A 57,671-nucleotide genomic window follows, 5' to 3' on the forward strand; every position below is an offset into this window, starting at 1 on the left:
GTCACCCCCTTCTTGAAATAATGGTTAGGTTGGCTGTTAGGATAAGTCTTTATGTTGTCATATATGGTTTAAGCCAGACAACCTGTGCACCGGGTACGTGGTCACGGCAGCAAGGGGAGTGGCTATAGCCCGAAGTAAGCCTGCATCTGTGGGTGCGATTAGAAAAGCTATAATCTGTCAGGTTTCTTTTTGTAATCGCTTTCAATAAAATGGGTTAGAACACTGAAATTTGGCGAAGAAAGAGGTTTAGTCACATTTAAATGTAATTATTTTTCATATTTTCTTTTAAATGTTTATTAACTTGACGATATCATATCACAATTTTAAGATAATACAATCTTTTTCTATTTTTTAGTAGAGGATGAAGAAAATGATTATACTTTGTGTTTAACATTGGGCTTGATGGTAAAAATACTATCTCGTATTCTATAAAACTACACTTTCAAGCATAGCTTTACCCGGCCAACAATTAGATACGAGAAAAAGACGTCTTAAGCTGTGACCGTTTCCCTGGAATCTACCGGGTGAACGGTCATTTCGTTTTTTTCTGGAATCGATCCTGGTTATATAACAAAATCTACTCTTACTTGCTGACCAACTTTGACATTGCATAATTTCTTTTCTTTGTTTTACATATCCCAGTTTTTGTATAGCTAAAGCCCTGAGCGTAGAAGGTTGTTAAGTGATAATGGTGGGGTGCCCCCTGTGTTTTGTCCACACCGTTGATTGAGTGTTTGAATATTACTATCGAGTGAGCTTATGCCAAATACTGCTAGAGTCAGAGGTTCATAAAGGTGGGATGGGAAAAATGGCTATCTTTTCAACTGGGCCGATTGAAAACAATCCGGTTTCCGGGGTTAGACCGACCCAACAGGTAACGATTAGATTGGCAAGTCGGGCTGAGGTGGATTCTGTAACAGTATCCATTCAGGGGTATGTGCTAAGCACAACAAGAACGCTGTATGTGAGTGAAGTAATCAGTATTGCCCCTAATGAAGCAGTGACCAGAAATTATTTTGCAGATTTAGATGCTTTTGAGTTTGTTTTTGGAACAGATGTGGAAGGCGTGGAGGAGGTAGAAATTTCAGTGTGGGGCAAACAAGCCTCTGGACAATTGGTTGATGCACACCGAGTGGTAGAGCATGAAAAAACAGTTAATAACATCTAGCAGATCAGAAATCCCTAAAAGAGGAGATGTAGCGATGAGCTTTTTATCAACAGGGCCAATAGAAAATAATGCTGTTAGCGGTGTAAGACCGACTCAGACAGTTACTGTCAGAATTGATAACCGTAGTGATGTGAGTACCTCAACCATACAAATACAAGGGTATTACATGAGTGGTGGAATGAGGGTCTTGTATGTCAGTGAGTCTTTTGACATCGCACCCAATCAAGTAATAACCAACAACTATTTTGCGAATCTTGATGCCTTCGAGTTTACTTTTACAACAACAGCGACGGTTAATGATCCTGTGCAAGTATCCGTATGGGGTAAGAGCAGCACAGGTGCTTTGGTAACAGCCCATCGTTTGGTTTCTTCCGAATTGCTGGGTGAAACCCCAAGCATCAACGGAGCTACAGGCGCAACCGGGGCTACGGGGGCGACAGGCACACCAGGGACAGCTGGAGTGACAGGTGCAACAGGCGCACAAGGCACAGCGGGAACAACAGGAGCAACAGGTACAACGGGTGTAACTGGAGCGACAGGCACAGCAGGTACAACGGGAGTAACCGGAGCAACAGGCACGGCAGGTACAACCGGTGTAACCGGAGCGACAGGCACAGCAGGTACAACGGGAGTAACCGGAGCAACAGGCACGGCAGGTACAACCGGTGTAACCGGAGCAACAGGCACGGCAGGTACAACCGGTGTAACCGGAGCGACAGGCACAGCAGGTACAACGGGTGTAACTGGAGCGACAGGCACAGCAGGTACAACGGGAGTAACCGGAGCAACAGGCACGGCAGGTACAACAGGTGTAACCGGAGCGACAGGCACAGCAGGTACAACGGGAGTAACCGGAGCAACAGGCACGGCAGGTACAACCGGTGTAACCGGAGCGACAGGCACAGCAGGTACAACGGGTGTAACAGGTGCGACAGGCGCATCAGGTACAACGGGTGTAACCGGAGCGACAGGCACAGCAGGTACAACGGGTGTAACCGGAGCAACAGGCACAGCAGGTACAACCGGTGTAACGGGAGCAACAGGCACATCAGGTACAACCGGAGTAACGGGAGCAACAGGCACAGCAGGTACAACGGGTGTAACCGGAGCGACAGGCGCATCAGGTACAACGGGTGTAACAGGAGCAACAGGAGCAACAGGCACAGCAGGTACAACTGGAGTAACAGGGGCGACAGGTACAACAGGTACAACGGGTGTAACGGGAGCAACAGGCGCATCAGGTACAACAGGAGTAACCGGAGCAACAGGTACAACCGGGGCTACGGGTGCGAGTGGTTCTGGAACAATTATTCCTTATGCATCAGGACTTCCCGTTGTGTTGACTACAGTTTTGGGTGGACTTTTGAATACTTCCAGTTTAGTTGGTTTTGGCAACAGTTCTACCGGAGTAAGTGTTAACGGAGGAATTATTGATCTCACAGGCGCTGCAGGCACATTGCTTAACTTTGCTTTCTCAGCATCGCGTGCGGGAACGATTACTTCACTGGCCGCTTATTTCAGCACAACAGCCGGACTTAGTTTGGTTGGATCTACAGTAACCTTAACTGCACAATTATTCCGATCCACTACACCTAATAACTCCTTTACAGCTGTACCGGGTGCATTGGTAACCTTAGCTCCTCCACTGACCGGCATTTTGGCACTGGGCACAATATCCAGCGGGGTGACTACAGGACTGAGTATTCCGGTATCTGCCGGTGACCGCCTGCTTATGGTATTCTCAGCATCAGTAACAGCCGGAATTGATGTGGCTACAACGGTAGCGGGATATGCAAGTGGCGGCCTTACCATCACTTAACGGAAAATGGGCTATATAACAAGTTTAAAGACAGGGACTCTTGCCAACAGGGTGAGAGGTCCCTGTTTATGTGTGTGCTTTTGTTTTCAAACTCTCTTCAAATGAAAGATAAGGACTATACAAAAACATAAAAAGACGAGGATTGCTCCTCGCCTCGTACATACTGCGGCCTACTCAATTTCACTCTGTTTTGGTTAGGCTGTCTACGACAAATTTAAGTTGGGCTTCCAACGAAATTGGGTCACTAAATACGAAGCCACGGCTTTCCTCGCGATAAACGTGATTATTCTGGACAGCAGGGAGGTTATCCCAGATAGGACCTTCAAAAACGGAATCCCCACTCTCATCACCTGTCCATCCACTAATAAAGATATAATCTCCTGCGTATTGTGGTAACAATTCAAGTGATAACTTGGCCCAACCTTTACCGCTATCGATGGCTTCCTTCTGAATGATCGGCGGTGCCTTCAGGCCGAACTCGCCATAAATAATATCTCCACCTCTACCAAAGCTCCCGTAGGCATAAAATTCTTTGGCACTTCCCGTATCAAAAATCGAAACAGTGCGATCACCTACCGCTTGCTCCACGAGTGGTTTATATTCAGCGATTTTAGCGTCCCACTCTGCGATCCAGGCCTTCGCTTGCTCTTCTCTACCAGTCATCTTGCCAAAATCCATCAATTGCTGCCGCAGAGGTACTCCATATTCAACAGCGACGGTCGGCGCAATTTTGGTCAGCTTTTCGATCGTTTCAGGGTCATTCCAAACGACAATTAAATCCGGCTGCAACTCCATGATTTTCTCGTAGGGTACATCGTTACCGATGTTGACAACGTCATGGAGCTTTCCTTCTGTATAACTGTTAAAGGACTCATCACCAGTTCCAACAGGCTTAAGGCCAAGAGCTAGCAAATGACCGGTAAAGGCTCCTGCAACCATTACGACACTTTGAGGTTTTTTGGGGATTTGTACTTCACCGTTAACCGCAGAATAGGTTACCATCTCCGAGCTGCCGGTTGTGGTGTTACTGATATTACTCTCTGCACCTACAGTGGGATTTTGCGTACTGCCAGTGCTTCCATTCGTGTTTGCTGGCCTGGAACATGCGCTAACCAATAGAGTTAGGCACAACAGTAGGGTAATTCCTACAGGTAGTTTGCTTCTATACATCCGTAAATCTCCTTTTTCGCTATGTTGATAATGATTATCATCTCTGATATCAATATAACGACGGAGTTTACGCGGAGCAATGGATGATGGAAGCCTAAGGATAGGACGATAAGAACCTCTTATCACTTGTCCGGACTCATCCTTGAATTGCTTTGGTGTGACTCCTGTATGCTTTTTGAACATTCTTATAAAATAGGATACATCAGCATATCCGACGCTTACAGCGACTTTTTGCAGAGATAACTCGGTCTTTTGCAGCAGCGTCACTGCTTTGTTCATCCTAATACCGATTAAGTAATCGATTAGACTTGCGCCAGTTTCACGTCGGAAGTACTTGGACAGATAAGGGACGCTGTAATGGAATGTACGAGCGAGGGTTTCCCGGGTCAGCGGCTGGGCGTAGTGCTCCTGCATATAGCGAATAAGCTGAGAAGCAAGGTTAGGCCTAACAATGCTGACCTGCTGTTGATCCATTTGTCTGAGCAATTCATATACAAATTGATAGAATAGTGTTTTGGTATGGAGTCGCTCCAAGCGTCCCGGTCTATTCCACTCGCCCAGCATTCGCTCAGTGATTTCGTAGAGGATGGCAGGATGATATGGAATAAAACCGTACTGGAGATGGAATGGCAATGGTTGATCCGGTTGTTGAAGTGTATGCTGCTTGCCAGGTAGCGGTAAGGAGGCTTTGTAGAAAATCAGGTAATAATGAAAGGATTCGTTCGTTGGGATGATGTCCAGACGGGTGTTTTTGCCCCCATGAAGCATATAAAATGGTTTGGTAGCATGCTCATTTCCGTCTAAGATCACGGTTGCATTGCCATTCGTTACGTACAAAAAGGCGCTGGCAGGGAACAGGTAAGGACGTACGCACTCGTCGGCCTGTATGACAATATGTCGTACATCCATGATTTTGAGCGATGCACAATTCCAGATGAGTATGTGTTCTTGTACATTCAAGGTTGCTTTCAATAGAGAGTTGTCTTCCTTCCATGAGCTGTTGAAGCCAGCCTTTTATGTGGTGAGGTTATTATATAATAATATTAGTGGCTACTTGCAAAAAAAACTGAAATACAGCCGCTGCAATGCGATATACATATTCCGAAGTCTAAATGAATTGTGTTGCAGGTAAAAAACGATCTATAATAATAGATGTATAAAAATACATATTTTAGGGAGAGCCAAGATGGGAAAAAGATTGTTAATAGCACTATTAAGTATGATCATGTTATTTGGAGTGGTACCTGCATATGGTGCAGGAACTTCTGGAAATTCTTTAATATGGGAGGGTTATAACGACAACGGAAGAATGGTGGGTATTAATTATACTACGTTTACAGGCAAAAAAAGCACAACGAAATCTATTTATAATAAGCAAGCTTCACAGCAAAAAATTATTGGGAATTGGATTTATTTTTTAGTAGAGGACGAAGAAGATCATTATTCTATCGCTAAGATTAAAACAGATGGTTCGGCATTCGCTTACGTATCCCAAGATGATAATTTTGCAAGTTTTGATGTTGCTGGAGATACGATTTACTTTGTGAAAAGTGAATACAACGGTAATTTGTACGATGATTTGTCTTATGGCTCAATGAAGACAGATGGTACGAAGAAACAGATTATTTTGCCTGTATCTCCTTTTTATAATTTTGAGATTAATAAAGAGTATGTATACTATACGGAGCGGCATACAGATTTGTTTTATCGTATGAAAAAAGATGGTACCGCAACTAAATTATTATCCTCAAAAGGTGTGTCAGTATACAAATTTTATGGTAATGTGTTGTTTTTTTCTGAGATGATAGATGGAGGCTATAGTTCCAGAGGTGTCTTTGCAGAGTTGGATGGAGCCAGAAAAAAGACATTTGCATCAGATGGTTATATTCATCCTTTAGCATACTTGAATAATAAGTTCTATTACCGAAAAAATACGATAGACAAAGTAGGCAATACTAGAAGTATTATTTATGTTTATAATCGCTATACAGGTAAGAAGAATAAATTTGCTTCTATAGATTATTATGACCGCTTCTTAGGACAAGTTGGAAACAGTCTTGCATTCCTAACCTTTCCAAAAGGAGATGTGTATAAAATTGGACTTGATGGAAAGTGAATAATAAATCTGGTCATATTCGCCCGCCTTCCTGGCGGGCTTTTTGTCACTTTTCAATATGTTTTCCCGGTAGCACTGGATTCTCCTTATATTGATCTAGTCGCTCCAACTTTCGGAATACAACTTCATATTTGTGTGACCCGCATCTTCCAGTGTGATCACATCCGTTAGGGCAAGCCGAGACGTCTGAGCCATAGCGGACCACGAAGGTTTACTTAGTGCGATGTTTACAGTCTTCCAAAGGCTATGATCAATGCCAGAACTATAAAAAAGATATTCACGCCGAGCTCCCGGTACTCTTTACGCCGAATATGAAACAGCATCCCGAACAGGGTGACCGTAGCCAAAGCGATTGCGGCGATCGGCGTAAGCACCGGAGTGATGTTCAGTGCCCAAGGCAAAACAAGGCCCAGCGCTCCTAGTAGCTCCGCGATACCGATCCAAATAACTAGACTTTTTGGCACATCATTGACCCAGGCCCAGGTCTTTTTTGACGACTCGATACGAATGGTTTTCATCCATCCTGAATATATGAAACCTAGCGCCAATATAAGTTGTACGATCCATAACGTTACATTCATCTTTTCTTATCCCCTCACTTGCTCGATTTTAATATCTGCCTCTATACTAAAGTGAGAAGGCCCAATCTGGAAGTAGGCACTTAAACCTAACCAGGTAACCAAAAGTATACCCGGGTATGGTCAGAAAGTGAGGAATAAGAATGACGGTATATTGCAAATTCGGAACGGCCTTGGATATCCTTACGGGTAAATGGAAATCTTTGATTCTTCTACGCCTGCTGAGCAACGGTACAATGCGGTTCAGCGAATTACAAAAAGCCATTCCAGATATTTCGAAAAAGATGCTGACCCAGCAGTTAAAAGAACTGGAGTATCACGATATTGTGCATCGCGAAGTATACGCCCAAATTCCGCCTAAGGTCGAATACTCGATTACGGAGTACGGACAGCTCATGAAACCTGTGCTCCAGACAATGAGCGACTGGGGAGCCGGCCATATGCAGCATATGGAGAAGCTGTATAGCCAAGAAGACGAAAAAGGAGCACACCCATCCGAACCACGGAAAATCGATTCCTTGGGGGGGATAGGGTGACAAGGGAGAGTTAGTTTTGAATAAACAAAAAATTGTGATCATTGGTGCAGGGATTGTTGGGGCGTGTATGGCCTATCATCTAGCCAAACGAAATCAAGATGTAACTGTTATTGAACGGCACTCAGCCGCGGCGCGTGAAGTCACGGAAAAGTCATTTGCCTGGATACATACGACGCATAGAGTGGCTCCTGAATACTGGCATTTGTACGATGCAGCAGTGGAAGAATATCACATTCTTCAGCAAGAGTTGTCCGAACTGGAAATTCATTGGCATGGCGCGCTAACTTGGGACATTCCGCCTCTAAGGGAGCAACACTTTCAAAAATTAAACCAGGAGCAGCTTGAGGCATTGGAGCCCAATCTGAAGGAATATCCGGATGAAGCCATGTTTGTCAGCGAAGAAGGTGCGGTGGACCCTATAGCGGTAACGGAGCTGTTGTTGAGCAAAGCGCAAGAGTACGGAGCAAAGATTCAGTTCGACACCAACGTTACACAGCTGAAGCAAGAGGGTTCCCGTCTGGTTGGTGTTCATACATCCAAGGGTTTTGTGGAGTCGGATGTTGTGGTATTGGCCGCAGGAACAGGTACACCCGAACTTTGTAACCCGTTAGGTTGTCACGTGCCGGTAACTTCGTCACCTTCGATTCTGATTCGGATGAAAACTGCTAATAAACTGATACACACATTAATCTCCAATGCGCAATTTGAAGCGCGTCAACTGACAGATTATACGCTGCTGGCTGCGGAAGACTATATCGACGAGTCGGAGGCAAATGGACCACAGGCGGTCGGTAAGCGAGCTTACGACACATTGCGTCGCAGTCTCAAGCACGGTAATCAACTGGAACTGGAGAGCATAAAAGTTGGATGGAGACCCATGCCTGAAGACGGTTATCCGATTGTGGGCTTCCATGATCACATGAATGGACTTTATCTGACGCTAATGCATTCTGCAATTACGCTGGCGCCGCTGATTGCGAATCTGGCTGCAAGTGAAATTATTGATGGCAAATCAAGAAATGAATTAGACCCTTGTCGCCTCTCACGGTTTTAGAATCACCACACAACGAAAAGTACATCGCTCAGGTGGCGATGTACTTTTCGTTGTGTATATTTGTTGGAGTCTTCTACACTTCCCCAGTAGCCATCGGATTCTCCTCATAACTGTATTCGCAGCCGCTGGCGATTGGCAATTCCATGCTAGCTATTCATCTACCTGTGAATCTCGCTAGCGGATTTGGCACCTTGACTTTCAAGCCACGGGATCAGTTCGGATGAAAAATTACGTTTTGCTGTGTCCAGTGGAGTCATTCCATCCCAGCTGGCTATCCAGTTCAGTTCGGCGCCTTGGTCAAGCAGGTATTCGGCTGTTTCTCTTTGACCTCCATGGCAAGCACACCAGAAGGCAACGGTTACTGAATTGGGAGGAGAAGGGGAGGTGCTTGTTCCCCAAGGATAACGTTCCGGGAGTTGGGCCCCTTTAAAATGTTCTTGTATAGCGTGAATATCTCCAAGGGCGGCCGCATGCCAAAGGGCAAAGATCGCGCCGCGCTCAACCAAGCGCCGTGCTGCATCCCATTGTGCAAAAGCAATAGCATCATCCAGCGGCGTGCCACCGGCGATCACCGCGCCAGGCGTTTCAATGTCTGCGCCAGCATCAAGAAGGGCATCAAGCACTTGAACATCATTGGAGCTTGCAGCCCAATGCAAAGGTGTCTCGATGTTTGGACCGACAAAAGGAGCGTTTACTTCCGCACCGAACTTGGTCAATACTCTCACGGTATCCGCTCCATTAGGGAAGTGCCCCGGCCAATCCGTCACCACGTGCAGCAGCGTTCGAGAGATATTAGAGTCTGCATCTACGTTGTCAGGCTTTCTATCCAATATTCTTATGTTTGCCAATCCCGGATTCTCTGCCAGCAGTTGCTCTAACGTGGGAATATCTCCAGTGTGAATGGCTTGAATAACGCTCACTGCAAGTTTTTCATCTTCGTGAATAAATTCCATGCTCCAAATCTCCTTCCAGGCTTATATCCATATTCATGAAAGCATTTGAACTGCACATCTGGCATGATACTCCGATAGCCCCCTAGCGAATTGCTGATCAGGGAATTGTCTGTGAAGCAGTTTCAGTCCTCCTGATATCAAGGACAAATGATGGCAAAATCGATAAAATGTCATCCGCTCCGGGTCGAGATCGTTATTTTTTAAGTAATGATAAAAGTCTCCAAATCGAAACTCCAGAAAGCTATGCTCATGTTCAAGATCGAAGAATCCTGCGCCCTCAATATCAATAAGGCATGGTTGCATAGCATGATCTATCCATATATGATCCGGACCTAACTCTCCATGAATGAAACTATAGAGATCTCTGGGTTGAATTGCTGCTTCCAATTCGTAAAGTTTCTCAAGCAACCTTTCATCATTTTTCCTTATATCTGTCATGTGCTTGGATGCATAGGATAAGGCTGTTTCGGCATCCAACCGCTGAACTTGGTAGCAAGGCCCAGCCTTTTTGCTGTTATCGTTGGCGTTTCCATAAACGTTTCTTTGGATGTTATGCATATTAGACAACATATCCCTGATCCGTTGAAACAACTCATCCCGATCTTTGTGATTTTTATGCTGGAAATAGGCTTCGGCTTTCTGTCCATCCACATACTCAACAAGAGCAAAATCATAAGAGTGCTGGTCTCTATCGTTATTTAGATCATACAAGAGTGGTGTTCGAATTCCATGTTGAGTGAGAAAGCGAGTATTCAAAGAGAAAAGTTCGCTGCCATAGGAACTGTGGAAAGTGGGTTCATTCAAGATCTCTTCCTGAAAATAGTTGCTGGAAATATCCCAAACGTACAGCATACAAGTGAAACCATTCGTGCAGTCAATTTTGTAAATGACTTTTTGTGCGCCTCCATGTATTCTTGCGCTCTGCGTTATGAGGTAACTGGCACCAAATACATGTTGCACATAATCCTGTAATTCTTCACGAGTAAGATGGTTGTTGGACATCATCGACTTAAGCTCCGTTTCAACTGTATTTTGCCGGCCAGCAACCTAAATATATAGAACATTTTCCCCAAAATATAGACTGTTTCTTTTTGATCTGTTAAAGTGTTGATTAAGGTCTGTATATTCATATGTATATCAAAGCAAGGGGTCGGGTACTCACGTTAGTGGGTGATCCGGCCCCTATTTTGCATGCAAGTTGACTCTCTGTTGACTATATATGACCAATGATTTTAAGGAGCTGGGAAGCCATCTTACATTTCAATGAACATCTTTTATTATGGAACAAGGCATCTATTAAAATAATGGATATTCGCCATATAACTATGCAAAGGAAGGAGGTACTTCACTCCTACCGATTCCCTGCGAGCTGTTTCTTATACATGGTGCGTGGCAATGCTGTTATACGGTTGGATGGAAAAGATCATCAGGTCTCACGATTCCATGTTTTGCATGGTGGGAAGGGCTGTTGCCTGAACATTTTGCCTGTTGAAGAGTTCCTTGAATATTATATGATTTATTACAAAGCCATCATCCCGCTGCCTGAACGTCAGGATATTCTGGCCTTGATGGAGCACCGTAATCCCTTCAAGCTTCAATACGGCTTTGCACCTGATCAGCCTGTTTCCTTGTTAAGCAAAGTACAGTACATGATGACAGCTTGGGAAGAGCATGAGGCATTGGAACAGTTCCATGTAAAGTCATTATTTTATCAATTTGTATACGAGTTGTTATGGCAAATCCACAATGGGCGCGTGCCAACAATAAAGCCAGACCTGGTTGCCCAAATGAAATATTATATGCAGGAACACTATGCTGAACCCATTACAATGGACTTGTTAGCAGAGCTTATGGACAGCAGTCCACGTCATTTATCAAGGCTATTCAAACGCCAGACTGGTTATAGTCCGATTGATTTTGTCATTCAAATCCGGATGAACAAAGCGAAGGAACTGCTGCTTGCTACAGATGCTACTTTACAGGAAATTGCCAAGGCTGTTGGTTATCCGGATGGTTATTATCTTGCTAAAATATTTAAAAAATATATGGGGATTGCACCTATTCGTTATCGTAAGCAGCATGAAAGTCCTAATGTACCATCGACTGTGGCACGATTAGGCATTGTACAGGATCTAACTTCCTTATATATTGATAATGATTATCATAATCAGCATATATTTGAGGAGGAATTATTGATGTACAGAAGTAGAAAGACACCCTTGGCTATCACATTATTACTTTGTTTAAGCCTATTGCTTAGTGCTTGTTCAACTGGTGGGGCAGGAAGTCCTTCAGCCAAAGAAGGTTCTCAGAAGCCAACGAATCAGGTAGCGGCCAACAACGCTCACAATACAGATACACAATCTCAAATGAAGACCGTAACCACCTTAAAAGGGGATATTGAAGTACCGGTTAACCCACAACGAGTAGTTGTCCTGTATTTAATGGGTGATTTGCTTGCTTTAGGCGTAAATCCTGTGGGGATCTCTTCTGTAGAAGAAGGAGCGGCTTTTGCGAGTGAACTGGAAGGTGCCACCTCATTAGGAGCATTTAATCCGGACCCGGAAGCAGTAACTGCGCTTAATCCCGATCTCATTATTGTTACCAATGAAGAAATATATGAAGGACTTAAAATGATTGCCCCTACAGTATACATTCCTTATGACCTGCCAGTAGAAGAACGTATGAATTTGCTTGGAGAAATTCTGGGTAAAGAGGGACAAGCTCAGGAAATGTTAGATAACCTTCACAAAAAGGTTGAACAAAGCAAGGAAAAACTTGAACAAGCAGGTATCTTGGATAAAACCGTCACAATTATGGAAAGTAACAAAGGTTCCATGGCTGTAATGACAGGCTTGGGTTATGGCCGGGGGTCGCAGATTATTTATCAATATTTAGGAATGAAAGCACCTGAAGTCTTGCAACGTGAAATTGAAAACGCAAGAAACGATGCGACAAGCAAGGACGTTTCTTATGAAGTATTACCTGAATATGTGGGTGATTATATATTCCGTTCTTCTTTTGAGGGAATGGTTGATCTGTCAGACAATTCAATTTGGAATAACATCCCCGCAGTCAAAGAAGGACGTCTGATTGATATGAGCTTTGGTTTATTTTTCTACAATGATATTTATTCGTTAGACAAACAGCTTGATTTTATTGTGGATAACTTGCTTAAAACCGCGGAGTAATTGGAGGGCCGCTTAACCTGTATAATTGATTGAAAGGCACTTTATTTGGAAAGGAGACATCATTCTTTTGAACTATTATTTTCTGGAATCTCAATATCCACGTAGAGGGTTTATTAGTGGCGGAACAACCTTCACTCCCCAATTAGATATGAATTATTTGGCGATAGAGAATACGTTGCCCGAGGGGACAACAGCAGAGGTTGAGCTACTGTCTACGGTACGCAACCTGAACGTAGATTATTTTGAGACGATCACAGGAACGAGACACGTATCAGATCGTTTTAAAAAACTGTTGGAGGAAACGAAAACAAACACACAGTTTATTCCGACAACGGTCTGTTACCACGACGGTCGTGCGGTTGAAAAAACCTATTGGACTGCACATCAGCTCGATCGTTTGGATGTTTTTGATTATGAACGTTCGGAATATGGGCGCAAAGCGGTCATTGCTGCATCTGTACAACAGCCTCCACGTAAGATCGTCAAAGTTGTATCTCAAATCTGCCTTCATGAAGAGCGAATTGGCAAGCATGAATTTTTTATGCTGGATTATATAAATATCTTCAAACCCATTGTTTCAAAAGATTTTTACGAAGTATGCCGAAAACATAAGCTAAATCTGAACGTTACAGAAGTCGGAAATGTAAGCAACTAAAATGCTACATGAATATAATGAAAGCACAAAGAAGCCCGCGTCAGACGCGGGTTCTTAGTCTTATTTTTCCCCGGTAGCCACCGGATTCTCCTCATAACTAATCCAATCGCTCCAGCTCCCGGAATACAGCTTCACATTCGTATATCCCGCTTCTTCCAGTGCAATCACGTGCGGACAGGTGATTAAGTCTGTCAAATATATACATAATTTTCCTGTGACTTAATTTCGTTTGTTCAAATCTCTGAAGAAGGATCCTTAAGTTTACTAAATGTATTTAAGTTTTACATGACTTAGTTGTGGTAAGTATGTTTACATTTTATTTAAATTTATAAGTTTACTCTTGAAATGTAGTTCATTAATGTTATGTTTGTTAACAAAAAAATATTGTTGTAAATGTATTTATATGTTAGTGTTTATTTGTGTTAGAAAATATTACATAGTATAGAGGGGGGCGTAATGTTTATTAACCGAACGATTAGAAAATTTGGGGTTTCAGTAGGGATTATAAGTATGTTTACATTTGCTCTACCTGCAGTGGGCTTTAGTATGCCACTGCAACCAACAACCATCGATAAGGTAGAAGGTGATTATTATGTAACGTCTGCGATTGAGAACATTCGCTGGGGATCACTGCCTAATCGAGACAGCTCTCCGATTCTTACTGTACCATCAGGAAGTGCTATAACATTTGATACGGTATCGCATGAGGGAATGATAGAGGATCAAGGGAGAAATCCAGTGGAGTACTTCGGCAAATTCGGTATCTCACCCGATGGAGTGTTGGATGATGCGAAGGTAATTGCGGCTTCTCAGATTAAGCATGATTATGTAAAAGACGGACCTCATATTATCACTGGGCCAGTAGCGGTTGAGGGAGCAGAGCCAGGAGATGTTCTTAAAGTAGAAGTCCTTTCGTTGCAGACTCGAGTTCCGTATGGTGTCATTTCTAACCGCCATGGTAAAGGTGCCCTTCCTAACGAATTTCCAGAAAATACAGGCCTACAAGAGGGAGCTAGCGCAACAAAACCGGAATTATATAATAATGTATCTATATTTACGCCTATTGAAGAAATCAACGGCAATTGGTATGGAGTATTACCAACAAAAGCAGGCAAAAATGTGCGTTTTCCAATTAACCCGTTTCTAGGTGTTATGGGGGTTGCACCAAATACCAGTGAAGTTGTGAGTTCTATCCCACCTATTGAAACAGGAGGGAATATGGATATTAATGAGTTGGGTGTTGGTGCAACTATTTATTATCCAATTCAAGTTAAAGGCGGGCTATTCTATACTGGAGATCCACACTTTGCTCAAGGAGATGGGGAAGTAGCGTTAACTGCATTGGAAGCTTCCTTAAGGGGGACAGTTCGGTTAACGGTGTTAAAGAAAGGTGATCCATCACTACCACACAGTGGAGAATTCACGCAACCCTTTGCTGAAACAGAGGATTATTGGATTCCAATTGGACTGGACCCTGATTTGGATGAAGCAATGAAAGAATCAGTACGTGAATCGATTCAATTCTTATCTGATAAGCTTGATATGGATAGAAGTGTAGCTTATGCCTACTTATCGGCGGCAACGGATTATGAAGTATCTCAGGTCGTAGACCGAACTAAAGGGGTTCATGGACTCATTCGAAAAACCGATTTCCTTGAACATGTTGACGTTGCAATGAACGTAGGTGGTACGTTAATCAAACCGGTTGTTCATAACAATGAGTTCTACGTACCGATTCGAACAATTTCCGAGCTATTGGGCGGTACAGTAGTGTGGGATAATAAGACGCGTACAACGCAAATCAAATTAGGTACGAAAAATATAAGTGCTCAAATTGGTTCAGATGTGTATTCAATTAACGATAAACTAGTGTTCAATAGTAACGTACCAAAGCTTTTAAATGGCGAAACCGTAGTTCCGGTTTCTGTTATTAATGAAATACTAGGTGCTTATGTCAACTGGACGACGATCGACAAGACGTTAACAGCTAATGTATCTTTAAGTAAAAAGCAATAATAGATTTCATTATTCAACCGTGGTGGACAGATATCCATCACGGTTTTTTCCGTTATCATGAATCAAAAAAAGCTGCCACTTGATGTCTACTTCTGTGTGCTTTTAAATACTTAAAGGGTTACGTTGTTGAATCGATGTTGACTCAGAACATAGAAAAATACATCGCCGGGGCAGATAAGCCACCTGGCGATGTATTCATATCGATATATTGCTATACGTCTTTGTGTGCTTCCCCCGTAGCCACCGGGTTCTCCTCATAACTAATCCAGTCGCTCCAGCTCCCTGAATACAACTTCACATTTGTATATCCCGCTTCTTCCAGTGCAATCACGTTCGGGCAAGCCGAGACGCCAGAACCGCAATACACGATAATCGCACCATCCTTGTCCAGCTTACTGAAACGCTCTTCTAACACCCCAGTATCTGTCCAACGTCCATCCCAATCCAACACATCTTTCCAAAAATAATTCACCGCACCCGGAATATGTCCAGCCTTGGCATCAATCGGTTCCTCCAGACCCGCATAGCGGCGAGCATCACGGGAGTCAATTAGCACGGCAATGCCACTTGCCGAAGCCTGCTGAACATCCTGGGCACTTGCCAGCATGGCTGGCTGCACATTCACCTCAAAGGAAGATGGGATCTGAACCGGCACATCCGTGGTAACCGGGAACTTGGCGTTTTTCCAAGCGGAGAAACCTTCGTCCATGATATACACTTGTTCATGACCGATATAGCGAAGCAGCCACCATAACCGAGATGCATTCATTCCGCCTTGATCGTCATAAGCAACAATACGACTATTGGAGCCGATGCCAGCTTTGGAGAGACGACTTGCGAGCACAGCCGGATCAGGAAGCGGGTGACGTCCTCCATGCGCAGACACAGGAGAAGACAGGTCTTTTTCCAAATCGAGATAGACAGCTCCTGGAATATGTCCAGCTTCATAGGCTTGTCTTCCAGCCTCCGGCTGACCGAGCAAGAATCTGCAATCTGCAATAACTACATCCGGTTCATACATTCTGGCGAGTAGCCAGCGCATGGATACAATATTTTTCATCAAAATACACCGCCTTATGAGAGTGGTAGAGTCTTTTATTACTATGATTTACGAAAAAATACGTTATACCGTTGTAGGTTCAATAGGCCCTTTTCCCGCAACAGAGGCTTCTGCTGAAGCAATCTGAGGTTTGGTTTTGCCATATCGAATGAAAATCCATACCCCGAATATAATGACAACCCCGGCAGACATCTGTAATGCACTGAGGGATTCACCGAGCAGCATCCAGGCCAGTAATGAAGAGAATACGGGTTCCCCAAGTACGCCCATGGATACCGTTGTGGCATTCATATATTGAAGCAGCCAGTTGAAGAGATAATGTCCAAAGATTGTTGGCACAATGGCGAGCAGCAGGAAGATTCCCCACTCTGACGCAGCGTAACCTCCGAACGGATGGCCCATGATCAGATTATATACCGCCAGCGTGCAAGCAGCTACGAAGAAAACCCAGAAGTTATACGAAAATGCACTAAGTCCCGCTCGCAAAAATTGACCCAGCAGCATATGAACGGCGACTGCGATTGTGCCAAGTAAAGACAGGACATCACCTTGCAGGGCAGTACCTGCCAACTGGAAATCTCCTGCGCCAATAACGATTGATCCAAGCAGGGCGATGCCCATGCCGATGATCATCATGCGGTTAATTTTGGCTTTGAACAGCCATACCGAACCGGCAAGAATCAGTATAGGCTCCAGCGCGAGAATAACTGTGGAACTGGCAACACTGGTGAGCCGCAGCGAACCCATCCAGAGCAGGAAATGGAGGGCCAGCATCACACCGGATGCAAGCAGCAAGCCCCACTGCCGTAAGCTCAGACGCATCATCTCATGTCTGTATTTCCAGACAAACGGGAGCATTAGCAGATTGGTCAAAAATAGACGGTACATGGCAATGACCGCAACATCTGCGGTAGACCAGCGTACAAAGATCGAAGAAAAAGAAATGGCGATAATGCCGACAAAGAATAACAGATAGATGGATCTGCCGGCACGGTTCAAGCTTGTCATGGGTGTAGCTCCTTCTTGAAGTCTGATAGCGTAAATCACTTCATTATACAGGAGAAGACAACCGCAGGAAAGATAAAGAGAACGAAGAGATAAGTAGATTGTAACCGGGCTTGTAACTATTCTGTCATTCTCCCGATCCATTTTTCTATTAATCTTCTATATAGAGACATGAAACGAGATAATATACCAATAATCGGGAAAAAATGAAAGTAAGGAAGTGGCATGACAGTGAGAGTTCAACAAGAGAGAGCGGGAGAACGTGGCAGTATTCCGCCTAGCACAAGTCGCACGAAAACACATAAACGAAGAAAAATCCGGTATGGAAGGGTAATCATAGCTCTAATGCTCTTGGTACTGTTCGTTACCGGTATTACATATGTATTCTTTGGCATGACGCATTGGATCAAAAGCGTTGTGGCGCCGCCTCCAATTACTGTAATCGAACAGCCGGCCAAGCTTGGCATGATACAAGTTACTCCTGATGCGAAGGAGGAGCCGGCACGGTTCCAGGGCCAGGTTCGCAAATTGGCATACATAACGTTTGATGATGGGCCAACTGAATATACAGAACAACTGCTGGATATATTGAAGCAGCATGAGGCGAAAGCTACCTTTTTTATGATCGGACGTCAGTTGAATCAGCATCCAGAAGCAGTCAAACGGCTGTTGAAGGAAGGCAGTTATCCTGGACTTCACAGCATGACGCATAACTATAAAAAGCTGTATAAGAGCGGCAACTCGGCAAACTTTGTGAAAGAGTTCAAGAAAGAGCAGAAGATGGTGCAGGACCTGATTGGTTTTACGCCTCATCTTATTCGTGCACCTTATGGCAGCAGTCCACAGATCGGTGAAAAGTTCAGAGGTGACATTGCGGCGGCCGGATTCAAAATGTGGGACTGGACGACAGATTCACTTGATTGGAATCTTCCCGGTCAGCCGGACAAGATTGTGGCCCGGGTGAGCAAAAGTGTACATCGGGATAAGGAAGTGATTCTGATGCATGAGCGGGAGCAGACGGTTCAGGCTTTACCACGCATTCTGAAGTTACTCGAAGATCGGGGTTACGAGTTCGAAGTATACGATCCGGATGCACACTGGGTAGCCAATTTTAGCGGAGATACCCGCTTGTAATATAACAACAAGATGATGCAAGAGAGGAAGGACTTTGGTGCTAACGAGTAAAAAAGTGGCGCTTGCGGCAGTTAGTGTATTGCTAATTCTGCTGGCGAGTGGTTGTGGAGATCCGCAGGAGCCTGCGGCAAATCAGATAAACCAATTGGTGCTCAGCGGTCAGGAGATCGATCAGAGTTTGAAGACGCTGACCAGTCATGAGCAGGAAGATATGAAGTTATACAAGTCTATTTTAGACAAAGGCAAGAACAAAAACAGTGACCTCGAAGCACTGTTGGATCAGGCAGCAGATCATATTCATGAACGAAGAACGTTGTTGAAACAGGCGGAAGAGGCCATGAAACAGACCAACGAGAAGACGGTGGCCCTGCGCAGTTCACTGAAAGAACTATCATTTGAAAAAGAAGAAACGTTGGCACAGGCAGAAAAGGTGCTGGATCAATATGAAGCTAGAGCACGTGCGTTGGAAAATTTTGTTGTCTCGTATCAGTTGAGTCTGAGTGCCGATGAGCAGTTGTATGATCTGATGAGAGAAAGTGCAGAACCTAATCTGGTTAAGATTAAGCGAGCCATTCGGGTACGGAATAGCGAATATGCGAAGCTTGCTGAATTCCGAAAGCAATTTAACCTCCAGACCAAAGCATTTAACGGAGCCAATGCCAAACTGGTACAGATGGATCAGGCCAGCTGAGTAGAGGATCTGAGCAACGATTCAGATATTTTGCATGATTGAGCTGCCTGTCTCCCGTGTAAGTACTAGTATACAGCCAAGCCAATGGATGAGAAGCAACATGGACAAGCATCATTGCGTATAAGCTAACGGAGGTGTTCATATGCGAAAAGGAAATACAATGAAAGTCAGTGCATCACTCCTGGTTTTACTTATGGGATTCTCGCTTGTGGCATGTGGGAACAGTAATCCTGCTGCACAGCCAACAGTGAATAATACGGAAGAACAGTCACCAGCACCGGAGCAACAACCCAATGAAAGTGCTGCAATAGAAGCAGAAGGTATTCTGACTGGATGGGCTGATCCGCATACCGTTGAGATTCGAGTGAATGAGAAGCCGATGTCATTCCAAGTGAGCGAAGATCTGCAGAAGTCTCTGGATGATATCGATGACGAAGATTCCGTTCGTTTCAAATATGTAGAGAAAACGATTGATGCAACAACGAAACAGTTGGTACTTACAGAGATTGCAAAGCTTGAATCGAGTGATGACAATAACGGTTCCAATGCAGGCGGTACAGTAACGTCCGATCGTCCGAAGACATCAGAGCTGGAAGTGACGGTAGAAGGAATGACCGAGAAACGCCCAGTAACACTGGCACAAGCGAAAGGTTATTCACTTTATGTGTTTGAACCGATGGCTTTTGACGCCGAAGACCATGAATTAACAATGAATATTGATCCGGATTATGAGGTAGAGATTGAGAAGCTGCCGGCGAATTACAATCTGGATGCGCTGAAGATGGATGCCAAGGAAGAGTTGTCCGAGACCGGAGAAGTGAAGCAATTAACGGCTGAACAACTCAGCAACGGCCCGATGAAGGATGCAAAATTATACATGATGTCCCAGAATGATAAGAAAACAGAGTATTTTATCGTGAAAGAACTGGACGGCAATGGTTTCATTTTCCACATCCAAGCACCTATTGGTGAACCTTCGGAAGGTTTCCTGCCCATGGCATATGCATCCCTCAATTCCATTATGAATGAGTAGAAAAGGGATGAGCCACTCGGTTAAACCAAACGATGTATTAAATTAAAAAGATTCCCTAAACAGCGTGTTTCCTTGAGAGAGGAGATACGCTGTTTTATTAACGTTACTACAATATAGATAGATGTACCGTGCCGTGCCACGCCGTGCATAGACAAATAGCCGGAAGGAGCGATGCTGCTGCATAGGTTCCTCCCGGCTTCTTGGCCGTGCTTCTATTCAGTTTGCAGGATCGAACCCATGCCCTGATCCGTTACTCAGGTTAGTATAGTCGATTCCTTGCACCCTCTGAGTTCTTGATAACGGGCGATTACATTTTGATGAACGGGATGTTCGTCGGGAATTCCCATGCGTTCACGGATGAAGGCGGAGACGCCATCTTCGCGAAGCATGTGTTGTAGCTTCATGGCTTCCTCGTCGCGTTTGTCATTAAACAGCATTGCGGCCGCCATAGCAGAAGTTAAATGAGGAATTTTAATTCCGAATTCACTGGCCTGCATCGCTGGGCGAACAAGCCGATCATGAGGCGAAAGCTTGCGAAGGGGGGAACGTCCGACCCGGGTGACCTGATCCGTCAGGTTGGGATTGGCGAAGCGTTCCAGTATGGTATCGATATATTTGTTATGCTTCTGAGCGTTGAATCCGTGCTTCTGGATGAGCATCTGACCGGTCTCTTCCATAACATGGCGTACCTTGGCCCGAAGGGTGGAGTTACTCATCACCTGGCGGATCGTCTTGAATCCTTCGAGATAGCCGAAGTATGCGGCGACACAATGGCCTGTATTGACCGTAAACATTTTACGCTCGATATAAGGTTCAAGCGAATCCACATAGTGGACGCCGTCTATTTTCTTAAATCCATCCAGAAGTGCTGGACGATGAACGACCCATTCGTAAAAAGGTTCAACAGTGACCTGCAGCGGGTCTTTGTGGTTTTGAGCCGGAACAATCCGGTCCACAGCTGCATTGGGGAAAGAAACATAACGTTCGGCTTTTTTGCGAGTTTGTTCATCCAGAAATGGATAGATGCGTTTCTTCAGTCGGGTGCTACCACCGATGGCGTTCTCGCAAGCGATAATATGCAGTGGAGCCTGATTATTATTTTTCATGCGAAGTTGAATGCCTTTGGCGATCGGCTCGGCGATATCTCCGAGTGCAGATACACCCACGGCGGTTGTGATCAGATCGGCTGAAGCGATCTCTTCAGCAACCAGATTCTGCTCACTCACATTGATAGCCGTCACGTTGTTGACAATCGTAGTGTCCTGATCTCTATTGGCAAGTGTAATCGGATATTCCTGTCTCTCTTGAAGCATGGAGATTTTCTTCGGGTTACGTGCGACAAAGCAGACTTTGTAATCGGAAGCGGACAACATATGACCGATAAAACCGCGGCCTATATTGCCCGCACCAAAATGTACAGCTTTCATGTGTGAACTCCCCCTTTAAGGATTTAATCGCGAAATTCGTGCAGACCTTAGACGGTAGTGACGAGTGGCTTCGAAATCAAATCGTTAAATGTAAGGTCAGTCAAGCAAGACAGCCGTTGGTGAGGCATATCGAATTCCAGTGTTCCTGTGATGGTATTCGATATGACTACGCAGTGCATACCAGCCGCAGCAGCTGCACGCGCGCCGTTAGGTGAATCCTCAATCGCTACGGCTTCGTCTGCAGTTACTCCAAGGGCTTCAAGCGCTTGAGTATAGAGTTCCGGGTCAGGCTTCACATTTGCAACATCATCTGCTGTACGAATGACTTCAAAATAATCTTTTAGTTTCAGTTGTTCCAGATGCTGTTCAACCCACTCCCGTTTGGAGCTGGATGCTACAGCTAGTTTCAGTCCGGCTTCACGTGCTTGTTCAAGATATTCCTGAATACCAGGACGCACCTTTTCTTTGTTCATCAATGCAGCGTGCTGCAACTGAACGGATTCCCTGAACGCTTCCCGATCGATCGGAAGATTCAAATCTGTGATGAGGTACTCATACGGATTAAATGTTTTCAGACTGGTACCGATGCATTGTGAATACATCTCCAAGGTTAAATCTACGCCGTGTTCCTTGTAAGCATCACGAAAAGCAATGTACCATGCTGTCTCTGTATCAATAATCGTTCCGTCGAAATCAAACACCAGTGCCTTAATCATAAATTTGTTCCTCCTGTTTCAGAATTAGTTTGGGGATAAAATAAAAATGAAAATTTTCTGCAAATTCATTCCCTGCACTCATTAACCTGCGGGATATTAGTTAACGCAATAAACCGAAATGAATATTAATTTGGGAAAAAATATGCGTTTGAAGCTAATAAAACCGTAACATAGGACAAACGGAGGGGTCAAGCGCGTCATGATTGTTTACATTGAAAATTTTAACATGTATGATTTGTTTTCAGAAAATGATGAACGTTGCAAACCGTTAACCCTTTTGCATGTAAGCGGTGTACTGAATAAACTGTTTTTACAGCTCAAAAAAATAAAACTTTTTTTATGAAAATTTGCTATTCTGACCGTTCAACAGCTTTCGACACTTTTATAATAGAAGAAATGGAGCTGAATTTATTGGATTTTATTAGCTTTACGCCAGATCAGGCCCTGTGGGAGAATGGAAGAAAGATTCTGAAAGTATATGGAGTAAGGGAGGAAGACAAGCATGTTGCAAAAGGACCGTTTCAATGGCTGCTTCATCGGGCTTGCAGCGGGTGATGCGTTGGGAACTACCGTGGAATTCAGCAGCCCGGGCACATTTGAACCCGTAACGGATATCGTGGGTGGCGGTGTATTTGGGCTTGAGGCAGGGCAGTGGACAGATGATACATCCATGGCTCTGTGTCTGGCAGAAAGTTTGGTACGTAAAGCAGACTTTGATCCTGCGGATCAGATGCGCAGATACACCAATTGGTACAAGGTCGGGTATATGAGCAGCACAGGCGATTGCTTTGATATCGGCGGGGCCACAAGAAGTGCCTTGGAGAGGTTTGAGATAACTGGAGAAGCCTACAGCGGATCAACCGACCCGATGACGGCGGGCAATGGCTCTATCATGAGGCTTGCACCTGTCGTGATGGCTTACGCTAATCAACCAAACGAGGCGGTCCACTATGCTGGGCTGAGCTCCCGGACAACACATGCTGCAACGGAAAGCGTGGAAGCATGTGAAGTGCTAGCCGCAATAATTGTTGCCGGTCTGCGCGGAGCGAACAAGAGCGTCATGCTGATGCCGGAGACATGCAGACAATGGAGGGAAGAACCTACTTTTTCGCCTGCAATTGAAGAGGTTGTTTTGGGTTCTTATCAGAGAAAAGAACCTCCCGAAATTAAGGGTAGCGGCTATGTGGTTCGTTCACTTGAGGCAGCACTATGGGCGTTCCATAAGTCGTCAAGCTTTGAAGAAGGCGCGTTGTTAGCTGTTAATCTGGGTGATGATGCGGATACCACGGGTGCGGTGTACGGACAAATCGCAGGTGCTTATTACGGGCTAAGCGGCATTCCGGCACATTGGCGGGACAAGCTGGCTATGCGTGGAACGTTCGAACAACTAACAGATGACTTGTGGTTGAAGGCGACAGAAAATCGTTGATTAGAGACAGGAGAAGAGAACATCTATGAGCACGACTGGACATACAATACAACCACAGGTTTCACCGTCAGGTAAACGAGGGGCGTTTCCATTATCCCTGTTATGCCTGACAATAGGGGCTTTTGCGATTGGTATGACTGAATTTATTATTATGGGCTTACTGCCTAATGTGGCAATAGACCTGAATGTAAGCATTCCGCAGGCTGGACAACTCATTACGGGATATGCGCTTGGTGTAGCGGTAGGTGCGCCGATTTTGACCGTATTTACACACAAGATTCCGCAGAAAAAACTGCTGGTACTGCTGATGTGCATTTTCATTATCGGGAACGCATTGTCCGTTATTGCTCCCACCTATGGGTTGTTAATCTCAGCACGGATATTAACGGCATTTTCTCATGGTACGTTCCTTGGTGTAGGTTCAATCATGGCAACGCGGCTTGTTGCGCCCGAGAGAAGGGCAGGAGCGGTATCGGTTGTTCTCGCGGGGCTAACGATTGCCAACATCATTGGCGTTCCGTTTGGTACATTTATCGGGCAACAGCATGGATGGCGGTCATCTTTCGGGGCGATTACAATTCTGGGCATTATCTCATTAATGGGGATTATTCGTTTTATTCCGGTTATTCCGCAAGGACCGCCTGCAAACCTCGGTCAGCAATTTCGAAATCTGGTACGTCCACAAGTGTTGCTGGTTCTGCTTATTGGGGCGTTGGGGTGCGGAAGTTTGTTTACAGTCTTCACCTATATTACGCCGATGCTTGTGGATATTAGCGGCTTTGCAGAGCAAAGTGTGACCTGGATTCTGGTGTTGTTTGGCTTCGGTGTAACCTTGGGCAATTTGGTTGGCGGCCGTCTGGCAGACTGGAAGCTGATGCCTTCGTTAATCGTCAACTTTGGGATCTTAGCTGTTCTGTTAGCTGCACTTACGATTACACTAGAGAATCCTTATCTCGCGGTAATCACCATATTCTTCTGGGGTGTAGCCGCGTTTGGTATTATGCCGGGACTTCAGATTCGGATTATGAATATGACCCGCGAAGCACCGTTGCTTGCGACAACCTCAAGTCATTCGGCATTTAACCTGGGAAATGCCGCTGGTGCCTATATGGGTGGGTATGCAATTACACATACGGGACTTATCTCAGTGCCTTTGTATGCCGCAGTTATTGCCGGATTAGGTTTGCTAGGACTGCTCTTCAGTCTGTTCATGGAGCGTAAACATCATGGGCCAGAGATTGCCCAGGTTGCAGAGGCAGCGTCGGCAAGCTGAATATGGAATCGTTTCGCCTCAATTCTTCCGTTGAACACGGAGAGTTGAGGCTTTTTATATCATGATGAGATCCAGAGTAGGGGAGCGAATAGACGGTCTGGTGGTGTGAAGAAGTATACTTTTCAAACTATAAGATATAGTTATTTAAGTTTTTTGATGATGTACAGGCCTTGTGAGGTGATATAATAAAGATGTAATTGGAATTGATTGTAAATTATGGATCACGGATGTTTACTTCCGTATTGAGAAAGGTGAAGGATAGCGGTCCGTATTCATGCGTGGAAAGGAGGAACTTCGTTTTAAAATGTAAGGGCTTTCAATTAAGGCTTGTGTGTATCTGAAAGACCTGTTATGAGGTTCGTACACGGTTTAAAATCATATTCCAAAGGAGATTGATATTAATGAAAAAACGTCTGTCCAAGATTCTGAGTCTCTCCATCACAGCAGCACTCCTTGTACCAACGATGGCGTCTGCAACGGATATGCAGGAAACTCCAGCTCCAGCCCCCATTCAGTCTGTGATAGATCAGGGAGCGACCGGCACCATGGATAATACCGGGCAAAATGCGCTGGCTAACACTCCGGTTGTGCCGGCACCACCGGGTTATGATGGCTATCGAAACAATATTCCGCACGGAAATACCAATCTGATATCCTATTACTCCACAACGGTAGGCAATACACGGAAAGCGACGGTGTATACACCGCCAGGATATTCTCCGAATAAAAAGTATAACGTCTTGTATCTCCTGCACGGCATCGGCGGGGATGAGTATGAGTGGGTTAACGCAATGAAACCAAAGAACATTCTGGACAACCTGTATTCGGAAGGAAAGCTGTCCCAGATGATCGTTGTCATGCCGAATGGCCGTGCCATGAAGGACGATCGTCCAGTCGGTGACATTTTTGCTCCGGACAAAGTGGCTGCGTTTGAACGGTTTGAGCAAGACCTGCTCAAGGATCTGATTCCTCATATCGAGGCCAATTATCCGGTGTACAAGGACCGCAATAGTCGTGCGTTGGCCGGTCTGTCCATGGGTGGTGGGCAGTCGCTTAACTTCGGATTGAAAAATCTGAATACCTTCGCTTGGGTAGGGGCATTCTCGGCTGCACCGAATACGCAATCTGTATCGCAGCTGGTTTCCAACCCGGGACAAGTCGCTAGCCAACTCAAATTGTTGTGGATCTCCTGTGGATCGAGTGATGGTCTGTTATGGGTCAGCCAGAATTTCAAAAACGGCTTGAGCAGCATGAACATTCCGCATACCTTTTATCTGGATGTAGGTGGACACGAACCATCTGTCTGGAACAGCGGCCTGTATCAGTTCTCACAACGAATCTTCAAATAATTTAATTTGAATTAGTTTCTTGAAGCAATCGACAGGAGAAACAGGAATTCATATCGATATGCAGCCTCAGTTCTGTTCTGCACAGGACTGGGGCTTTATGTTGGTTAGTGTGCGAATATGACATGATGAGTGAGAGAGAATATGTTAGCATGAAGGAAGCAGATCCACATGGAGCGGGTAGTTAATTACATAGGTAGATACATGAAGGAGAGAAATAGGATGTTCTATTACAAAGGTGCATTCCGGGAAACTGACAATGTGATTTATTTCAAAAGCGAGGTTCCCTTAACGGAGAACGATGTCGTTATATTTGGTGAGAAAACATATTTTATCGAAAGTGTGGAAAAAGAATTTCTCCTGCTTCAGCGGGTGGGCTCCATTGTTTCTGTGAGTCTGTGAAATCTTCGCAAGGTCATCCCCTTTTTCAAGTGTACGTGCACTTCTGGGCCTCTGCCTACATACAATAGATCGACCCTGTTCCCACACGTGCTCAGGCCAGATCGTTGTAAAACTGCAGGAGGTGTCATCTGTGCCCGGATTGTTTACCGCAATTGCTCTATTCATTAAAGAGTTAACGTTACTCGTCTCGTATGTCAAAAATAATGCGTTCCCCCAGCCACTGGCTGAGGGTGATGAAGCCAAACATTTGCGCCTTATGGCTGAAGGCAATGCTCACTCTCGCAATCTGCTCATTGAACACAATCTGCGCCTCGTCGCGCATATCGTCAAGAAGTTCGACAATACGGGTGAAGATCAGGAGGATCTGATTTCCATCGGAACCATTGGTTTGATCAAAGCCATCGAAAGTTTTCAACAAGGCAAAGGTACGAAGCTTGCCACATTTGCGGCGAGGTGTATTGAAAACGAGATACTTATGCATCTGCGTTCCCTGAAGAAAACACGCAAAGACGTATCCCTGCATGATCCCATCGGTACGGATAAAGAAGGCAACGAAATTACGCTAATCGATATCCTCGGAACAGAAGCTGATGATGTTGTAGATAAAGTGCAGCTCAAGATTGAAAAAAGCAAAATTTATCGCAATCTCGACATCCTGGATGATCGGGAGAAGGAAGTTGTGATCGGTCGATTTGGCCTGGAAGCAGGCGGGGAGGAACGAACTCAACGCGAAATTGCGAAGGAACTGGGCATCTCACGCTCATATGTATCAAGGATTGAGAAACGAGCGTTAATGAAGCTGTATCATGAGTTTTATAAGCAAAAGTAGTTGCTAAACAGACCAGAGGGCGCCTTTATTGGGAGCCCTTTTTACTGTGAAGATACTTAAAACTGGATCGATCTAATTAGTATTAATTATTTGGGATTATAACCTAAATAAAGGGATTTTCATCCCTGTTGAAGAATATCTTGTACACAGACTAATTTAATATTTAAGGAGTAAATCATAATGAAGTAGCTTTTTCGGAAAACTCCACTGTGGTTTTTGTTAATCTGGATCGTAGGATTTATAATGATCGTTTTCAACTCGTTTCAATCGTATTCAAGTATTATTAACTTTATTGCGTTATTGATGATTAGTGTTGCTAATGCTATTCGAGTTTGGAAAACCGAACGTTCATTAGCGATTGCCTTTTTAGTCGTTGTCGCTCTATGCTTGGCTTATATTTTTAAATACTTCTATAGATATGTATTATCAGCATGACGTGAGATAACGAGGGATCGTACATAAGACGACGATATTACAGACCAGTTGCAACTCAAGATTAGAGAAGCAAAGAGTATGAAAACCAGATCATCAAGAGGGCTCTATCAGCAGCGCTGTATCAGTTCTCAAAGTACAACCAGCAAGTGCACAAAAAAAGTATGTACAAAACCAGAGGTCACCTCTTACAAAGGTGGCCTCTTTGCTGTGCAAAAAAATATATAAAAGAGGGATATGTATTCTGGGCAGATTATTATATGATGAGTAATAATATTTTGCATCGTAGAGAGCATTTGCAGAAAGAGAGTGGTGGTTGATCATGCAGCAAGAAACGTTAACAAGGGGATTAAAGAACAGGCATGTGCAGTTGATGGCGATCGGAGGTGCGATCGGTACAGGTCTGTTTCTCGGAGCAGGCAAAACGATCCAGCTAACTGGGCCATCCATCTTGCTGGCCTACATTATTACGGGTGTTGTGTTGTTCCTGATCATGCGTGCATTGGGGGAGCTGCTGTTAAGCAACTTGCAGTATCATTCCTTTGTCGATTTTGTGCGTGATTACCTGGGAAATATGGCTGCATTTATTACAGGCTGGACCTATTGGTTCTGCTGGATATCCATTGCCATGGCTGATATTACGGCCGTTGGATTGTATACACAGTTTTGGTTTCCAAATGTACCTCAGTGGATGCCAGGGTTAATTGCGTTAGTCATTTTATTAATCATGAACTTGGCAACGGTCAAGTTGTTTGGGGAGATGGAATTCTGGTTTGCCCTGATTAAAGTCGTGGCTATTCTGGCACTCATTATTGTTGGTTTATATATGATATTCAAAGGTTTTACCACGGATCAGGGTCCAGCGAGTTTCACCAATCTGTGGAGTCATGGGGGATGGTTCCCGAATGGATTGCATGGGTTCATCATATCGTTCCAGATGGTAGTGTTCGCCTTTGTAGGCATGGAACTGGTGGGACTCACAGCGGGGGAAACCGAGAACCCGGAGAAGGTTATTCCGAGAGCGATTAACCAGATTCCGATCCGGGTACTGCTTTTCTATGTCGGCGCACTGCTGATTATTATGAGTATCTACCCGTGGAACGCTATCGTGCCCACTGAAAGTCCGTTTGTACAAGTGTTTGCCGCTGTGGGTATTGCAGCTGCCGCCGGCATTGTGAATTTCGTGGTACTGACGTCCGCAGCGTCAGCGTGTAACAGTGCCATTTTCAGTACAAGCCGTATGGTGTTCTCCATGGCAAAAGATCACAACGCACCTGAATCATTTGCAAGACTGAACAAGAGGAAAGTCCCTTCCAATGCGCTGTTTTTCTCCACGATTGTTATTCTGATCGCGATTGTGCTGAACTATATCATGCCAGAAGGCGTATTTACGCTGATCACGAGCGTGTCGACCGTGTGTTTCATCTTTGTCTGGGGCATCATGGTGATCTGTCATCTCAGATATCGTCGTACTCAGCCGGAACTGGCGAGTCGCAGCCGCTTCAAACTGCCACTTTATCCGTTCTCGAACTACTTGATCCTAGCGTTTTTGGCATTTGTGCTGGTGGTACTGGCATTGGCCGAGGATACGCGTGTGGCACTGTTTGTCACGCCGGTGTGGTTTATCCTGGTTGCTGGGATCTACCTTCTCAAAAAGAAAAATTTGAGTAATAACAGACAGTAGTCTTACCATCGTTGCCAAATAAAGCCGCCCAATGATATTGGGCGGTTATTCGTATTTATATTCTTACAGCCTCTTTGCCTTCACGAATGCCTGCGTAGATGGCATCACAGATATCGGTTGTATACTGGCCCGACATCCCTTCAAGTGCCGTGTTGGTGAATGCTGCAACACTAAGTTCTTCTTTTGGATCAACAAACCAGGAATGGCCGTAAGTTCCACCCATTCGCCACGTACCCGCTGATTCCGGTGTACCGGCTGCGACAGGGTCTTTAAGTACGGTAAAACCAAGGCCAAACCCTCTTCCTGGCCAGTATGGCATCACGAGATCACCGATTTGATTGGTAGACATCTCAGCCGCAACGGCTTCTGTAAGGAGAGGCTGTCCTCCTTGTCGCAATGCTTCAAGTAAAGTAAGAAAATCTCCGGTACTTCCAACCATACCCGCTCCACCCGATAAGTAAGCAGAAGTACGATTTGCACGATTGGGTGACAGTCTGAAGCCAGCAGTACCCTCAATAAAAGGAATCTGCTCCAACTCCTGATGAAGGAGACGCGGTTCTTCAGAACCATTAGCGTATGCGGCTGTTAATCGTTCCGAATCCACCGCAACAAAGTCAGTGTCGGTCATGTGGAGTGGATGAGTAACCAGCGTTTGAACAGCTTCTCGTAGTGACATCCCAGTTACCTTTTCGATAACGGCACCAAGTACATCTGTCGCAATGGAATATCTCCACCTGTTGCCTGGCTCATACAGAAGAGGAGCAGAAGCCAGCCTCTGCAGATTCTCCTCCAGACTCATTTCAGACCAATCCATTCCGTCCGATACCCCTGCAAGCTCATAGGTTCCCTGATCTTCTTGGAAGAAACGGTATGTCAAGCCTGCGGTGTGTGTCATCAACTGATGTACTGATATTAAAGCGTCCTGACCATTAGCAAGTTTGGGCCGGAATGCAGGAAGCCAGCGTGTCACCGGATCATGCACACTCAGCTTTCCTTGTGAGATTAATGCCAGAGCTGCTGTCGAGACAATAGGTTTGGTTACGGAAGCAAGTCGAAACAGAGCGTTTTCCGACATGCTGCGCTTTTGCTCCCTGTCCGCGAAACCAGCAGCCCGGCTGTATATCAGTTCCCCTCTTAAAGCAACTTGTACAACTGTTCCTACGATTCTTTTTTCGCTTAGAGCGCGGTCAATGGCTTCATCCACATAATTATGCAATGTCGTCATGTCTTTTTTTCTCATGTTTATCTTCCTCTCACCAACTGATGTATTTGATTTCTCGTGATAACTGTGTTTATTATATAAATGATTGATCTTGTATTACATGGTTTGTTAAAGGCATTATAATGAATTGGCGAATATACTTAAGGTAATTTCTGAATATATCTTATGTATTTAAAGGAGTGGATCACATGGACGAAATAGATCAGCATATTCTGTATCACTTGGAGAATCAGGCGAGATTATCCATGACCGAACTCGGCAAACTGGTGGGGTTATCTCAGCCCGCCGTTACTGAACGAGTCAAACGAATGGAAGAAAAGGGAATTATCGAGGAATATCGAACCGTAATCTCCCCAACCAAATTGGGCAAGCAAAGCACAGCCTATGTTCTTTTTCGTACGCGGGATTGTTATCCTTTCCTGGATTTCTGTCGTGCGTCACCTGAAGTTGTGGAATGTTATCGGATAAGTGGGGAGTACAATTACTTGCTGAAAATCCTCACAGACACCATTCAGGGACTCGAGGAGTTTGAGAACAAGTGTGATCCGTACGGTACTTACATGACTTTAATCACCATGTCTTCTCCAATTGCACATAAGAATCTCGTGGGAGGACCAAATCTGTTGGCACAGGCAGAATAAGATTCTGGTCTTTAAAATGAAAAACAGAAGAGGAGTCCACATCAAGTGAACTCCTCTTTCCTCCTGCGTGTAACTCATGCAAAACGTCTTCCTGTTAATTTGCTCTGGTAAATCCATATTTATAAGCCCGCATAGCTACAAGCAACGCAGGAATGAGCAAGATAAACAGCGCCCCGGAAAGGTATCCTGCTCCAAATACTTCAAGAAGGATGCCCCCGATGATGCCTCCTCCGCCAATCGCCAGATTCCATGCTGTAACCAGCATCGATTGGGCGACATCTGTGCTTTTGCCTCCGGCTTGAGCGATGGCAGTTTGTAACAGTGTCGCGGCCCCGCCAAACGTAAGTCCCCAGATCATGACGCCAAGGATAATAATCACAGGTTGATGAGTAGCAATTCCCATCACGACAGAGGCCAGAGCGAATGATGCCAAGCTAATGATAACCAATTTCCTCAAAAATCGGTCAATGAGCATGCCGGTTAACCAAATTCCAACAATGGAAGTAAAACCGAAAATGAGCAAAATCAAGTCGACTCTGTTAGCAAATACGGTCTGGGCAAGGTAGGGAGAAATATAGGTATATAGAATGTTATGGGCAAGCATCCAGGCCAGAACAACAAACAGAATAGGCCTAACTCCCGGAATTAAAAACACCTTATGCAGCGGGAGACGTTCACCAGTTGGCTCTCCGGCAAAATCCGGCATTCTCCAGAGAACCCATACGATTAAAGTTACGGTCAGAAGAGATACCATCCCGAAGATGAGGCGCCAGCCGACATAAGAACTGAGAAAACTACCGATTGGAACACCCAGGGCTAATGCTACCGGTGTGCCGACCATAGCCACGGCCATGGCTTTACCTTTTAACGAATCCGGGACCATTCGACGAGCATAACCAGCTGTCATGCCCCATAACACACCCGCAGAGACTCCAGCCATGAAACGAGCAGCAAGTGTCAGGATATAATCCGAAGATAAGGCGGTAACGGTGTTAAAGACAAGAAAACCACTAATGCATACTAACAGTAGAGGTCGGCGTCTCCATCCGCGTGTAGCAGCAGTCAATGGAATGGCAGCAACAAGTGATCCAATGGCATAAAGAGTCACCAATTGTCCGGTGAGGGCTTCTGTGATCCCCAAGTCTTTTGCAATTTGCGGCAGCAGTCCCGCAGGCAAGCTTTCAGTGAGGATGCAAATAAATCCCGCCATGGCTAATGCAAGAAGCCCAGCCCACGGAAGGCGTTCTGAAGATATGGAAGGCAGCTCCCTTTGCTTTGGGAGGGGTGTGTGAGCGGTCATGAATAAAACCTCATTTCTTATATTTTAATCCTATCCAGAACTATGCATATAAGCTTATCTGAAAAAATTAAATTTTTGCATACAGGATTAAAGGTAAGAAGGAGGTTTTAACATGATTTTTAATTTAATTTGTGAGTTTATCCGTTAATTTAGTATGTTCTAAAATGAACTGAAAAAAAGAGCAGTGAGAATGTCTTCTCCTGCTCATTGGCTCAAGTCATTACTTGATTGGATTAGCTTTCATTTCCTGTCCCATTTTCTCAATACCATCCAGAATTTGATATCCATAACCCCAGAACTGGCTGAAATCTGTGACATAGATCTGTTTGTTTTTAATTGCGTTCATACTTTGCAGGGCAGGGTTGGCATACAGGTTCTCAATTAGCTTATCGATATCCGGTGACCCGGCATACGCGGACAAGAGCAGGTAGTCCGGATTCGCTGTGATCAGTTGCTCAACACTTACCTCACCTTGCACACCATCAAACGTATTTTTCAGTTTTAGCAGGCCAAGTGCATCGAGCTGATACGTATCGTTCTGCATGCTGCTTACCGTAATGGTGTCTTCCGTAGCGGGTACGATATAGGCAAAAGTATGATCAGGCTGATCGGCTACACTTGCCTTAATGGCTTCAACACGAGTCTTCAGACTTTCCGTGAATGTTGCGGCATTTTCTTGAACATCGAAGATCTGCCCAAGTTGTGCAATATCGCTATACAGGCTATCAAGTGAGCCTTTGTGATTCGTCGTTTGCAGGAACGTGCGGATATTCATGTCATTCAATCCATCGACGGTACCCACGCCCCAGTCTGCATCAGCGAACAGGTCGCCCCGTCCGAGTACCAGATCCGGGCTTGCACCTACAACCAGCTCTTTACCTACATAATCCTTGGACAATACTGGAATTTGGGCGAAATCATCAGCCACATCCGGTGTAACGGAACCGTATAGAGCAGCAACACCGACCATTTTATCGGTCAGACCTAATTTGATAAGCATCTCAGCCGCAGATTGGGTATTCGCAACAACACGTTCAGGTGCTTTATCGAATACTTGCACTTTGGGTTTCCACTCGCCGCCTTCACCCGAGATCGTGAAGTTCTCAATGGTGAGCGGGTACGTCGTTTTATTTGTATTCTCAGCAGGAGCTGAAGTTTCTGTCGTGTTAGCTGTTGAAGTTGTTTCTTCGGCAGGGGAAGAAGTTGAAGTGTTCGAACAGGCTGCAAGCAGCATTAACAGGAGACTTAGAGCAGCGATGCCAATGGTTCTGGATGAGAATTTCATTAAATGATGAACCCCTTTTCTATGTGTTTTAAATTGACAAAGATAATCATTCTCAATTATAATCCGAGAAAACACATTGTAAATAGCTAAATTTAATTTGTTCTACATTTTACGCGAATTGATGGGGGAAGAGATGGCACAGACGGTTCAGGTTCAGACACAGCGTATGGGGAAAAGAGAGTCTCTGATTCATAGTAAATCCGGGTTTGCTTTACTGATTGCAGCTTTAATCATGATTACGCTTATATCCGTAGGTATTGCAGTTTCCATTGGACAGGTACAAATTCCACTGGCGGAGTCATATCGTATTCTTTTATACAAATTAACGGGATTTCAGTGGGGGACAACACCCATTGAGGCAGGCTCCTTTACCGATATCATTTGGCAGATTCGTTTCCCGCGTGTGCTGATGGCGATGTTTATCGGTGCAGGCTTGGCCTTGTGCGGTGCTGTTATGCAGGCTGCTGTGCAGAATCCACTGGCTGATCCTTACATACTGGGTATATCCTCAGGCGCTTCACTTGGAGCAACCTTTGCAATTCTAATTGGATTCGGTGCGATTGGGTGGCTAGGTCAGACGGGGGTGGCTTTCTGGGCTTTTGCCGGTGCGATGGGTGCGTCCTTACTGGTCCTGACTTTGGCAGGGATTCGGGGGAAAATGACGTCGGTTAAGCTGGTGCTTGCCGGAATGGTGATTAACGCGTTATGCAGCGCTTTTTCGAACTTTATTATTTATTTTGCCAACAATGCTGAAGGCATCAAAACGGTGACGTTCTGGACCATGGGCAGCCTGGCGGCTTCCGGATGGAACAAGCTTCCACTCGTAGGTATCGTCGTGCTGGTGGCGATTCTATTTTTCCTTTTACAGTCCAGAGTTCTTAATACGATGTTATTGGGGGATGAAGCAGCGGTTACACTGGGCATTAATCTGAGTGTGTATCGCAGACTGTACATGCTTTTAACTGCTTTGGTGACAGGCGTTATGGTGGCGAGCTGTGGCATGATTGGTTTTGTCGGACTCATTATTCCGCATATTGTCAGAGGTCTCGTGGGTTCCGACCATCGTAAGGTGATGCCTGTATCTGTGCTGTTTGGAGCCATTTTCCTCATCTGGACGGATGTTATTGCACGATCCCTCATATCCAGCGTGGAGTTGCCAATCGGGATTATTACGGCCATGATTGGTGCACCAATGTTTATGTATATGCTGGTCAAAAAAGGCTACGGTTTTGGAGGAAATTAAACATGAAGCTGAACGTAGATAATGTATCCATCTCTGTGCTGAACACGGACATCATCAAGGATATTTCATTACAGGTGAACGGTAAACAGTTCGTTGGACTGATCGGACCGAATGGTTGTGGCAAGTCAACGCTGCTCAAGAGCATCTATAAAGTAATCAAACCGCAACAAGGTAAGGTTTTTCTGGACAATACCGATATTCTCAAATCCAGTCCAAAGCTTGTTTCCAGACACATGGGCGTTGTTGGCCAGTTTAATGAATTGAGTTTTGATTTTACAGTGCGTGAGATGGTCATGATGGGCCGTACCCCGCACAAAAAACTGCTGGAGACGGATAATGAACGGGATCATGAAATCGTCGAGCAGGCTTTGGAAAAAGTACATCTGACTGAACATGCAGACCGCAATTACGTGTCTCTGTCTGGTGGAGAGAAACAGCGTGTGGTCTTGGCGCGTGTCCTGGCACAGCAGCCTGAATTCCTGATCTTGGACGAGCCGACGAACCATCTGGACATCAAATACCAGCTTCAAATTCTAAATATTGTCCGTGGACTAGGCATTGGCATATTGGCAGCGCTGCATGATCTCGAACTCGCCGCAGAATATTGCGATTATCTCTATGTGGTGAAAAAGGGCCAGATTGTGGTCCATGGCAAACCGGCTGATATTTTGACTCGCGAGATGATTGGTGAGGTATTTGATGTCGATTGTGAAATCTATACAAATCCGGTTACAGGCGGCCTGGGCATCGCTTACCTGAGTACACGTTGATTGGGACTATATCTTTGTTTGGATGACGTGGAGAATTGGAAATATCAATTGAAGTGAACATAGACCGTACCTGTTGGAGCGATGTTGTTGAGTGCTCGCAGGGCCGGTCTTTTATTTTTGATGGGTCTAGGCGCGTCTATTGAAGCTTAGGATCAACGGGATGAGCATGAGCACCTTTGCTGACTTCTTGGAAAACATCTGAGGAGTTACCGCTATGCGTTGAAGACTTACTGTTGTTGTCTTGTTGGGAGTGTTCTCCTGTTGCTGGGCTACTACCTGTAATTGCATAACTTCGTAGGATCTCTTCCAGATCTCCAATCGTCACAGGACGAGCATGTCGTTTCAGGACATAACCAAGTTGACCATTGGGTTCCACCGTCGCGGTCTCCAGATCATCTACACTTGTAATTCCGTTCTGTCTCATATGCATCTCAAGCTGATCCATCGTATAACGCATACGTTTCAGATTCGCTATAATGACCTTTCCGTCCTCTACCACGATTTTGGAACTGCCACTCATTAACCGTTCGAAAATATTAAATTTCAATTGCAGTTGTTCCACTACAAGCAATGTTAAAATGAAGACCGATGCTGATCCAATCGCTTTGCCAAGCTCATGATTTGCGATGGGTTGTACAATCGTTGTTCCGATTGAGATCATGATGACCGTTGTGGCGACACTCATCTGTGAGATCGACTTGCGTCCTGCAATTCGCAGCAGAATCATGCCGATAAGTACAAGTAAAACAGATTTCCATATCCAGTCCATACGTATATTCCTTTCTATTCCAGTATGCGCTTTGTTTCTTAGACTGTTCTGGAGTTGGAGTAATTATGCAGATGGCCAAATCCATAGCTTTCATTCCGCCCACCGGATCGTATACAATAGGGTATTGATGAAGTGAACAAAGGAGCGGGTTACAGTGGCAAAACAGAAATACTATGTTGTCTGGGAAGGCAAGAAGCCGGGTGTGTATAACACATGGGCAGATTGCAAAGCGCAGACGGATCATTATACTGGAGCAAAATATAAATCCTATGAGTCCAAAGCAGCCGCAGAAGAAGCGTATCGTGCTGGATGGAAAGGGAACTGGGGTTTAAGTGCAGGCGGAGCGTCGAAGACAAAGTCGGCTGGTAGCGGAAGAAGTGCTGGCATGGAAACGTCAGAGGAAGTGGATTACGACAGCCTCTCTGTTGATGTGGGCACACGTGGTAACCCCGGACCTGTAGAGTACAAAGGGGTAGACACCCGCACAGGTGAGATTATTTTCTCCGTCGGACCGATCTCCAAAGGCACGAACAATCTGGGCGAATTTTTGGCCATTGTACATGCCCTCGCACATCTGAAAAAAGAAGGCAGTACCAAAACGGTGTATACCGACTCGGTCAATGCCATGAAATGGCTAAAGCAGAAAAAAGTAGCCACGACGTTAGCACGGGACAACTCCACGGAAGAGATCTGGCTGATGATTGATCGTGCGGAGCAGTGGCTCCAGACGAATACGTACAGCAATAAAGTGCTAAAATGGCAGACCAAACAGTGGGGCGAAATCAAGGCAGATTACGGCCGGAAGTAGGTATTTATCCGTATCAATTTCATAATACCTTTCGCTGCTTCAATCAAGGCTAGATATAGATCAAAGCGGTTTAATTTGTCTATATCTAGTTACAAAAATCCATTTTTAGTGAGTTATGAAATTGATTTTTCTCAAGGATGCCTTCTTTATTTCTGGTCTATTAGAATCGTTATTTACAATTTCCAGTTTCCGCTCTATAATCATCTGAATATGATTAGTTAAACATATGGAGGAGCCTGTCATCTGCAGGCCCTCTTTATCTTTTTGGTCCACTGATTAGCAAGTCCATTCAATAGAATGGGGTATTTGAGTATATATTGCAGGAGGCAGACATGAGTTCCATTTATAGAAGTGAAGAAGGCAAGAGCAGCATACTTGAAGAGTATGAGATTTATTTGAACGAGTTGGGTGAGAAATTTACTCGGGAGTATGTAGAGACGCGTTTTGGCAAGACGCATGTTTTACTGACGGGTCCTCTAGAGGGCAAGCCGTTATTTATTCTCCAAGGCGGTAATTGTGTGAATCCGATGACGTTGTCATGGTTCTCTTCTTTATTTAAAGAATACCGGATTATTGCTCCTGATACGATTGGTCATCCCGGTTATAGTGAGGAAGCGAGTATCTCCACACGGTTTGATAGCTTGGCTTTATGGGTGTCGGATCTGCTGGATCACTATGATATTGAAAAGAGTGCATTTATCGGTCCATCGTTTGGAGGAGGCATTATCCTCAGACTGGCTACCTATATTCCGGAACGCATCTCGTGTGCCGTATTGGTTGCTCCTGCGGGTCTTGCGGTCAATTCCAAAATTAAAACAGCTCAGGATATCACGCTGCCACTCGTCAAGTATCGTATGACGTCTTCACCATCTTCTTTGCAAAAAATTACAGACAACATGTCGTGCAACTGCATGAAAGAAATGGATAAAAACATTATCGGCAAACTTTTTAAATACGTCAGCATAGATCAGGATCTGCCCAAGCTTACGGAGCGGGAAGAACTGGTGAATTATACGTCACCAACCTTGTTATTGGTAGGGGAGAAGGATGTCTTTTTCCCAGCGGATAAGTGTATTGAGCGAGCTCAAAAGATTATTACGAATGTAGAAGCCATCAAGTATGATACAGGACATTTTCCATCACAGGACGTATTGGTTCAGATGAACGAGGAAATAGGACGTTTTTTACAGAATAATTATTAATAAAAGCTGTAAATGAAGGATGAGAAATGTTTTTCTCCAGTTTAATAAAGTAATTACATCCATCTGTCGATACTCTATATAAGAGAATGCTTTTCTTCTATAGAGTAGTGTGGATAGGGATTAGCAGTATATCGTAGAAGGCTTGATATCATTAATATTTAAATATTTCGCGTTAAGGTGTTTCAAATTGCATCATTTGGTTTATATGTATAGTTGGCGATGAATTGCTGACTGGCTGAACCAAGTGATGCATTTACGCGGAAAGTCTTCCGATCGACAAGGTTGAAAAGAGGTCTGTTATGAGAAAAGACAATTGTAAAATGGCATTGCAGCGCAATGTGATTATAAATGATACATATCAGGTAAGACAGGTATTAGCCAGCAGTGAGTTGGCTATTGTATATGCAGGGCGAGATCGTAATACAGGTGCCAAAGTAGCCATTAAGGAATTTTTTCCACAGAGAATGGCTGAACGGCAGGCAGACAAGCGAGGGGTGTTCTGCTCTTCACGAGGATACGGTGGGCAATATCAGGAGTTACTGGCTGCATTTCTGCTCGAAGGTGAACTGTTATCGAAACTGGATCATCCTCATATTGTATCGTATTTGGATCATTTTGAAGCAAATGGTACGGGGTATCTGGTTATGGAATACTGCACGGGAATCACATTGACCGAGTATTTGAATGAACATAATCATGCTCTTGATGCTGCCTTCATAACGGAGACGCTGCTTCCACTGGTGGATACATTGGATTACATACATAAGCAAGGCATTCTTCACCGGGATGTGAAACCTTCCAACATTATGGTTATGGAGGATGGTACACCCAAACTTCTGGACTTTGGCTCAGCTACCCGTTGGCCGATGCAATCTGGAGAGAAACAGGTGATATTTACATCGGCAGGTTATTCTCCGCTAGAGTTCTATTCGGAGAAATCCAGTCAGGGACCGATGTCGGACATCTATAGTTTGGCAGCTCTGCTCCATTATTGGACATGCGGGCAACCTCCTATGGACGTGAAACAGCGGTTGTTCCAGGATGAATTGCCATCTGTTCGCTCACATAATGAGTATGTGAATCCTTGGCTCGCTCGTGTTATTCATTGGGGGTTGACGGTTCGTTCTGAGAAACGCTGTGCTTCCTTAGCTTGGGTCAGAAGCTCGCTGCGAGTTCAAGCCTGGGTATGGAAAGTGCGCAAGCCAGGTACAGTGGAATGGTCTTTAGCCGAGAATGAACATACGCAGGTCTATGAAGTGGAGTCGAAAAAACAACATGAGACGGCGTAAGCAGTCATGACCTATGTTCATAGAGTAGATTCGCTTAATTGAGAGCATAGCCGTTAAATAGGTGTAAAATATAAACAAGCCAGTTCTTTCCCTCACAAATGGGGCGAACTGGCTTGTTTCTTTTATAGTTTATAGAATACATCATCGTTTACCAATGTCATTCATTCGAGATATACGTCAAAAAAGCTCACATGTCTCGTTCTGTTTAGAACAATGGTGTAAGCTTTTTTCGCGTTTTTTATAAAGATTTTAAATTGAATCCAATCAAAAAATAACAAAAAAAGTAATTTATTTTTGAAAAAACTCTTCATTTTCGAAAGTGATTTTAGGTCTAAAGAAACTTGTTTATCAAATTCAGTTGTGAATAAAAGAATAGAATCCTGAATTCGTTAAATAAAGTCACTAAATTAGATAATTCGGTCTATTTATATGTAAATTTTTTTGAAGGGTAATAGAGTGATTCATCTATTAACATACTCAATTACCCCAATTTACATCCCCTACGCTGCGGAATACGATAAGCCTAATCTGATCGTAAATCGCAGGAGGTATAAAATGAAACGAAAATCAACCCGATGGTTATCCGGTTTAGTAGCAACAGGAGTCATGTTGTCTTCCATGTTTTCCTTACCTGCTTACTCAGCGCCTTCTTATGGTCCTCTACAGCAGAGTGAAAGCGCTAAGTCCATTCTACAATCACTCACGCCAGAAGAAAGACAAGCTTTGAACCAGCTTCAAGTCATGGATGGTGAAGTGATCGACCCCAAGGTGAATACCAAAAGTAACGATTTGGTCCAAGTGATCATCCAATTCAAAAGCGAACCGGCTGCCGTTGCATTGAAAAGGGCTGGACTAAACAATGAGAAGTTGTCAGAGCTTACGGCCGCAAGCAGAGTAAAACAAAATCATCAGCAATTCAAGCAGCACATTAAGTCTTTGCAGCAGAAGAGAGGGCTATCTTATGCTGCTGCCTCGATCCAAATCACTCAGGAGTATGAAACCGCACTAAATGGCGTTGCGTTAACCATCCCTGGCGTAGCCGTAGAAGATCTGATGAGATCCGGAGTTGTGAAAAAAGTATGGGCTGACCAGGAAGTGGTACTTGATCTGCCAGAGACAGACACATCAAGTGAATTTGCATCTGCATCCGGAATGCAACCTCGAATGGCTGATAGTGTGCCTTATCTCGGCATAGACAACCTTCATGAAGAGGGCATCACTGGTAAGGGAATCAAAGTGGGTGTACTGGACACCGGAATTGATTATAATCATCCGGATTTAACAGGGGCGTATAAAGGGTATCGTGCTCATGCGGCTGAAGATCCCAAGCAAGTGGATCCGGCTACGGTAAAAGGATGGGACTTTGTTGATAACGATGCTGACCCAATGGAGACGACCTATGAAGATTGGGAAAATTCGGGTTATAAGGAGCAAGGTGTTTTAGCAGAAGCTTATTATACTTCCCATGGAACACACGTATCGGGAACCATCGCTGGGCAGGCCAAAAATGACGTGGGGTATGCTGTAAAAGGTGTTGCTCCAGACGTAGACTTATATGTGTACCGTGTACTTGGTCCTGGTGGAAGTGGTGAGATGAGTGGCATTATTGCCGGAATTGACAAGGCCATTGAAGATGAACTTGATGTTATCAATCTATCCTTAGGGGCCGCCACGAATGATCCGCTGGATCCTTCTTCAATTGCACTGAATAATGCCATGCTGCAAGGCGTGGTGAGTATGGTTGCGGCAGGTAATGATGGACCCAATGAAGGAACTTTAGGTACACCGGGAGCGAGCGCGCTGGCCATTACGATTGGTGCTTCCGATGTTCCGTTAACTATACCTACGGCTACCGTGACTCTGGATGTGTATAACAATCCAGGTGAGGGAGAGACAGAGGAAACACCTGTAATGGATGAAGGAACATCCGCAGAGGAAGAAGCACCTGCTGAGGGTGAGGAAACATCTGTAGTAGAAGAGGAAGCGCCAGAGGAAGAAGAAGCGCCACCAACAGCAGCAGAACCATCTGCAGCAGATGTAGAAGCATCAGCAACAGAAGAAGAGACACCAGCAGCAGAAGAAGCACCTGTAGTAGATGAAGAAGCAGCCGCGGAAGAAGATGCACCTGATGTAGAAGTAGAAGCACCACCAGCAGCAGAAGAAGATGAAACACCTGTAGCAGGAGAAGAAGCACCAACAAAAGAAGCACCTGCTTCAACGTTTACTGAGTTGTTACCACTGTTTGGTAAAGATTTTGCTGACGATCTGACCACACTTGAAGGCAAAACCTACGAACTTGTGTATGCAGGGCTTGGTAATGCTTTTGATTTTGAAGGTATTGATGTACAAGATAAGGTGGCCCTAATCGCTCGGGGAGATATTGCACTCGATGCCAAGATTGTCAACGCAAGAAAAGCAGGGGCGGCAGCAGCAATTATATATAATAATGTTGAAGGAACAATCCCTAATTATTTGGGTGAAATGAACGGGTATATTCCTACATTCCAAATGGTGAGAGAGCTTGGAGAAAAATTAAAAGAGTTGAACGGCGTGACAGTCACCTTTGGCGCAGCAGGCCAAACTGTTACGGAAGGAAATAAACTGGCGGATTTCAGTTCCCGAGGTCCAGCGTCCGTGAATGATGATATTAAACCCGATATTGTAGCCCCGGGCGTAGCTGTTTTTTCAACCTATCCTGTATTTGTGAATGATCATACGGGTGAGAATTATAATATTGCCTATGCACGAATTTCGGGTACTTCCATGGCAACCCCGCATATGGCGGGTATTGCTGCACTTATGCTCGAGGCACATGAAGAATATACACCTTTTGATGTGAAGACTGCTCTTATGAATACAGCTGTCGATCTGAACGGGAATTATTCCGTATATGAAGTAGGTGCAGGCCGTGTAGATCCGTACCGGGCAGTCCACACATCCGTGTTTGCCAAAGTTCAGGATAAAACGATTCACTTCTCGAATGACGAATCCATACTTATTGATGAAATTACAGGTTCCATCGTATTTGATAGTGCATATTTGGAAGAAAACGACCAGGGAATCGTATCTGACAGCCGAACAGTTAAGATCGAGAATAAAGGGGACGGTGCCAAAACGTATAACACTTCCATGAAGCTGTTAAACGATATGAACTTAAATGTTCATCTTCCAGAATCCATTACTGTAAGTGCCGGAAGTACGGAAGAGATGACTGTTTCAGTGGATATACCACAGGACACGCCAAGTGGTCGATATGAAGGATATGTATATCTGGATACGGAAAATGCGGCGGATCATATTCAGATCCCATTCTCCATCCGTATTAGCGAAAAGGGGATTACTACGGTGGAGATGATTCCACCATCCGTCACAAACGATACCCCATTCCATCAGTTCCTGAACCGGATGACACTGAGTGCCATTCAATTGGGCAGTCCCATTGATTCTGTGGATGTATTGCTGAAGGATCGCGAAACTGGCGAGGAAATTGGGTTTGTAGGTACCTTGAATTCGCAGTCCATGCTTCCGGGAGTGGAATATCTGATCCTGAATGTGTTTAGAGGTTATGCATTTCCGATTGAAAACGGGGAGATCTCCAACGTTGCACGATTTGTCCCTGAGGGCAGCTACACACTTGAATTCATCGGGACTGACTCGGACTCTCAGCAGTATTCATACGAAAGATTGGTAGTTGTGGATAATACAGCCCCAGAGATTGATTTGGGTATAGAGCCTGGCGTATACGAGCTCAATGATAGTATGCTCACGGAAAGGGAAGGTGGACAGGGCGTCTGGTATGATGGCACAGCTATCGATTCAACAGTTCAAACCTTTGTTGATAATGGGATCACCGCTTATGATCAATCATCCAATCGTGTCATTTTCTACGAGAATGGCAGTCCCTTCTATTCCGGTGATTTGCCTGTTTCCAAAGAGGGAAATATATCTTTTGGTATTACTAAAGAAGAATATGATAATGGTTACGAACTTCGACTCTTTGGATTGGATGTGGGTACAGCGGCAAATGCCGTTAAGGACCATCGTTATGGGTTTATTTCCGAAGGCAAACCTTATTTGACCAGCACGTATGACAAAGACGAAGTGCGTAAAGGAGATACCATTACCCAGACCATTCAATTGAACAATGTGGAGAAGTTAAACGGTATTTCGTTTACCCTGGAATCGATGTATGACTATAAACAATTTAACCGGATTGAACCAACGCCTGAGCTGAAGGCATTACTGGATGACACAGGTGCTGAAGTGAATTTCAGTGAACCTGCAGTGGACCAAAGAGAACTCAGCTTTGAGGCATTCATCTCAGGTGGGTCCTTTGAAGGAATCACAGGGGATCTTGATTTGTTCCATGTTATCTTTGATGTACCCAAGGATGAATTCTATTTTAAGAAAAGCGACGTACCATTTCTTGAAGCGAAATACACAACGGTTGGCATGAAAGAGAACGAAGAGAAATTGGCATTAGCCGCGTTTAACACAGACAGCTATGATGTAATCTCCAAATCTTCAAGAACATATGGTTTTGTACGTCCGGAAGCTTTTATGGTCGATGGAGAGTATCTGGATTTTGAAAATGACTATTCGGCAATGGGCATTGAAGTTTATGCCGAGACGGCTTCCGGTGAGAAATATGAGGGGACTGTGCAAAATTATGGTGAGTTCCTGATCGATGGGATTCCGGCAACAGGAGAAATGACGACCATCTACACACGAGCTCCGGGTCATTTACCTTCCAGGCTGGCAGTGGTTCTGAGCAAAACGATTGATGGCGAATATTATGGCATCAATCAACTGAACTCTTCTGACTTTACGTATGCAGGAGATATTAATGGAGATGGAGCCATCGATATCTATGACATGGAGCTTGTAACAAAATATTATCGTACTTCGGATGAAACTGCTGATATTGACCAGGATGGTTATGTAGGAGACACCGAAGTGAGTTATATTACGAATAACTTTGGAATGACGGCTAACTATTCTACCAAGAAACCTGTTTTGCAAATTGGGGAAAAAGACTTAGGGTACTTCCTCAATAAAATTCAGGAAATGAACAATGGTGGTCCTGGTAATAATGGGGGCGGTTCGGGAAATAACGGTGGTGGCGGATCTTCTACGATCCCTGCACCTGTCCCAACACCTGCACCACCCACAGACCCAGATCCAAGCCAAAATCAGGTCATTACAGAAAAAGAGTTGAAAGCTGTGACAAACGGTACCGCAAATGTGGATATTACAGTTGGTAAAAAGATTGAGCTGCCTGTTAATGCGGGGGATTTGTTGGGTGCGAATTCACTCACAATTTCTCAGCAAGGTGTACTATCACTCACCATTCCATCCAGCGTATTGAAAGAACTGCAGACCAAAGGAGGTTCTGGTGCTGCTGGTGGCAAGATCATTTTGGATATAATGAAACAAGATGTGAAAGCACCAGAAACGAAACAAGGTCTTACGTGGACAACCGCAGGTGCTGCTTATGAAGTTGAACTGTATCTCCAGGTTTCCAGTGAGAAATTATCTCTGTCCTCGCTTCCTGAAGATTTTTCACTGACACTCCATTACGACAGAACGTTAAACAGCGATCTGATTGGAATGTATCATGAACATTCATCTGCGGATCAATGGGATTACGCAGGTGGGATCGTAGATAAAGAGAAGGGTACCGTTACTTCCCAATTGTCTGATATGGGCACGTATGCACCGTTCGTTTACGATAAATCCTTCGAAGACGTGGCACCAACGCATTGGGCAAGTGATGCAATCAAGTCTCTTTCGGCGAAACATGTGCTGACAGGCAAAACAGAGACTGCGTTTGATCCACAAGGTCAAACGACTCGTGCCGAATTCGCCGCTTTAATCGTGAGAACCCTTGGTTTAGAGGTGAAAGGTAATGAATTGCCATTTGGTGATGTGAGTAAGGATGCCTGGTATGCAGACAGTGTGGCTGCGGCATATCAAGCAGGTTTGGTTCAGGGAATAGCGAATGATAAGTTTGCTCCGACCCAAACCATTTCACGTGAAGAAATGGCAGTGCTCATGATGAGAGCATACGAATATCAATCCCAATCAAACCATATCCAGTCCGCTGTTGCCGGTTATACGGATGAAGCAAACATTGCATCTTGGGCAAAAGAAGCTGTGGCGGAAGCTTCCGAGCTTGGTGTAATGAACGGTTCTACTGGTGGGCAATTCAAACCGAAAAATAGTGCTACACGTGCCGAAACGGCCCAAACGGTTCACAATTTACTTTCGTTGCTGAAATAAGAAGTACAAGGATAAGAGGTTCCTCCAGCATTAGGAGGCCCTCTTATTTTTTTGTTATTTAACCTAGGGGAGCTTCTAAAATTCTCTTCCCAAGTACATCAGACTCCAATATATAACTGGCAGAGTCCATATTCGAACCCTATAATTAGGAATAAAATGATGGATTAAAACGAGGTGTAGTGATGATTGAAGGGAAGATTATTAAATTTTACCGGGAGAAGAATAGACGAACTCAAGGCGAACTGGTGAAAGGGATCTGTTCAGTCACACATCTGAGCAAAATTGAACGGGGAATGACAGAGTATTCCCAAGAAATTATGGACATGCTCTGTGATCGACTATGTATTGATATGGCAAGAGAAGTAGCAAGATATCATCAAATGAACGATCTGCTGGATTCATGGCAAGAGGCCATTATTATGCAGAGAACAGTCGAAGCTATTCGTCTCAAAGACAAGTTGGAAGTGGAACCGTTAAAAGGTATACCTGACCTGCGTTTATCCTATGACTTGCTGCAGATCCGATTTTACTTATTTATGAATAATATCGTTGAAGCTGAGAGACTTATAGCCGAAGTTGAGATTCCGGATGAATCGGAGCATTCATATGAACATTATTTTTATCACCATGTGAGGGGGATTTATTATTTTCTTACAGGACATTATCGCAAATCCATCCAGACATTAACTTCAATCAATCAGTCCAAATATACGAATCATGAGTACTTCTATCATTTGTCTCTGGCATATCACTCGATATATTCGAATATCACGTCGTACTATTACGCCGAGAAAGCTATTCAGCATTTTCGGAAAACGCTCAATATGGTGCGGATCATTGACACTGAAACCATTATGCTGGTTCAGCTCAATTCCCGTGAGTATCATGATTTTCCTGAGACGAAACGCAGATATGAGAATCTGATTCGGATTAGTGATGATTGTGGGCTCTCTGACCGAAAAGCCAAGCTGTTGAACAATCTGGGTTATGAATATAACCGGCGGAAGCAATATAAGGATGCTGCTTACTGGTACAGACAAGCGCTTGATATCATTCCGGAGAAACAACCGTTATACCTGATGGTACTCAATAATTACATAGAATCGAATAGGCTAGGGAACCTCATTCCTGCAAACAAGCTGTTGGACATGTCTCTGGAAACCTTGCACAATTCTAAACTTGTTTCAGACGCAAGTTATATGGAATTGGAACTCCAGTCTGTCATTTTACAAGGGCAGGAGCAAGCCTATTATGAAATGATAGAGGAGCGAATTCTTCCTTATTATCGTGAACTTGGTTCCCAGTATCTTGCTGAACGTTATGAAGGGATATTGTTTCAATACTATATGGATCATGGTAAAAAGGACAAGGCGCTCAGGCTCGCCAAAAATCGTTTCGAATCACAATTGACTTCACTTATATAAGATTTGAAACGAACACCCCAACTCCGATACAATGTTCTCATAGAGTCTGAGAGAATGGATCAAATACGGTGCAGAAATGGAGAAAACCAATATGACTGATTTTATCAACGCTGACGATATTAATGACGTAATTCTGGCTGCGGCAGCAAACGAGCTGGAGCAGATGGTGGACAAAATGTGTGAGCTGATTGGCACGCCTTTGGAACAGACGACAGAACTGGAGCGTCAGGTCATGGCTGCTTTTGGTTTTGGCGCGGTGTATGGCATCACTCATCGGGATCAGCTGGCGGAGCCGCAGGCCCATGCCTTGAGCATTCGGATGCTCATTAAACCGTTTAATTACAGTGAACAGCAGGCGGTTGATTTTGCCGATGATCTGATCCGGGTGGCTTCCGATCGTGAGGTTCATCCGGTAATGAACACGATTATCCAACGTGGGATTGATGGACACCGCCAATTCAATCAGGAAGACGATGAAGGATTGGAACGTAATATTCAGGAGATTTTAACAGCGGTTCAATCGCAAAAATAGACGGTTTTATTAGATGTGGGAGATGATTGCATTGGATCTGATGAAATTAAGCAAGGAACTCTCATACGCTCTGCGACATGCACCATGGGAGTATGAGCTGGAACTGGACGAAGAGGGTTGGGTGGAAATCTCGCAATTACTGGTGGCTTTACATGAAAGTCCGCAGTGGAAGGAAGTCACGCAAGCCGATCTGGAGCAGATGATCCAAGCCTCGGAGAAAAAGAGACATGAAATCCGTTCTGGCCGCATTCGGGCATTATATGGACATTCGACACCTCATAAGATATCGAAAATATCTGCTGAGCCACCGGAAACCCTGTACCATGGGACCCCGGCACGCGCAGTAAATTCTATTATGGAACATGGCTTACAGCCGCGGCAAAGGCAATATGTACATCTGTCCGCAGACATCGATACAGCCAATCAGGTGGGACGAAGACGGGATGATCAGCCTGTCATTTTGAGAATCAATGCTGCTCAAGCTTCCACAGACGGAATCCTCTTTTATCATGGAAACGAAAATATCTGGCTGGCCGATCACATTCCTGCACGTTATATTCTTGAGCAGGTGAGCAGTGAGCAATGACTGTTGAGCAATGAGTGATGAACTGTTGTGGACAACATAAATACCAATCTCAAATCGCAGCAGTCGCAATCAAAGGGTGAGTATACGGTCATCCGTTCAACGGTTATACCGTTGTATTGATCGTTAGCTACACCAAAAAAGGGACGCATCCAACATTTGTTGGTGTGTCCCTTTCTCATATCCAAAACTTACTTGCCTACAATCGCTTTAATACCTTCGCTAAGTGGCTGAGCCGGACGGCCAAGCAATTTCTCTAAAGTATCACTCTCTACAGCCAATGCGCCTTCACGGATGGCACTCTGCATATCAACAAGCATCGATACGACAAAGTCCGGTAGACCTGCGCCTTTCATGATGTCAGCGTAAGCGGCACCGTCCACGTTTTGCACGTTGATTTCCTGCCCAAGCACTTCACCAACAATGGCAGCCAGTTCAGCTTGCGTGCGTAGTTTGCCGGACAATTCATATACGGTATTCTCATGTCCTTCACCTGCGAGTACAGCTGCTGCAGCATGGGCGTAGTCACTGCGGGTAGCCCAGCCTACTTGGCTGTCATTGGTGGCATGAACCCAAGGTGCACCTTGCGTAGCTGCTTGCACACTGCCTGCTTCATTTTCCAGGTACCAGTTGTTGCGCAGGAAGGAATACGGAATGCCGGATTCACGAATAGCTTTTTCTGTAGCGCGGTGAACTTCCGCCAGGGAAAGGGTATTTTTTTCTGCATTCACAACGCTTGTATAAGCGATGAATCCCACACCTGCGCTCTTGGCAGCGTCAATGGCAGCCTGATGTTGGCGAATACGCGTTTCATTGTCACCATCAGTTGAGATGAGCAACAGACGATCTACACCGGCAAAAGCTTTCTTCAACGTCTCCGGTTGATCGAAATCACCGTGACGCACGTCAACCCCTTGAGTGCGGAGTGCTTCCGCTTTTTCCGGATTACGTACACTTACTGCCACATCCTTGGCAGAATCTGTTTTTAAAAATGCCTCTACAACCAGTGAACCCAAATGACCTGTTGCGCCAGTAACCAAAATTTTCATTTTCTTTTCCTCCTATGATATGTGTTGTTGGTTGCATATGGATGTAATCAAAAATGTTATAACAGGTGTGATTACAACGAAAGGGTTAAAAAAAGCTCATAATGAGCTTTTTTATTCAGAGACATGAATCTGATCCATCATCTGCTGTATGGTTACACGATTCAAGCGCTGTTCCATGGCTGTCTGAGCTTCAATGAGTTCGGCACGCAAGGTGTGCTCAATCATGTTGCCGACCGGACATTTCGGATTCGGATGTTTGTGAAAGTTAAACAATTCCCCATCCTCCACGACCTCAAGCGCTCGATATACATCAAGAAGGGTAATGTTCGCCGGATCTTTCAACAAGGAAGCACCGCCCACACCGGGTCTGACGTCAATCAGACCAGCCTGTTTCAGCTTGGACATAATCCGCCGAATAATCACGGGATTTGTATTCACACTCTGCGCGATCACATCTCCGGTGCATTCATTGGGCATAACAGCGATCAGGGACAGGGTATGAACCGCAATGGAAAAGCGACTGCTGATTTGTCTCATGGGATAATCACCACCGTTGTAACTATAATAGTTACAAAGCGATTGGTTGTCAATTCTTTTATATCATATGTTAATTGATAGTTGCTGTTATCCTGTAATCGTAGATGATCAAACAGATGATAATTGAACTATCACCTATGTCAAATAAATGAGTTGTGGTTCTTTTGAAGCGTTAAAAAAGAAGTAGGTTTCAAACCTTTTAATGTAATAATAGGGCTAAATTCCTATTATTTTCAAGTTAAATGGAACTATATGGTTTTCTTGTTTGCGTACAGAAGAAGAAAAATGACAAAAGCTTCGACAAACTAGAAAATTATGTATGAATTGACAAATGTAAAAGCGATTATATAATGTGTTTAACTACAAGATTGTACATTTAGTTACAAATGATTCCAAATAACAAACGGCGGGAGTGGGACAGGCATGTGGTTTTTGGTTCTATGGTTGTTAGGTCTAATTTCAGGGGGAGTACACCTATATGTGTTAGGTTTTCCCGGGGAAATGAGCGAGATTAGCAGAGTGTTGCTGCTTCATCAGTTTGTGGTTACGTTTGGATTGGTTGGAGTGATTGGTTATGTTGTCAACATTGCCAGAGCGGATCAGACAGCCAAAATGTTAGGATGGCCTGGTGGACCATTTCAGGTTAAATACGGTTTTTCCCAGGTAGGGCTTGGAGTTATGGGGATTATGGCCATCTGGTTCCAAGGGAACTTTTGGGTTGGTGTATTGGTAACGATGTACATATACGGATTAAGTGGTCTTTGGTCACATACTTATGTCATGATTAAAAATCGCAAGGCAGATGGAGACAGTATCGGGAATCTCATTATGGATGTGGTGTATCAAACGTTTATCACGGTTCTCTCCGTATTGGCTGGTGGAATCTGGGTAATGCACTAAGCTGTAATTGATTTTTTGCCTTACACAGCTTGAATCTCAATTAAACGATGAGGTGTGGTCGTGATGGTACAAAAAACCGTTGAACTTTCCGAAACACAAAAGGGAATCTATTTTGATTGTCAGGTGAATGATCCCACTTCGTATAACATCTCAGCTTCAATGCAATTTGATCATCTTCAAATGGAGATATTTCGCCGGGCCATCGAATTGCTTATATATGAGCAAGTGGTGCTGCGTACTCGGATTGAGATTCAAAATGATGTACCCGTGTTATCCGTTCATGAAGATATGGATTATTCACTTACCTTGTGGGACCTTAGTAGCGAGAATCAGGAGAATTCAAAGGAACAACAGTTAGAAGCACTGGTGGATGAATGCATCGGGACACCTTTTGATCTGGAGAAAGGTCCTCTGTTCCGTATAATGATTGTTCAGATGGATAAAAGCCGATATATTCTGACCTTATGTATTCATCATTTAATATGTGATGGCTTGTCGCTTGAACTGATGAAAAACAAACTTATCCAGTCATATACATGTCTTCTTGAAGATCAGCCTGTGGATGTCAAGCTGGATGAAGGATTCATCTCTTATGTTGAGGCAGAGAACAAGAAACTGCACGAAAACAAGTACTCCAAAGAGCGGGAATACTGGTTAAACAAAATGAAGGGAGCGGAACCTCTTTCGCTAAAGCACGACTTTCCAGCAGGTTCTGTACAAGAAGGGATTGGTCATGAACTGCGATTTGATATTTCGGAATCGTTAATGGCTGATATTACACAGATGTCCAAAGATAATGAAGTAACCGTTTTTATGTTCTTTATGGGTGCCTTTGGCATTCTTATGAGTAAATATGTCGGTACAGACGATATCACCTTTGCCTCCCCATATTCTCATCGTCCCGGTATGGACTTGGAAGAAACGATTGGATGTTTTGTCCATATGTTGCCTATGCGATTCCATATTGACCTCGAATCAACTCTAAAACCTCTGCTGCAACAAGTAGCCACAACCTGGATGGATACGTACAGGAACATCGGATATCCCAATAACCTCATTGTCAGAGACAGCATGTTACAGGCTCAACCCGGATCACCATCGTTGTTTGATATCTCCTTTGTTTATGATTCCTATGAGGAAGATATGCTCGGAACTCGTATTCTGGATCAGGATAAGGTTACGTTTCCAGGAGATCTGATGGTGGTGTTGAGTCGTTTACCGCAAGGTGCTCAGTTGAAGCTGCAATATAAACCGAGCTTGTTCCGTGAAGATTCAATGGAGCGAATGGGCCAACGATTTCTATATTTGCTGAATCAACTAGTAACCAATTCTGATCAAAAAATCAGTGAGTTCAGCCTCCTGATGCAAGATGAGAAAGAAAACCTACTGTACCGATTCAATCAAACTTCTTATTTTCCCTACACTCCACAACATATTATGGATATATTTCACGATAAAGTAGCACGTTTCCCGGAGCGGGTAGCTCTAATGGAAGGCAAGCAGCATCAGACCTATGCGCAGGTCAATGCAAAAGCGAATCAATTGGCTAGGCAGATCGTTGCGAGTAAAAAAAGTGATAACGCGGCAGTTGGCGTGCAGATGCCACGTTCCTCGGATATGGTCATTGCCCTATTGGCTGTATTAAAAGCCGGATGTGCTTTTGTGCCTGTAGACCCTTCCTATCCTTTGTCCAGAAAGGACTATATTATATCGGATGCAGACATATCCATAGTGCTGGCTATGCAACCCGAAAAAGATGACGAGACTCTGGATGTCCAGTACATCTACGTTGAGGGCGATCAGGCCTATACGGGGGATGTCTCAAATCTCGAAGAGGCGCTGAATCCGCATAGCCTTGCCTATATCATGTACACGTCCGGATCAACAGGCAAGCCAAAAGGAGTCATGGTTGAAAATCATAGCGTAGTCAATACACTGCTTGATCTGGAGCGTCGTTTTCCAATGCAGGCGCAGGATGTTTACTTGCTGAAAACGGCATATACCTTTGATGTGTCCGCCACGGAACTTTTCGGCTGGTTCATGGGTGAAGGCGCACTAAGTATTCTTGAGCCTGGAGCAGAAAAAGACCCTGCTCGTATTGTGTCTACGGTGGCATCACATAATGTTACGCACATCAACTTTGTTCCAACGTTATTCCGTCTTTTTCTGGAAACGATGGAGCTTCGCTCCGATCTGTCAGCATTGGAAACGCTGAAATGGATGTTTGTTGGCGGAGAGGCAGTCACGCCAGACATCATTGAGAAATTTAACAGGTTAGGCATTAGAGCAAGTCTTGAAAATGTTTATGGTCCAACCGAATGCACCATATGGGTTTCTCATTATCCGTTAAGCCATTACGAAGGCTTGGGCAATGTACCGATTGGCTACCCGCTCAATGAGTCCAGATGGTATGTCGTCGGAAATCATGATGAGCTTCAGCCGTTAGGTATTCCAGGGGAGCTTTGTCTTAGCGGTGTTGGGCTTGCACGTGGATATCTGAATCTGGAACAGATGACCCGAGAGAAGTTTGTCCCTAATCCTTTCTTTCAAGAAGGACAGGATGCTGAGCATTTCAGGTACATGTACCGCACAGGTGATCTGGTACGTTCACTCCCAAGCGGTACGATCGAATATCTGGGACGCATTGATTTCCAGGTTAAAATTCAGGGAGCCAGACTGGAGACAGGCGAAATTGAGAATACCCTGTCATCCTATCCGGGTGTCATCCAGACCGTGGTAGTCATGAAATCATTTGAAGGTAGGTCCGGTTTGCTGTATGCCTACTATCTTTCAGAGCAGGAGTTGCCTTCTGTCGAATTGAGAGAGCACCTGTCTCGTTTGTTACCGGCATATATGATACCATCCGTTTTTGTACATAAATCCGAATTTCCATTGAATAGCAGTGGGAAGATTGACCGGAAGGCACTCATGGCAGATATCACGCATGCTCACGCTTCCAGTACGTTCTATACCGCCCCGTCTTCTGAGCTTGAGAAGGTTATAGCCGAAGTGTGGGCCGAAGTGCTCGGTGTTGAGAGAGTAGGGCGCGATGACCATTTCTTTGAATTGGGCGGAAATTCATTTTCTGTCATTCAGGCTCACAATAAACTTAAGCATTATACCGATGTGGAGTTCCCTGTGCCTCGTTTTTTCGAATGCCCGACATTGCGTCAATTTGCCGCACTGGGTCCGAAAGATGAGGGAGTTCGGATACCGACTGAAAGGGAACAATTGTTTCAACGAAAAGATGGCATTATGCGTGAGGACATTGCAATTGTGGGCATGGCGGTGAATGTGCCGGGTGCTGAGGATATAAGGGAGTTCTGGAGTAACCTTGTTGAACGGCGGGAAAGTATTCACTTTTATAGTGATGATGAATTGAGGGAGCTTGGTGTGGAGGAAGCACTGCTGCATTCACCTCGTTATGTCAAGGCAAAAGGACGTGCCAACGGCATCGATGAGTTTGACGCAGGGTTCTTTGACTATACTCCCGGTGAAGCCAAAATGATGTCTCCCCAATTCAGACTTTTGTATCAGGGAATATGGGAAGCGCTGGAGGATGCAGGCTGCAGACCGGATGAAGCGGGTAAGGTGGGTGTGTTCCTTGGCGGGTCCGATGACTTCGAATGGTACCGTCAAGTGCTTTTTAACGATGCTAACTATAGCAGTAAATACGAAGCATTCACCCTCAGCACCAATCATTTTCTCGCTACCCGAATGGCTTATAAGCTTAACTTAAAAGGGCCGGCCTATACCGCTCTGACGGGATGTTCTACTTCATTGGTTACACCTCATCTGGCATGTCAATCTTTGATCGTTGGAGAATGTGATGTGGCCGTGGCTGGTGGGATCACCGTGGAGTTGCCCAATGAAGGGGGTTACATATTTGAGGATGGCATGATGTTTTCCACAGATGGACACTGTCGTCCATTTGATGCGTCAGCCAGTGGAACCGTCTTCTCCAATGGTATGGGAATTGTGGTGTTGAAACGTGTAACCGATGCTCTGCGGGACGGAGATCATATCTACGGGGTCATCAAAGGCTCAGCAATTAACAATGACGGACAAGAGAAACTCAGTTTTCTTGCTCCTAGCGTAAGCGGACAGGCTGAAGTCATTCAGGATGCCTATAAGGTAGCCGGAGTAGACCCGGAAACGGTGAGTTATATCGAAGCACATGGTACGGGAACGTTACTTGGTGATCCAATTGAAGTAAACTCATTAACTCGGGCCTTTGCTTCCGACCAAAAGCAATTTTGTTATCTGGGTTCGGTCAAAGGCAATGTGGGACATATGGATACAGCCGCAGGTGTGGTTGGTTTAATCAAGGTAGCGCTCAGTCTTGGACAAGGTTATATCCCTGGAACAGCGAATTATGAGCAGCCTAATCCCAAAATTGATTTTTTGAATACGCCTTTTAAAGTTAATGCACAAGGGGTGGACTGGAAACAGGGCAATGTGGGAGTCATGCGCGCAGGAATCAATTCATTTGGTGTGGGGGGCACGAATGCTCACATGGTATTGGAGGAGGCTCCCGAGATGGAGAAGTGCAGTCCGGATGATGACGTAAATATATTGCTTTTTTCCGCCAAAACGGAGTACTCGCTGAACCGCACCGCTGAACGGATTATGGAACATCTGACTCAGCAGCCGAATCAATCTGTATCGAACGCAGCGTGGACCTTGCAATCAGGTAGATCTGTTTTTGCGTATCGTAAGGCACTCATTCTGGATAAGACATGGAAGGATAATCCGGACAAGCTGATACAGCAGCTGGGGAAAGCACGCGTATACCATTCAGCTCAAGGCACCCGTCCCGTATACTTTATGTTCCCCGGACAGGGCAGTCAGTATCAGGGAATGGGTGCAGAACTATACAGATCTACAGAGCAAGCAGGCCTGGCTCCAATCTTCAGAAGTTATATTCAGGAAATATTGGACCTTCTGCCTGCGGAAGAACGAGAAGATATGCTGTCTGTTGTATACGGGGATCAGCACCCTGAGCGAATAAACCAGACGGAGTACAGCCAATTCGCACTGTTCATGACAAGTTATGCGCTGGCCAAGTCGCTGCTGGATCTGGGCATCAAGCCAGATGGCATGATCGGGCACAGCATTGGTGAGTTGGCTGCCGCAGCTGTAGCGGGTGTATTCGAACTTGGAGATGCTGTCAAGTTAGTTCGACTTCGCGGACGTCTGATGCAACAACAACAACCCGGGGTCATGCTTGCCATTATGGCGGATGCACAGCAGGTGAAGTCACAACTGGAGGAAGACATGTGGCTTGCCCTGGTGAATACTACAGGCTCCAGTGTGATTGGTGGGACAGCTGAAGCCATTTCACGGATGGAAGCCAAGGCTGAAGGACTGGGCTGGAAGTGCATTCGTGTGAAGACTTCCCATGCATTCCATACGCCAATGATGAATCAGGCCGCCGAGGAATTTAGACGTTATTTAGCAGAGCATTCACTTCATACGCCACAGATCCCATTACTGTCCAATACCAGTGGAACATGGGCGCTTGGAGATGAAATCACACAACCTGACTATTGGTCCCGCCATATTTTACAGCCGGTGTTGTTTGAATCAAACCTGGCTGAAGTGTTGAAGGATGAGCGGGCTGTATTAATTGAAGTAGGTGCAGGACGAACGCTAAGCTCCTTTACCAGACAGCACAGTCTATCAAGAGATTCCCAGACGGTACTGAATATGCTACGTCACGTAAGGGAAACGGAGCAGGACAGTATCTATGTGAACCGCAGACTTGCGGAGTTATGGTGCGAAGGCATGGAACCGGACTGGAAGGTGCTCAAAGGGCAGACGGTACGGCGCAAATGCTCGCTGCCTACTTATGTTTTCAACAAACAATCCTATCCTGTCAGTGTTTCTCTTTCTCGTTCATCAGCAGTGGACGGAATGGGTACCGGGGATGATAGGCAGCATGCAGAGCAGGGTAAGGGAAGTAGCCCTACTCTTATAAAAGGGACAGTTTATACTGGTGGTTCAGACCAACTGAAACAGATTGTCCTAGACGCATATCGAACGATTTTTGGCATCGATGATCTAGATGAAGAGGTTAATTTTTTTGCGGTTGGAGGAGATTCTCTCAAAGCAGTCA

Annotated in this window: 43 protein-coding genes and 1 pseudogene (1 of these 44 only partly in view); 29 read left to right on the forward strand and 15 right to left on the reverse strand. The window is 44.8% G+C overall.

Going from position 1 to position 57,671, the window contains the following annotated elements:
- Positions 1–808 precede the first annotated feature (808 nt).
- Positions 809–1,168, forward strand: a complete 360-nt coding sequence (locus ACDJ59_RS03800) for a hypothetical protein (protein WP_413407728.1) — start codon at positions 809–811, stop codon at positions 1,166–1,168.
- A gap of 34 nt (positions 1,169–1,202) precedes the next feature.
- Positions 1,203–2,987 (forward strand): exosporium glycoprotein BclB-related protein, encoded by a 1,785-nt coding sequence (locus ACDJ59_RS03805; RefSeq protein ID WP_413407729.1) that lies wholly within the window; start codon positions 1,203–1,205, stop codon positions 2,985–2,987.
- A 180-nt stretch (positions 2,988–3,167) separates the two neighbouring features.
- On the opposite strand, the gene ACDJ59_RS03810 is transcribed toward ACDJ59_RS03805, so the two are convergent.
- Positions 3,168–5,129, reverse strand: a complete 1,962-nt coding sequence (locus ACDJ59_RS03810) for an AraC family transcriptional regulator (protein WP_413407730.1) — start codon at positions 5,127–5,129, stop codon at positions 3,168–3,170.
- Positions 5,130–5,343: 214 nt separating this feature from the next.
- On the opposite strand from ACDJ59_RS03810, the gene ACDJ59_RS03815 reads away from it, so the two are divergent.
- Complete coding sequence (locus ACDJ59_RS03815; protein ID WP_413407731.1) at positions 5,344–6,273, forward strand: DUF5050 domain-containing protein; 930 nt, start codon at positions 5,344–5,346, stop codon at positions 6,271–6,273.
- Positions 6,274–6,500: 227 nt separating this feature from the next.
- Here ACDJ59_RS03815 and ACDJ59_RS03820 read toward each other — a convergent pair whose 3' ends face one another.
- On the reverse strand, positions 6,501–6,854 hold the full coding sequence (locus ACDJ59_RS03820) for a DoxX family protein (RefSeq protein ID WP_338706683.1): 354 nt from the start codon (positions 6,852–6,854) through the stop codon (positions 6,501–6,503).
- Between the two features lie 140 nt (positions 6,855–6,994).
- Here ACDJ59_RS03820 and ACDJ59_RS03825 point away from each other — a divergent pair, with 140 nt between their 5' ends.
- Both ACDJ59_RS03825 and ACDJ59_RS03830 read left to right on the forward strand, forming a co-directional pair.
- On the forward strand, positions 6,995–7,387 hold the full coding sequence (locus ACDJ59_RS03825) for a winged helix-turn-helix transcriptional regulator (protein WP_413407732.1): 393 nt from the start codon (positions 6,995–6,997) through the stop codon (positions 7,385–7,387).
- Positions 7,388–7,403: 16 nt separating this feature from the next.
- On the forward strand, positions 7,404–8,441 hold the full coding sequence (locus ACDJ59_RS03830) for an NAD(P)/FAD-dependent oxidoreductase (protein ID WP_413407733.1): 1,038 nt from the start codon (positions 7,404–7,406) through the stop codon (positions 8,439–8,441).
- 158 nt (positions 8,442–8,599) lie between these two features.
- On the opposite strand, the gene ACDJ59_RS03835 is transcribed toward ACDJ59_RS03830, so the two are convergent.
- A complete protein-coding gene (locus ACDJ59_RS03835; protein WP_413407734.1) occupies positions 8,600–9,394 on the reverse strand; it encodes an ankyrin repeat domain-containing protein in 795 nt (264 codons plus the stop codon).
- Between the two features lie 33 nt (positions 9,395–9,427).
- On the reverse strand, positions 9,428–10,399 hold the full coding sequence (locus ACDJ59_RS03840) for a phosphotransferase (protein ID WP_413407735.1): 972 nt from the start codon (positions 10,397–10,399) through the stop codon (positions 9,428–9,430).
- A gap of 377 nt (positions 10,400–10,776) precedes the next feature.
- On the opposite strand from ACDJ59_RS03840, the gene ACDJ59_RS03845 reads away from it, so the two are divergent.
- Positions 10,777–12,585, forward strand: coding sequence for a helix-turn-helix domain-containing protein (locus ACDJ59_RS03845; protein WP_413407737.1), 1,809 nt, complete (start codon positions 10,777–10,779; stop codon positions 12,583–12,585).
- Positions 12,586–12,652: 67 nt separating this feature from the next.
- Complete coding sequence (locus ACDJ59_RS03850; RefSeq protein WP_413407738.1) at positions 12,653–13,240, forward strand: imm11 family protein; 588 nt, start codon at positions 12,653–12,655, stop codon at positions 13,238–13,240.
- A 60-nt stretch (positions 13,241–13,300) separates the two neighbouring features.
- On the opposite strand, the pseudogene ACDJ59_RS03855 reads toward ACDJ59_RS03850, so the two are convergent.
- Positions 13,301–13,417: pseudogene (locus tag ACDJ59_RS03855) on the reverse strand (sulfurtransferase); the annotation flags it as partial.
- A gap of 279 nt (positions 13,418–13,696) precedes the next feature.
- Between ACDJ59_RS03855 and ACDJ59_RS03860 the strand changes: the two are divergent.
- Positions 13,697–15,256, forward strand: coding sequence for an acetamidase/formamidase family protein (locus ACDJ59_RS03860; RefSeq protein ID WP_413407739.1), 1,560 nt, complete (start codon positions 13,697–13,699; stop codon positions 15,254–15,256).
- Positions 15,257–15,467: 211 nt separating this feature from the next.
- Here ACDJ59_RS03860 and ACDJ59_RS03865 read toward each other — a convergent pair whose 3' ends face one another.
- Positions 15,468–16,316: a sulfurtransferase gene (locus ACDJ59_RS03865; protein WP_413407740.1), complete on the reverse strand. Its 849-nt coding sequence runs from the start codon at positions 16,314–16,316 to the stop codon at positions 15,468–15,470.
- A 63-nt stretch (positions 16,317–16,379) separates the two neighbouring features.
- Positions 16,380–17,324 carry a DMT family transporter gene (locus ACDJ59_RS03870; protein WP_036668496.1) on the reverse strand — a complete coding sequence of 315 codons (945 nt, stop codon included), beginning with the start codon at positions 17,322–17,324 and terminating at the stop codon, positions 16,380–16,382.
- A 228-nt stretch (positions 17,325–17,552) separates the two neighbouring features.
- On the opposite strand from ACDJ59_RS03870, the gene ACDJ59_RS03875 reads away from it, so the two are divergent.
- From ACDJ59_RS03875 to ACDJ59_RS03885, 3 genes are all read left to right on the forward strand, one after another.
- Positions 17,553–18,455: a polysaccharide deacetylase family protein gene (locus ACDJ59_RS03875; RefSeq protein WP_235431597.1), complete on the forward strand. Its 903-nt coding sequence runs from the start codon at positions 17,553–17,555 to the stop codon at positions 18,453–18,455.
- Positions 18,456–18,492: 37 nt separating this feature from the next.
- On the forward strand, positions 18,493–19,146 hold the full coding sequence (locus tag ACDJ59_RS03880; RefSeq protein ID WP_413407741.1) for a YkyA family protein: 654 nt from the start codon (positions 18,493–18,495) through the stop codon (positions 19,144–19,146).
- Positions 19,147–19,288: 142 nt separating this feature from the next.
- Positions 19,289–20,179: a hypothetical protein gene (locus ACDJ59_RS03885; protein ID WP_413407743.1), complete on the forward strand. Its 891-nt coding sequence runs from the start codon at positions 19,289–19,291 to the stop codon at positions 20,177–20,179.
- Positions 20,180–20,433: 254 nt separating this feature from the next.
- On the opposite strand, the gene ACDJ59_RS03890 is transcribed toward ACDJ59_RS03885, so the two are convergent.
- Together ACDJ59_RS03890 and ACDJ59_RS03895 are read right to left on the reverse strand one after the other, a co-directional pair.
- Positions 20,434–21,606, reverse strand: a complete 1,173-nt coding sequence (locus ACDJ59_RS03890; protein ID WP_413407744.1) for a mannitol-1-phosphate 5-dehydrogenase — start codon at positions 21,604–21,606, stop codon at positions 20,434–20,436.
- A 47-nt stretch (positions 21,607–21,653) separates the two neighbouring features.
- Entirely contained in the window at positions 21,654–22,322 is a 669-nt protein-coding gene (locus ACDJ59_RS03895; RefSeq protein WP_047843848.1) for an HAD family hydrolase, read from the reverse strand.
- Positions 22,323–22,824: 502 nt separating this feature from the next.
- On the opposite strand from ACDJ59_RS03895, the gene ACDJ59_RS03900 reads away from it, so the two are divergent.
- From ACDJ59_RS03900 to ACDJ59_RS03925, 6 genes are all read left to right on the forward strand, one after another.
- Positions 22,825–23,751, forward strand: coding sequence for an ADP-ribosylglycohydrolase family protein (locus ACDJ59_RS03900; RefSeq protein ID WP_413407745.1), 927 nt, complete (start codon positions 22,825–22,827; stop codon positions 23,749–23,751).
- Positions 23,752–23,776: 25 nt separating this feature from the next.
- Positions 23,777–25,024 carry an MFS transporter gene (locus ACDJ59_RS03905; RefSeq protein ID WP_413407746.1) on the forward strand — a complete coding sequence of 416 codons (1,248 nt, stop codon included), beginning with the start codon at positions 23,777–23,779 and terminating at the stop codon, positions 25,022–25,024.
- Positions 25,025–25,425: 401 nt separating this feature from the next.
- Positions 25,426–26,373, forward strand: coding sequence for an alpha/beta hydrolase (locus tag ACDJ59_RS03910; protein WP_413407747.1), 948 nt, complete (start codon positions 25,426–25,428; stop codon positions 26,371–26,373).
- 219 nt (positions 26,374–26,592) lie between these two features.
- On the forward strand, positions 26,593–26,772 hold the full coding sequence (locus ACDJ59_RS03915; RefSeq protein WP_341008291.1) for a hypothetical protein: 180 nt from the start codon (positions 26,593–26,595) through the stop codon (positions 26,770–26,772).
- A gap of 130 nt (positions 26,773–26,902) precedes the next feature.
- On the forward strand, positions 26,903–27,601 hold the full coding sequence (gene sigK / locus ACDJ59_RS03920) for an RNA polymerase sporulation sigma factor SigK (protein WP_047843844.1): 699 nt from the start codon (positions 26,903–26,905) through the stop codon (positions 27,599–27,601).
- A 754-nt stretch (positions 27,602–28,355) separates the two neighbouring features.
- Entirely contained in the window at positions 28,356–29,717 is a 1,362-nt protein-coding gene (locus ACDJ59_RS03925; protein WP_413407748.1) for an amino acid permease, read from the forward strand.
- A gap of 55 nt (positions 29,718–29,772) precedes the next feature.
- Here ACDJ59_RS03925 and ACDJ59_RS03930 read toward each other — a convergent pair whose 3' ends face one another.
- Positions 29,773–30,957: a serine hydrolase domain-containing protein gene (locus tag ACDJ59_RS03930; RefSeq protein WP_413407749.1), complete on the reverse strand. Its 1,185-nt coding sequence runs from the start codon at positions 30,955–30,957 to the stop codon at positions 29,773–29,775.
- Positions 30,958–31,127: 170 nt separating this feature from the next.
- Between ACDJ59_RS03930 and ACDJ59_RS03935 the strand changes: the two genes are divergently transcribed.
- Positions 31,128–31,580 carry an Lrp/AsnC family transcriptional regulator gene (locus ACDJ59_RS03935; RefSeq protein ID WP_413407750.1) on the forward strand — a complete coding sequence of 151 codons (453 nt, stop codon included), beginning with the start codon at positions 31,128–31,130 and terminating at the stop codon, positions 31,578–31,580.
- Positions 31,581–31,674: 94 nt separating this feature from the next.
- On the opposite strand, the gene ACDJ59_RS03940 is transcribed toward ACDJ59_RS03935, so the two are convergent.
- Positions 31,675–32,880 carry an MFS transporter gene (locus ACDJ59_RS03940; protein ID WP_413407751.1) on the reverse strand — a complete coding sequence of 402 codons (1,206 nt, stop codon included), beginning with the start codon at positions 32,878–32,880 and terminating at the stop codon, positions 31,675–31,677.
- Between the two features lie 220 nt (positions 32,881–33,100).
- Complete coding sequence (locus ACDJ59_RS03945; RefSeq protein WP_413407752.1) at positions 33,101–34,165, reverse strand: ABC transporter substrate-binding protein; 1,065 nt, start codon at positions 34,163–34,165, stop codon at positions 33,101–33,103.
- A gap of 166 nt (positions 34,166–34,331) precedes the next feature.
- On the opposite strand from ACDJ59_RS03945, the gene ACDJ59_RS03950 reads away from it, so the two are divergent.
- Complete coding sequence (locus ACDJ59_RS03950; protein ID WP_218034852.1) at positions 34,332–35,408, forward strand: FecCD family ABC transporter permease; 1,077 nt, start codon at positions 34,332–34,334, stop codon at positions 35,406–35,408.
- A gap of 2 nt (positions 35,409–35,410) precedes the next feature.
- Positions 35,411–36,178 carry an ABC transporter ATP-binding protein gene (locus ACDJ59_RS03955; RefSeq protein WP_413407753.1) on the forward strand — a complete coding sequence of 256 codons (768 nt, stop codon included), beginning with the start codon at positions 35,411–35,413 and terminating at the stop codon, positions 36,176–36,178.
- A 136-nt stretch (positions 36,179–36,314) separates the two neighbouring features.
- On the opposite strand, the gene ACDJ59_RS03960 is transcribed toward ACDJ59_RS03955, so the two are convergent.
- A complete protein-coding gene (locus ACDJ59_RS03960) occupies positions 36,315–36,947 on the reverse strand; it encodes a DUF421 domain-containing protein (RefSeq protein ID WP_413407754.1) in 633 nt (210 codons plus the stop codon).
- Positions 36,948–37,101: 154 nt separating this feature from the next.
- Between ACDJ59_RS03960 and rnhA the strand changes: the two genes are divergently transcribed.
- The 7 genes from rnhA (at position 37,102) to ACDJ59_RS03995 (ending at position 49,070) form a co-directional block, all read left to right on the forward strand.
- Complete coding sequence (rnhA, locus tag ACDJ59_RS03965; protein WP_413407755.1) at positions 37,102–37,755, forward strand: ribonuclease H; 654 nt, start codon at positions 37,102–37,104, stop codon at positions 37,753–37,755.
- A 332-nt stretch (positions 37,756–38,087) separates the two neighbouring features.
- On the forward strand, positions 38,088–38,957 hold the full coding sequence (locus ACDJ59_RS03970; RefSeq protein WP_413407756.1) for an alpha/beta fold hydrolase: 870 nt from the start codon (positions 38,088–38,090) through the stop codon (positions 38,955–38,957).
- A 299-nt stretch (positions 38,958–39,256) separates the two neighbouring features.
- Complete coding sequence (locus ACDJ59_RS03975; protein WP_047843836.1) at positions 39,257–40,246, forward strand: serine/threonine protein kinase; 990 nt, start codon at positions 39,257–39,259, stop codon at positions 40,244–40,246.
- Between the two features lie 555 nt (positions 40,247–40,801).
- Entirely contained in the window at positions 40,802–46,528 is a 5,727-nt protein-coding gene (locus ACDJ59_RS03980) for a S8 family serine peptidase (protein ID WP_413407757.1), read from the forward strand.
- Positions 46,529–46,710: 182 nt separating this feature from the next.
- Entirely contained in the window at positions 46,711–47,952 is a 1,242-nt protein-coding gene (locus ACDJ59_RS03985) for a transcriptional regulator (RefSeq protein WP_413407758.1), read from the forward strand.
- 91 nt (positions 47,953–48,043) lie between these two features.
- Complete coding sequence (gene imm48, locus ACDJ59_RS03990; RefSeq protein WP_211080866.1) at positions 48,044–48,484, forward strand: Imm48 family immunity protein; 441 nt, start codon at positions 48,044–48,046, stop codon at positions 48,482–48,484.
- A 13-nt stretch (positions 48,485–48,497) separates the two neighbouring features.
- Positions 48,498–49,070: an RNA 2'-phosphotransferase gene (locus ACDJ59_RS03995; RefSeq protein ID WP_413407759.1), complete on the forward strand. Its 573-nt coding sequence runs from the start codon at positions 48,498–48,500 to the stop codon at positions 49,068–49,070.
- A gap of 188 nt (positions 49,071–49,258) precedes the next feature.
- Here ACDJ59_RS03995 and ACDJ59_RS04000 read toward each other — a convergent pair whose 3' ends face one another.
- Together ACDJ59_RS04000 and ACDJ59_RS04005 are read right to left on the reverse strand one after the other, a co-directional pair.
- The gene (locus ACDJ59_RS04000; RefSeq protein WP_413407760.1) at positions 49,259–50,116 is read right to left on the reverse strand and encodes an SDR family oxidoreductase; all 858 of its coding nucleotides are present in this window, start codon (positions 50,114–50,116) and stop codon (positions 49,259–49,261) included.
- Between the two features lie 111 nt (positions 50,117–50,227).
- Positions 50,228–50,653 (reverse strand): Rrf2 family transcriptional regulator, encoded by a 426-nt coding sequence (locus ACDJ59_RS04005; RefSeq protein ID WP_047843833.1) that lies wholly within the window; start codon positions 50,651–50,653, stop codon positions 50,228–50,230.
- 423 nt (positions 50,654–51,076) lie between these two features.
- Between ACDJ59_RS04005 and ACDJ59_RS04010 the strand changes: the two genes are divergently transcribed.
- A complete protein-coding gene (locus ACDJ59_RS04010) occupies positions 51,077–51,553 on the forward strand; it encodes a DUF6790 family protein (RefSeq protein WP_026080959.1) in 477 nt (158 codons plus the stop codon).
- A gap of 63 nt (positions 51,554–51,616) precedes the next feature.
- On the forward strand, positions 51,617–57,671 hold the 5' portion of the coding sequence (locus ACDJ59_RS04015) for an amino acid adenylation domain-containing protein (protein WP_413409716.1). It continues 10,724 nt past the right edge of the window; only the first 6,055 of its 16,779 coding nucleotides appear in the window; the start codon lies at positions 51,617–51,619; its stop codon lies beyond the right edge, outside the window.

This window comes from Paenibacillus amylolyticus, from assembly GCF_047302515.1.
GTDB lineage: Bacteria > Bacillota > Bacilli > Paenibacillales > Paenibacillaceae > Paenibacillus > Paenibacillus amylolyticus_G.

Bases quoted from the DNA above. Each gene is read 5' to 3' on its own strand.
- ACDJ59_RS03800 (WP_413407728.1), top strand. From the start codon at position 809: ATGGCTATCTTTTCAACTGGGCCGATTGAAAACAATCCGGTTTCCGGG.
- ACDJ59_RS03805 (WP_413407729.1), top strand. From the start codon at position 1,203: ATGAGCTTTTTATCAACAGGGCCAATAGAAAATAATGCTGTTAGCGGT.
- ACDJ59_RS03815 (WP_413407731.1), top strand. From the start codon at position 5,344: ATGGGAAAAAGATTGTTAATAGCACTATTAAGTATGATCATGTTATTT.
- ACDJ59_RS03820 (WP_338706683.1), bottom strand. From the start codon at position 6,854: ATGAATGTAACGTTATGGATCGTACAACTTATATTGGCGCTAGGTTTC.
- ACDJ59_RS03825 (WP_413407732.1), top strand. From the start codon at position 6,995: ATGACGGTATATTGCAAATTCGGAACGGCCTTGGATATCCTTACGGGT.
- ACDJ59_RS03835 (WP_413407734.1), bottom strand. From the start codon at position 9,394: ATGGAATTTATTCACGAAGATGAAAAACTTGCAGTGAGCGTTATTCAA.
- ACDJ59_RS03840 (WP_413407735.1), bottom strand. From the start codon at position 10,399: ATGATGTCCAACAACCATCTTACTCGTGAAGAATTACAGGATTATGTG.
- ACDJ59_RS03845 (WP_413407737.1), top strand. From the start codon at position 10,777: ATGGTGCGTGGCAATGCTGTTATACGGTTGGATGGAAAAGATCATCAG.
- ACDJ59_RS03860 (WP_413407739.1), top strand. From the start codon at position 13,697: ATGTTTATTAACCGAACGATTAGAAAATTTGGGGTTTCAGTAGGGATT.
- ACDJ59_RS03865 (WP_413407740.1), bottom strand. From the start codon at position 16,316: ATGAAAAATATTGTATCCATGCGCTGGCTACTCGCCAGAATGTATGAA.
- ACDJ59_RS03870 (WP_036668496.1), bottom strand. From the start codon at position 17,324: ATGACAAGCTTGAACCGTGCCGGCAGATCCATCTATCTGTTATTCTTT.
- ACDJ59_RS03885 (WP_413407743.1), top strand. From the start codon at position 19,289: ATGCGAAAAGGAAATACAATGAAAGTCAGTGCATCACTCCTGGTTTTA.
- ACDJ59_RS03890 (WP_413407744.1), bottom strand. From the start codon at position 21,606: ATGAAAGCTGTACATTTTGGTGCGGGCAATATAGGCCGCGGTTTTATC.
- ACDJ59_RS03895 (WP_047843848.1), bottom strand. From the start codon at position 22,322: ATGATTAAGGCACTGGTGTTTGATTTCGACGGAACGATTATTGATACA.
- ACDJ59_RS03900 (WP_413407745.1), top strand. From the start codon at position 22,825: ATGTTGCAAAAGGACCGTTTCAATGGCTGCTTCATCGGGCTTGCAGCG.
- ACDJ59_RS03905 (WP_413407746.1), top strand. From the start codon at position 23,777: ATGAGCACGACTGGACATACAATACAACCACAGGTTTCACCGTCAGGT.
- ACDJ59_RS03910 (WP_413407747.1), top strand. From the start codon at position 25,426: ATGAAAAAACGTCTGTCCAAGATTCTGAGTCTCTCCATCACAGCAGCA.
- ACDJ59_RS03915 (WP_341008291.1), top strand. From the start codon at position 26,593: ATGTTCTATTACAAAGGTGCATTCCGGGAAACTGACAATGTGATTTAT.
- ACDJ59_RS03925 (WP_413407748.1), top strand. From the start codon at position 28,356: ATGCAGCAAGAAACGTTAACAAGGGGATTAAAGAACAGGCATGTGCAG.
- ACDJ59_RS03930 (WP_413407749.1), bottom strand. From the start codon at position 30,957: ATGAGAAAAAAAGACATGACGACATTGCATAATTATGTGGATGAAGCC.
- ACDJ59_RS03935 (WP_413407750.1), top strand. From the start codon at position 31,128: ATGGACGAAATAGATCAGCATATTCTGTATCACTTGGAGAATCAGGCG.
- ACDJ59_RS03940 (WP_413407751.1), bottom strand. From the start codon at position 32,880: ATGACCGCTCACACACCCCTCCCAAAGCAAAGGGAGCTGCCTTCCATA.
- ACDJ59_RS03945 (WP_413407752.1), bottom strand. From the start codon at position 34,165: ATGAAATTCTCATCCAGAACCATTGGCATCGCTGCTCTAAGTCTCCTG.
- ACDJ59_RS03950 (WP_218034852.1), top strand. From the start codon at position 34,332: ATGGGGAAAAGAGAGTCTCTGATTCATAGTAAATCCGGGTTTGCTTTA.
- ACDJ59_RS03955 (WP_413407753.1), top strand. From the start codon at position 35,411: ATGAAGCTGAACGTAGATAATGTATCCATCTCTGTGCTGAACACGGAC.
- ACDJ59_RS03960 (WP_413407754.1), bottom strand. From the start codon at position 36,947: ATGGACTGGATATGGAAATCTGTTTTACTTGTACTTATCGGCATGATT.
- ACDJ59_RS03970 (WP_413407756.1), top strand. From the start codon at position 38,088: ATGAGTTCCATTTATAGAAGTGAAGAAGGCAAGAGCAGCATACTTGAA.
- ACDJ59_RS03975 (WP_047843836.1), top strand. From the start codon at position 39,257: ATGAGAAAAGACAATTGTAAAATGGCATTGCAGCGCAATGTGATTATA.
- ACDJ59_RS03980 (WP_413407757.1), top strand. From the start codon at position 40,802: ATGAAACGAAAATCAACCCGATGGTTATCCGGTTTAGTAGCAACAGGA.
- ACDJ59_RS03985 (WP_413407758.1), top strand. From the start codon at position 46,711: ATGATTGAAGGGAAGATTATTAAATTTTACCGGGAGAAGAATAGACGA.
- imm48 (WP_211080866.1), top strand. From the start codon at position 48,044: ATGACTGATTTTATCAACGCTGACGATATTAATGACGTAATTCTGGCT.
- ACDJ59_RS03995 (WP_413407759.1), top strand. From the start codon at position 48,498: ATGTGGGAGATGATTGCATTGGATCTGATGAAATTAAGCAAGGAACTC.
- ACDJ59_RS04000 (WP_413407760.1), bottom strand. From the start codon at position 50,116: ATGAAAATTTTGGTTACTGGCGCAACAGGTCATTTGGGTTCACTGGTT.
- ACDJ59_RS04005 (WP_047843833.1), bottom strand. From the start codon at position 50,653: ATGAGACAAATCAGCAGTCGCTTTTCCATTGCGGTTCATACCCTGTCC.
- ACDJ59_RS04010 (WP_026080959.1), top strand. From the start codon at position 51,077: ATGTGGTTTTTGGTTCTATGGTTGTTAGGTCTAATTTCAGGGGGAGTA.